General features: G+C 38.2%; 27 protein-coding genes, 1 rRNA gene, 1 pseudogene and 1 riboswitch (1 of these 30 cut by a window edge). Of the genes and pseudogenes, 19 read left to right on the forward strand and 10 right to left on the reverse strand.

Going from position 1 to position 41925, the window contains the following annotated elements:
- On the forward strand, positions 1 to 953 hold the 3' portion of the coding sequence (locus tag B1B04_RS18005) for a hypothetical protein (protein WP_079562784.1). Its footprint begins 523 nt before the window's first position; only the last 953 of its 1476 coding nucleotides appear in the window; its start codon lies off the left edge, out of view; it ends in the stop codon at positions 951 to 953.
- Between the two features lie 106 nt (positions 954 to 1059).
- Here the strand turns inward: B1B04_RS18005 and B1B04_RS18010 are convergent, their stop codons facing one another.
- Together B1B04_RS18010 and B1B04_RS18015 are read right to left on the reverse strand one after the other, a co-directional pair.
- A complete protein-coding gene (locus B1B04_RS18010; RefSeq protein WP_079562785.1) occupies positions 1060 to 2244 on the reverse strand; it encodes a CaiB/BaiF CoA transferase family protein in 1185 nt (394 codons plus the stop codon).
- A gap of 599 nt (positions 2245 to 2843) precedes the next feature.
- On the reverse strand, positions 2844 to 3755 hold the full coding sequence (locus B1B04_RS18015; RefSeq protein WP_079562786.1) for a CAP domain-containing protein: 912 nt from the start codon (positions 3753 to 3755) through the stop codon (positions 2844 to 2846).
- 464 nt (positions 3756 to 4219) lie between these two features.
- Between B1B04_RS18015 and B1B04_RS18020 the strand changes: the two genes are divergently transcribed.
- Positions 4220 to 5788 carry a sensor domain-containing diguanylate cyclase gene (locus B1B04_RS18020; RefSeq protein ID WP_079562787.1) on the forward strand — a complete coding sequence of 523 codons (1569 nt, stop codon included), beginning with the start codon at positions 4220 to 4222 and terminating at the stop codon, positions 5786 to 5788.
- Positions 5789 to 6666: 878 nt separating this feature from the next.
- Entirely contained in the window at positions 6667 to 11049 is a 4383-nt protein-coding gene (locus B1B04_RS18025; protein ID WP_079562788.1) for an S-layer homology domain-containing protein, read from the forward strand.
- 176 nt (positions 11050 to 11225) lie between these two features.
- Here the strand turns inward: B1B04_RS18025 and B1B04_RS18030 are convergent.
- A pseudogene (locus tag B1B04_RS18030) lies at positions 11226 to 11579 on the reverse strand (SDR family oxidoreductase); the annotation flags it as partial.
- Here B1B04_RS18030 and B1B04_RS26575 point away from each other — a divergent pair.
- The 4 genes from B1B04_RS26575 (at position 11566) to B1B04_RS18045 (ending at position 14914) form a co-directional block, all read left to right on the forward strand.
- The gene (locus B1B04_RS26575; protein WP_346426997.1) at positions 11566 to 11700 is read left to right on the forward strand and encodes a DeoR family transcriptional regulator; all 135 of its coding nucleotides are present in this window, start codon (positions 11566 to 11568) and stop codon (positions 11698 to 11700) included. The pseudogene B1B04_RS18030 and the gene B1B04_RS26575 sit on opposite strands and share 14 nt — an antisense overlap.
- A gap of 95 nt (positions 11701 to 11795) precedes the next feature.
- A complete protein-coding gene (locus B1B04_RS18035) occupies positions 11796 to 12284 on the forward strand; it encodes a DeoR/GlpR family DNA-binding transcription regulator (RefSeq protein WP_346426998.1) in 489 nt (162 codons plus the stop codon).
- A 410-nt stretch (positions 12285 to 12694) separates the two neighbouring features.
- Positions 12695 to 13861 carry an MFS transporter gene (locus tag B1B04_RS18040; protein ID WP_346426996.1) on the forward strand — a complete coding sequence of 389 codons (1167 nt, stop codon included), beginning with the start codon at positions 12695 to 12697 and terminating at the stop codon, positions 13859 to 13861.
- An 81-nt stretch (positions 13862 to 13942) separates the two neighbouring features.
- On the forward strand, positions 13943 to 14914 hold the full coding sequence (locus B1B04_RS18045; protein ID WP_170939013.1) for a helix-turn-helix domain-containing protein: 972 nt from the start codon (positions 13943 to 13945) through the stop codon (positions 14912 to 14914).
- A gap of 157 nt (positions 14915 to 15071) precedes the next feature.
- On the opposite strand, the gene B1B04_RS18050 is transcribed toward B1B04_RS18045, so the two are convergent.
- From B1B04_RS18050 to B1B04_RS18070, 5 genes are all read right to left on the reverse strand, one after another.
- Complete coding sequence (locus B1B04_RS18050) at positions 15072 to 16466, reverse strand: nucleoside recognition domain-containing protein (protein ID WP_079562791.1); 1395 nt, start codon at positions 16464 to 16466, stop codon at positions 15072 to 15074.
- Positions 16438 to 17163, reverse strand: a complete 726-nt coding sequence (locus B1B04_RS18055) for a FeoB small GTPase domain-containing protein (RefSeq protein ID WP_079562792.1) — start codon at positions 17161 to 17163, stop codon at positions 16438 to 16440. Before B1B04_RS18055 ends, B1B04_RS18050 begins: the two co-directional genes overlap by 29 nt.
- The gene (locus B1B04_RS18060; RefSeq protein WP_079562812.1) at positions 17160 to 17417 is read right to left on the reverse strand and encodes a FeoA family protein; all 258 of its coding nucleotides are present in this window, start codon (positions 17415 to 17417) and stop codon (positions 17160 to 17162) included. Before B1B04_RS18060 ends, B1B04_RS18055 begins: the two co-directional genes overlap by 4 nt.
- 380 nt (positions 17418 to 17797) lie before the next feature.
- Positions 17798 to 19096 carry a hypothetical protein gene (locus B1B04_RS18065; protein ID WP_079562793.1) on the reverse strand — a complete coding sequence of 433 codons (1299 nt, stop codon included), beginning with the start codon at positions 19094 to 19096 and terminating at the stop codon, positions 17798 to 17800.
- A gap of 541 nt (positions 19097 to 19637) precedes the next feature.
- The gene (locus B1B04_RS18070; RefSeq protein WP_170939014.1) at positions 19638 to 21548 is read right to left on the reverse strand and encodes an FIVAR domain-containing protein; all 1911 of its coding nucleotides are present in this window, start codon (positions 21546 to 21548) and stop codon (positions 19638 to 19640) included.
- Positions 21549 to 21826: 278 nt separating this feature from the next.
- Between B1B04_RS18070 and B1B04_RS18075 the strand changes: the two genes are divergently transcribed.
- Together B1B04_RS18075 and thiC are read left to right on the forward strand one after the other, a co-directional pair.
- Positions 21827 to 22747, forward strand: coding sequence for an AEC family transporter (locus B1B04_RS18075; RefSeq protein WP_079562794.1), 921 nt, complete (start codon positions 21827 to 21829; stop codon positions 22745 to 22747).
- A 316-nt stretch (positions 22748 to 23063) separates the two neighbouring features.
- Positions 23064 to 23178, forward strand: a riboswitch (TPP riboswitch).
- 133 nt (positions 23179 to 23311) lie between these two features.
- Positions 23312 to 25090, forward strand: a complete 1779-nt coding sequence (thiC, locus tag B1B04_RS18080) for a phosphomethylpyrimidine synthase ThiC (RefSeq protein ID WP_079562795.1) — start codon at positions 23312 to 23314, stop codon at positions 25088 to 25090.
- A 202-nt stretch (positions 25091 to 25292) separates the two neighbouring features.
- On the opposite strand, the gene B1B04_RS18085 is transcribed toward thiC, so the two are convergent.
- Entirely contained in the window at positions 25293 to 26798 is a 1506-nt protein-coding gene (locus tag B1B04_RS18085) for a catalase (protein ID WP_079562796.1), read from the reverse strand.
- A 501-nt stretch (positions 26799 to 27299) separates the two neighbouring features.
- On the reverse strand, positions 27300 to 28745 hold the full coding sequence (locus B1B04_RS18090) for a helix-turn-helix domain-containing protein (protein WP_079562797.1): 1446 nt from the start codon (positions 28743 to 28745) through the stop codon (positions 27300 to 27302).
- Between the two features lie 231 nt (positions 28746 to 28976).
- Here B1B04_RS18090 and hutH point away from each other — a divergent pair, with 231 nt between their 5' ends.
- The 10 genes from hutH to B1B04_RS18145 all read left to right on the forward strand — a co-directional run.
- Positions 28977 to 30491, forward strand: a complete 1515-nt coding sequence (gene hutH / locus B1B04_RS18095) for a histidine ammonia-lyase (RefSeq protein ID WP_079562798.1) — start codon at positions 28977 to 28979, stop codon at positions 30489 to 30491.
- A 105-nt stretch (positions 30492 to 30596) separates the two neighbouring features.
- The gene (locus B1B04_RS18100) at positions 30597 to 31925 is read left to right on the forward strand and encodes a YjiH family protein (RefSeq protein WP_079562799.1); all 1329 of its coding nucleotides are present in this window, start codon (positions 30597 to 30599) and stop codon (positions 31923 to 31925) included.
- A 15-nt stretch (positions 31926 to 31940) separates the two neighbouring features.
- The gene (gene hutU / locus B1B04_RS18105; protein ID WP_079562800.1) at positions 31941 to 33611 is read left to right on the forward strand and encodes a urocanate hydratase; all 1671 of its coding nucleotides are present in this window, start codon (positions 31941 to 31943) and stop codon (positions 33609 to 33611) included.
- Positions 33608 to 34894 (forward strand): imidazolonepropionase, encoded by a 1287-nt coding sequence (hutI, locus tag B1B04_RS18110; protein WP_079562801.1) that lies wholly within the window; start codon positions 33608 to 33610, stop codon positions 34892 to 34894. Before hutU ends, hutI begins: the two co-directional genes overlap by 4 nt.
- Positions 34895 to 35086: 192 nt before the next feature.
- On the forward strand, positions 35087 to 35887 hold the full coding sequence (locus B1B04_RS18115; protein ID WP_079562802.1) for an NUDIX domain-containing protein: 801 nt from the start codon (positions 35087 to 35089) through the stop codon (positions 35885 to 35887).
- Between the two features lie 90 nt (positions 35888 to 35977).
- The gene (locus tag B1B04_RS18120; protein ID WP_079562803.1) at positions 35978 to 36529 is read left to right on the forward strand and encodes a cysteine hydrolase family protein; all 552 of its coding nucleotides are present in this window, start codon (positions 35978 to 35980) and stop codon (positions 36527 to 36529) included.
- Positions 36530 to 36544: 15 nt separating this feature from the next.
- Complete coding sequence (locus B1B04_RS18125; protein ID WP_079562804.1) at positions 36545 to 38017, forward strand: nicotinate phosphoribosyltransferase; 1473 nt, start codon at positions 36545 to 36547, stop codon at positions 38015 to 38017.
- Positions 38018 to 38040: 23 nt separating this feature from the next.
- Positions 38041 to 38655 carry a nicotinate-nucleotide adenylyltransferase gene (gene nadD / locus B1B04_RS18130; protein ID WP_079562805.1) on the forward strand — a complete coding sequence of 205 codons (615 nt, stop codon included), beginning with the start codon at positions 38041 to 38043 and terminating at the stop codon, positions 38653 to 38655.
- A gap of 747 nt (positions 38656 to 39402) precedes the next feature.
- A complete protein-coding gene (locus B1B04_RS18140; protein WP_079562807.1) occupies positions 39403 to 41250 on the forward strand; it encodes an SLC13 family permease in 1848 nt (615 codons plus the stop codon).
- A 488-nt stretch (positions 41251 to 41738) separates the two neighbouring features.
- Positions 41739 to 41925: ribosomal RNA gene (locus B1B04_RS18145) — 16S ribosomal RNA — on the forward strand; the annotation flags it as partial.

The following is a 41925-nucleotide window of genomic DNA, read 5'->3' on the forward strand; positions in this document are numbered from 1 at the left end:
ATTCACTGTTTATCCACAAACCATTAGAACAATTCACATTTATCCATGAAATGATGGGTCATGTTGAACAATCTACAAGAAATACCTGTGGACATGTGAATAACTTTGTGGATAATTATAAAAAAACTCTGGATAAGTGTATAACCTACGTGGATAACTATAATTCTACTTGTTTAGCAAAAAAGCAGTTACATCTTTATCAAATTGTAACGCATTATCGTCTATCTGAAGGAGATTATTCATGCGTTAAAGCTTTAATTACTTCCTTTGAAGCGGATTGGCGTTATTCGATGTATGCATTGACAGAGAAAGAAAAAGCTCTGATTGCCTATCTTCAGTTTCATATAGCACACAAGGAGAAGATTCCGGAAACTGTTATTTACTACGGTGAGTATTTATTAGAAGATGAACGACTTAATAATTACGCGATAGAGATTTTGTTGGAATATAAGGAGTTATTGCCGAATCGTAAGCCAACACCTCCTGCCATTATTAAAAATTATGAACTAAACTTTTTAGAAAACTTGTATGCAGTATTGTTGGATCATTACGTAAAAATGGAGCGTTATCAAGAGGGGCTTCAGCTTTTAAAGGAACATGTATTAGCATCTAATAAAAAAATACATGCCGCTTTAGTACAGAACAATTATAGTAATGAGCAATTTATTGCGATTGAAGCGTCAGTTCAGCAGGATATCGCTCTCCATGTAAATAATTCATTACAGCATATTGGCTTGTCTGTTGAAGAGTGGCGCCAACATTATCGTCAGCCAGAAACGCCTTACTCTTTGGTGGCACAGAGCGCATCCTTACATATGCTCAATATTTTAAAGGTGTTATTTGTAACGGAGCAGTACGAGCTTTTTGAAAAATTAATGGAAATATATAAAAAATATTTACTTATAGACGATCATTTCGAAAAGTTACGGGTCTTTATAAGTGCCTACGTTTAACTTTTTTCAGCCGATTCTGGACGCAATTATAATTGATTAGAAATAAAAAAAGTGTCTAATGTGTTATAAACGCAGCATTAGACACTCTTTTTATTTTATATGGATCTTATTCTAAAACTCCTTTGTCCTGTAAGTCTGCAATTTGCTCGACGCTATAGCCAAGTGAAGATAACACTTCCTCATTATGCTCTCCAAGCTTAGCACCGACATGCTTGTACTGCGGCTTAACACCGTCAAACTTAAACGCTGATGCAATTTGCTTTTGTGTAGTACCGTCGCTTTTAGGAATATCAACAATCATGTCACGAGCTTTGAGCTGAGGGTGCTCGCATGCTTCTGGAAACGTTAATACTGGTTCGACACATCCCTCGAAATCCTCGTTAAACACTTCAAGCAATTCTTCGTAAGTCTTCGATAAGAATGCATCATGGACGGCTTCTTTAAAACGAATTTGTGTATAGTATGAATCATTAAACGTATTATCAATGAGCTCGGGAATATCAAGCGCTTCACAAAGTAATTTGCGGAATTGAGGTTCAAGGCTTCCTACTGAGAAAAATCGGCCATCCTTTGTTTTGTAAAAGTCATAGTAGCTGCCACCGTTTAAAATTTCTTGCTCGGGCTGAGGTATGCGACCACCGCCAATATAGGCAGACCCATACATAGCATTGAGCGAAAATACAGCATCGGTCATACTTATATCAATATATTGCCCTTCACCTGTTTTTTCACGATGTAAAGCAGCTGCGAGTACTCCAATTGCCGCATGCATCGTGCCCCCAGCGATATCAGCTAGCTGAATACCCATGGAGACAGGTTTTTTATCTTTATGGCGTGAATAATCGAGTAAGCCAGCTAATGATAAATAGTTATTGTCATGTCCTGGTCGATTGCTAAATGGTCCAGTTTGTCCATAGCCTGTAATAGCACAATAAATAACCTTAGGATTTACCTCTTTTAGAGCTTTGTAGCCAATGCCAAGCCGTTGCATGACACCAGGCCGAAATCCTTCGATAATTATGTCGTACTCTTTAACGAGTGACTTCACAATTTCTATAGCTTCAGGCGATTTTAAATTTAGTGTTAATGACTTTTTAGAGCGATTCAAATGTTGATGAATATAGGCCTCATGATCATCGTCGTAAGGAGGCATAATACGTGTTAAATCTACGCGTTTTGAGGATTCAACGTGAATAACCTCTGCGCCTAAATCAGCAAATATCATTGTCGCCATTGGCCCCGGTAGTAATGCAGAAAAATCGAGAATTTTTAACCCCTTTAAAATACCCAAATCTCCCAACCCCTTTTTGTGTAGGCTACATTGCCATCTATTCAAGAATGCATTGCAGCGCTTTTCTCATAATCCCCATTTTGTGAAAAGCATTTATTTGCACTGTATTAATACAGCGTTAAGTGTAAATTATCAGTATTATAACAGAAGTATTGATGGCTTGACTATGTTAAATTTTATTATAAAATAATTAGTCGGAAAATTATATGTCAGAATAGAGAAAAAAGTAAAATAATTTAGAGTGTAGAGTTTTTCCATAACGTGGGGTTGATTTCCGTCTCGGCTGGGCGCTTTGTAGCTGCCGCTTTGCTTTCGCTACAGAAAACATTCGATGTCGGTCACGAAGGCGTTATCACAGGACATGATGCATTTAGCCTTCGTTCCTCTATATCGCTGATCCCCAAGGAGTCGCCCAGCCTCCACTCCAATCAACTTACGTTTTAACAAATGTGATTAGTGACTATCAAAAATGAAGGTTATAAGTAAATTCTAATAATGGATTTATGAGAAAATTTTTGTCGTAACATGAACAAAAAAATCTCTATGCAATAATTTCTGCATAGAGATTTTTTTTTGTATATATCGTTGATCAACCTCAACTATTTAGAATAAAAGTTAACCGTATAATAGGGTGCACCGTTATCTTTAAAGCAAACACCAACAAAAATATGGGTAAACTCTTTCCTTAAAATATTTATACGATGTCCTTTTGAATTCATCAGTGCTTCATGAGCAAATATACTATTATGCTGACCTTGTGCTATATTTTCGCCGTACCAATAGTGATTAACCCCCCCAGCAGTGAGGCGGTCATTGGAATGATTACCTTGATGATCTTCATGACTAAAAAATTGATGTGTGATCATATTACTACTATGTTGTCGAGCAATAGGATTAGACCCTTTATCATAAGTGAGTGGTTGCAAACCTTCTATAACTCGCTCATGGTTAATAAGGTCAACCATTAAATCTTCAAGCCCTGTTCGTAGTTCGTTGGATGGCTTACCATAATAACCACGTTTACCTAATTCGGTTTTAGCATGTATCCAAATAATAGAACGAACAATATTGTTTTTGTGTAAATCATAGAAAAAAGTAACGTAGTGATTATCAATGAAATAGGTCCCGTGTGTAGTATTACCATCACAATCGTTGTAATCGAGCAAATAGCTTGTATTTTCATAGTGAATGGATCTAAGCGGAAGACCGTATTTTCTATTTACATCTATTCGATTAGCACCGATACGAATACCAAATACGCTATGCCCAATACGTGTTTCATATCCTCCGACCTCATTAGAATTATGTCTTCCTACGAGAGAAAATGTGGAGTAGTCTGTTTCTAATCGATGCCATTTCATTTTATAGTCACTTTGAAAGCTGGATAGTGACAAAGCTTTTTGTGTCTTTGTTACATTCAAACGAGCCGACTTATTTCGATTGAAAGAAGTATTTGTCCATAGAGCCATACTATAACCAATCATTATTGGAGCTACTTTACGTAACAACATATTAAAACCCTCTTCTTAAAGTGAATTTATAATAAAAATCTATTGAATTACTAAAAGTTTTATAGATATAAATTACTATACTTTTGTTCAGTTAACGATGCTGAAATTATGGAACTTTTCCTACTATCTGGATTATTAAGGGGTGGTATTTGTTAAAGTGCATATTATTTAAGTTGATCTTCGTTACGACTGGGCGACACCTTGGGGATTAGCGTCACAGATGGGACCCTGCAGCGAGTGAAGCGGCTCATCGGACGCCCACAACAAAACGCCCAGTCGGAACGGAAATCAACCCCACGTTTTGGGGTGTAGCCTACTATATTACTTTTGTTATAAGAGACTCTTGAAAGTACTTTTTTGCCAAATATTTTACTTTTGAGGTAAGAAATTTTCTTAATAAGGAATTTTTTTGTGTTTTAATAGAATAATAGAAGAAATTATAAATTAGGGGTAAAAGATAGAAAATGAAATCAAAACAGATAAAGTTAAAGTATTTAATCATGGGCGTTGCGATAGCTGCTTTTATCTTAACTGGTATTGGTAGCATTTGGAGTGGTTACCGAATGAACGTTGACTCGATTAAAGAGAATACGCTTGAAACGAATCGAGTCTATGCACAAAAATTAGCAACAACCGCTAGTTCTTATCTTGAAGAATCTTTTCAGATTTTAGGATATAGCGCCAGCTCGATAAAAACAAAAATGCATGATAACGATGCATTGATTCAGGAAACTGAACGTTTGAAAATGCAAAATGACATGTTTAACTCTGTGCTGATCACAAATGCAGAAGGTCTTGTACTATCTATATCACCACCATCTGAAGAAGTACTAGGTGAAGTTTTAACATCTGTTGGAGCCAGTGAGGCTTTATCTAAAAAGAAACCTCTTGTCTCAAAGCCTTATAAGGGGATGACGGGGCGTCTCCTTATTTTTATATCGTATCCTATATTTTCAGAGACAAATGAATATTTAGGAATGGTATCTGGGACAATTTATTTAAAAGAACGAAATGTTTTTAATGCTTTACTTGGAGAGCATTATTATCATGATGGGTCATATGTGTATGTAGTTGATTCGGATGGGCGCGTTATTTATCATCAGGACCCAAGCCGCGTTAATGATATCGTTATTGATAATAAAGTTGTTCAATCAGTGATTTCTGGGAAAAACGGGGCTATTCAAGTAGTAAATACTAAAGGAGTAGAAATGCTTGCTGGTTTTAGTACCGTACCTTTAACGGGTTGGGGAGTAGTTGCTCAAAGGCCGATTGATGTAGCATTAGCTCCTTCATTTGATAGAGTACAGGAAGTTGCTATAAAATCCATTCCGCTTATGCTCATTTCAATTTTAATTGTCCTTTGGGCGGCAGCACGTATTGCAAATCCCTTACAGCAATTAGCTACTTTAACAGAGGAGAGCATGGATTCGAAAAATGTAGAAGGCTTGAAATCTGTACGTAGTTGGTATTTTGAAGCGCATTATCTTAAAAGCGCTCTCATTCGGAGTTTAACATTTTTACAGGGACAGGTATCCTTTTTTAAAGATCAATCTACAACAGATCCGCTAACAGGTGTAACCAATCGTCGCACAATGGATGCGATGCTAGCGGAGTGGCTTGACAACAAGTTGCCACATGCCCTCATTCTACTTGATTTAGATCATTTTAAAAGTGTGAATGATACGTATGGTCATGCAGTAGGTGATAAGGTTTTACAATTTTTAGCTCAAAATATGAAAGCTGTTGCTCGTGATGGAGATGTTTGCTGTCGCTACGGTGGTGAGGAATTTGTTATGTTATTGCCAACTACTACAGCTGTGGAAGCGGCACAGGTGGCAGAACAACTACGGGATATGTTGGCGCATACTATAAGTCCTTGTGGTCGTCCAGTTACATTATCTGCAGGTGTTGCCGTGTATCCACAAATGGCAGATACGACAGAAAAGTTAATAGAAGCAGCGGATGGTGCGCTGTATCTTGCAAAACAAGCAGGACGAAATCAAGTCATAGTAGCAGAGCAAAAAAATAAATAAAAATTTTTTTTGGAATAAGCATACATTTCTAATTTTGGGGTACATGATTAATGCAACGATCATTTGGGCAAGCTATTTTTAAGTCATTCCCCATATGACTTATCAAACATGTTCAAAATGATACGTAAACTCGGGACACATCTCTCGATCGACTTGACAAGATGCAAGGTTATCCCCCTTTCCCTTATGACATCACAAGTACATCTAGATGTATGCCTATATATCGTTAAAAGCCAAGCGAGCACCGATGCTCCTTGGCTTTTTTATGTTGGGTGAGGGGGAAAAGGAAATATATAAAAGATAAAGGATTGATTAGTAGTGCAATTTGGATGGCTGTAAGTGTACAGTGTCTAAGATAGTTCTTTTGATTCATCTCAAAGGTTGGAACAAAACGTATGCCATTGTATAAGTTGATCTTCGTTACGACTGGGCGACTCCTTGGGGATCAGCAATAGAGGAACGAAGGCTAAAACCATCACATCCTGTGATAACGCCTTCGTGACCAATATCGGTGCTGTTGCTGCGCTTTCGCACAAACAAAACCAAAACCCTCTGCTGCCGCTTCGTTAGCACTACGCTTTCGCGCAAAAAACATCTGTTGGCCCGAGACCCTGGAGCGCAGCGAAGCGGCTCATCGGACGCCCCAGGAAGCTCTGCTCTGCGCGAAAGCGAAGCGTCAGCGGCAAAGCGCCCAGTCGGAACGGAAATCAACCTCACGTTATGATGGTGAACATTTTATCTTTCTATTTATTGTTAACAATTTTATTCCATTAATTTAGATTTATCTATGAAGGTTCACTATCTACCTGTCGATATAAAGGGTATGATGAAAATGATAGTTTGAACGTATCAAATACATAGATGAAAGGAAGAGTGGGATGGATAAAACAAAAATCCAAAAAGTGAACAAAGCACTTATAGCAACGGTTTTTGCTACTAGTGGGATTGCTGTTGTAGTGCCACCACCACAAAAGGCGGCTGCGGCTTCTTCACCATTTACAGATGTTGACCCATATTCAAGTCATTATGACGACATTTTAAAATTATATAATCAAGGTGCGATTAATGGGTATGCAGACAATACTTTTCGACCAAATCAAAGTGTAACACGTGGTCAGGCGGCAAAGATGCTGGCGACTGTTTTAAAATTAGATTTGAGAAATGTACAAGATCCATATTTAAAAGACGTTCCGAAAAGTAGTGAATATTACAAGTATATAGCTGCTCTACAAAATGCAGGAATCATGTCGGGCTATTCAAATGGAACATTTATGCCTAATGAAGTGATGACGCGCGGGCAATTAGCGAAAATTTTAGTGCTTGGCTTTAAATTAGAGGTAGCCTCTAATTACAACAATAGTTTCAAAGATGTAACTAGCGAAACAAGCAACGCTATCTATATCCAAAGTTTAGTAGATTCAAAGATTACGGAAGGGACAACGTCTGTCACTTTCTCACCACATAATGCGGTTACACGTGGACAATTCGCATCTTTTATTGTGCGTTCACAAGAGAAAAAAGGGAATGCCACAACTTTCAAAATTACAAATGTTGAAGACGATACTGTCTACATAAATGGCGATCCATACTCAGTATCACAAAGTCTCTCGCATATTTTTAACGAAGATAATGCACCTGTATTAAAAGACGCGCTAATTGAAGGGGACTTTTCAGGCAAAACTATTCGCTCGGTATCAAAGCTAACATTGAATGCAAGTGGGACAAGCTCAAGGTCACTAGAGTTCGATGGCGATCGTAAGTCCTTCGGTGCGACAATCGTTGTTAATGGAAACTATATTGAATTCTCAAATATTACATTAACTGGTACAATGCTTGTCAACGAAACGGTACGTCCACCTTTACAGTTAGACTTTTCCTACTATAAGCCATTATCTCTTGGCCGTATAGCAAGCACCAATACTGCATTTATCAACTGGTCTAATCCAGATAATCCAAATGATGAAGGCTCATCTAATAACGGTTCGACAACAGATATTCAAGATTGGGCAGATCAGAATTCCAACAAAAATCCTGATAAAAACAAGCCGTTTGAGAACTGGTCTAAAGATAAAGTGACGATGAAAAATGTTGAAAAACATATTGAATTTTATAACAGCACTGTATCGCGCATAGTTGTCGCTCAAAGCGGTACAAAAATCGAAACAAATATGAAGCTACCACGTGTAGACATCATCGGGACTGTTCGTGAATTTGAGATTCAAGGAAATATCGGTACACTAAACCTTGATACAGAAACGAAGCTGACAATTTACGGAGATAGCAACATCGACTGGATTAACTACAATAGCTATACAGATTTAGAGCTGTATATAGATGGTCGTATAGGTGTTCTGTATGTTGATAATGTATACGGTTGGGTTGATATTGGAGATTACACGTATATTGACAAAGTGATTATACCGAAGGGCGAGGGACCGAATAATATCTTCGACGACTTCTTAGAGGATAAAGATAATATCGGCAATATTGTAGATGAAGACGGTAAACCGGTTGATAAAGACGATATTGATAAACAAGATCCAGCTGATAAAACAAAACCGTTAATCGACATTACGAATGTAACAGTTTTAAGTGGTAGTGAGACACAGGTAGATTTCACTTCAGATAAAGTTGGAACTTACTACTATATTGTTCGTGAAAAAGGCGCCGATGCACCAACGAAAAAAGAAATGGTAAATCGCATTTCTACTGACAATGCAGCACATGGAACAAGCGCAGCAGTGAATGGCAAAAACACTATTAAAATCACTAATTTAGGTGAGAAAAAAGAATATGTTGTTTATGTGATGGTCGTTGATGGAGCGAAAAATGCTTCGGATATTAAATCAAAACCATTCCAAATGAAAGATGGAACACCGCCAGTTGTTAAAGATTTAAAAGTAAACCCTCTACATGGCGGAAAACGTGCAGAGTTTACATTTACAGCAAGTGAACCAGGAGACTATTACTACTACGTACGTAAAAAGACGTCAGCAGCCGATCCAACAACCGCAGATATTGTTGCTAAACCAACAGGTAATGGAAAGGCAGTTGCAGGAAAACTTGCAATTACTGAAATTCTAACAGGATTAGATGCTAAAACGGAATATCAACTTTATGTAGTGATGAAGGATGATTCAGGCAATTATTCAAAAGATCCTGCTGCAGTGAAGGAATTTACAACGGGAGAACTTGATAATATCAATCCGTATGTGGAGCAAGGAAAGCTAGTAAGGAAGAGTAACAATCAGTTTGAGTTAACTGTGAACGAAGCATTAGATCCAGAAAGTGCTAACGACGTTAACAATTATTTATTAACCGGTACAGTTATTGTTAATGTAACGGGAGAAAAGGGAATTAAACCATCAGCTGTAGAGTATAAACCAGGAGACAAGAAAGTATTGTTAACTATTCCATCTGATACAGGGTTTGTTAATGGTGATACATTACGTGTAACGGTGTTACCTGGTGTTATAGATTTAGCGGGCAATGTATTTGAAAATACGAATACAGTGAAGCCAGGCGACCCTATTCGTAACTATGCGGAATATAAACACGAAGATAATGTGAAGCCTACTATAAAAATAGGAAACATAGTAAACAAAGCTGATGAATCCGATGGTTTCCGTCGAGCAGAAATCGAATTCGAGCCGAATAAGGCCGGTACTTATTACTATATGATACTACCTGATACAGTAGTCGATAATGGTGAGACGAAGACTTTCAAACAGTATTTAACAGATCATAATATTACAGAACGTGATTTTACTAATGAATTTGCAGGTGATTCTAATAAATCTGGTTACTTCCAAATTGGTGGAAAAGATATCTATATTCAACGTGGTTCAGGCACGGCAGATTTAGAAACAACTACACAAAAATTCCCTGTATCTGTTGAACAAAATAAACTGGATCCATTTAATAGTTACTCTGTTTACATGGTACTAAAAGATCGTGGTGGAGAGCTCTCTAAGATATCCGATTCTAAGAAAGTATTTGAAGATACCAAAGCACCTTTAATTCGTGATTTAGAGATTAAGCCAAAGAAAGATATAGATACAGAAGCAACAATTAGCTTTGAAACGGATGAAACAGCAATAGTTCATTACTGGTTTGTTGAAAAAAGAATTAGAGATAAGGATGGAAAATTAATTGACAATCCAGATGCTAAATTAACTGCGCCAGCAGATGAAAAATATTTAGAAACAAAGCTTAAAACTAGTCCATCCATTGAAAAAACAGGAAAAGGTCTTTCAGGAACAGTAGATGCGAAAGGAGTAAAATTAAAGCCACATACTGAATATGTAGTTTACGTTGGAGTAGAGGATACACCTGGTAACTTCACGATTTATAAGGCGAACGATTCGTATAATGACCATGATAAATCAGCAACAGGCTTGATGAAACAAGACTTTTACTCTGATGGTACACCACCAAGCATTGGTATGACGTCTCCTCTGGACAATAAAAAGTATCCAGGACTTATCTACCGCAATAATGATGATACATTCACTATCACGTTTAGTGAAACGATTATGCGTGATGAGAACGGTAAATCAAGCCTTGTAGGTACAGATGATAAAGTTGTTGTTGGTTTGGCAGATATCTTAAAGATTACTGCAAAAGACGCGAATGACAATGATATTGATGTTACAGACAAATACGAACCTGTGTCTTATACAGTAGGAACAGATACTACAAAAGAAAGTAAACTCATCATTAAACCGAAATTACAAAGTGACGCTAATAAAACAATTACTGTAACAATGAATGATAAAACTCGAGACTTTGTAATTTCAGGCTATGAAGGACATAAGTTCATTAATACTGGTAAATATCTATATAGAACATTGGATTCGAAGTTTATGGAAATTAAACTTAGCTACCTTAATTCGCCAGGTGACGATAGAAAAGTTCAAGCGACATTCGATTTGTTGAGCTATGCTAAACAATTTTATGAAAAAGGCGAATTACTGAAGTACTACTACGTATCAGATTCAGTAGGAATGGATTCTGATACTATTAAAGGGAGATTACCAGCAGAGGTAATTGATATGGTTATGAATGGTTCAAACAGTTCATTAGCAACAGGAACAGGAACGATTGCGACAGATGTTGCTCGTATTACAAGAGAGCTAACGCATCCAGCCAAATTCTTTAACGGTGACTGGGTAACAATTGTGTTAGAAGATAAGTATGGTAATTTCCATAAGTTTTATGCGAAGGTTGGCTATAAGGACCCTGTCATAACAACGCCATAAGTAAATGAAAACCAAGTGGTCATATAAAGACCACTTGGTTTTCATTTTGATAATAGATATTCAATTACTTATTTCTTAAAAATTTTTCAATCTTTTAGGATGAAAAACCTTCCTGGCTAAAAACTTAGCAGAAGGGCTGTTGTATATATATTTAATAGGCATTTCGTTACCTCTAACTACAACGCTGTATACCCACCATCCACAGTAAACACGCCTCCTGTAAAAGAAGAAGCCTCTGATGCTAGATATAGCGCAATACCTCCTAGTTCATCCGGTGTTCCAGGTCTGCCCATAGGGGTTAAGTTCATCCAAGTATCAATCATGTCACCACCTTGTTCAAAATAATGCTTTGTCAGCTCTGTTTTCATGTATCCGGGAGCAATTGTATTCACTTTGATATTATGCTTCGCCCATTCCATTGCTAAACTTTTCGTAAGCATAATCACGCCTGCTTTGGATGCATTATAGGAGGATTGGCATTGAGGGGTATTAGCAATGATGCCAGACATGGAGGATATGTTTACGATTGAAAAGAAAGTTTATGTTTCTGAACTAAGTCAAAAATTTTCGGTTACAGAGGAAACCATTCGAAGAGATCTTGAGAAATTAGATAAAAAGGGAATTGTATCAAGAACTTATGGAGGGCTGTAATAAACCGAAACGGCTCAGAGGATTTACCTTTTAATACAAGGACCTCTCTTAATATAGATTTAAAAAAATCAATAGTTTCGAAAATACACCATCTGATTAAAGATGGAGATAAATTAATGGTTGACCCTAGTTCGACAGCTTTTGAATTGATCAAAGCATTATATGATAAACAAGATTTAACGTTAATTACTAATTCCATAAAAATATTAAATGAGTTTAGCGATTCACACTTTCAAATTATTTCAACAGGGGGAGAGTTACGAAGAAAATCACTTTCCTTAGTTGGTCCTGCTGCAGAGGCTACTGTTGATAGATATTTTGCAGATATTCATGTATTTAGCTGCAAGGGGATATCGCTGGAACATGGTATTACGGAATCTAATGAGCCGGAAGCGGAATTAAAAAAAATAATGCTTAAAAATTCTAAGATCAATCTCTTACTAGTAGATCAGACCAAATTTGATAAAGCAGCATTTTTAAAGCTTTTTGATTTTAGTGATATCGATGTTCTTGTAACAGACAAAAAACCATCCACAGAATGGATAGAGAAACTGAAAGCAAATGATGTCCAGCTAATTTATTGAATACTTAGTGTTGATTAATAAAATGAATTCGTCTAGATGTGAGAAGAAAGACCTAATAGCAAATCACCAGAAGTTAATTTTCCATTCGGCATCTACTTGATCGTTATAAATTTGTAGTGCTTTTTAATAAGAAACAAGTCTAATGCTTTATATAAAATCACTGATAGAAATGTATATTTCCATGAAAGACATCTCAAAATCTATTGAGGTGTCTTTTTTATGTTTTAAAATAAAATCCGTTAAACCGCATTATTATCCTTCTATCGGTAGAGAAGTAGAACTAAAAAATTTAAGATAACTATATTTCTAAATGAAAAAAAATTATCAAAAAATGAAAAGGGGATTTTAGATCAACATAGTGGATAGTTTCTTTGTTTTAAGAATTATAGGAAGTAATGAATGAAAGGGGAATGGAAATGAAAAATTTTTGGGCATTTGTAATAACAGGAATGCTATTAATCGTTACAACTACGGGATTTGCTCGTATGGCTTACGGTATTATATTACCTTTTATGCAGGAAGGGCTGTCATTAACTACAACACAGTCAGGTTTATTAGGCACGATGCTTTTTTTAGGCTATTTACTTACAGTAGGACTGTCTGGGGTGCTTACATTGCGTATTGGAGCGAAAAATGTGCTGTTGGTAGGCGGAGGCTTTGTTATTGCAGGTTTAGGGGGTCTAGTATTTGTCACGAACATTTGGTGGGCCGCTATAGCTTTATTTTTGGCTGGTGCTGGTAGTGCTCTTGTCTATACACCACTATTATCAATAGCAGTTAGCTCTTTCCCAAAGAAAAGAGGGACAGTGATGGGATTGCTAATGAGTGGTGCGGGAGTAGGAATGCTACTGTCTGGAGTACTTGTACCCTTTATGCTTCGACATTTTCCTGAGCTTGGCTGGCGAGGAGTATGGTTAGTATTTGCAGTAATCACAATGATAGTCGTGTTAGTTGCATTTTTTGTGATAAAGACACCGCATTCAACGGTTGAAAATGGTGCTGTACAAGAAAAAACTAGAGCCTGGAGAAGTAAAGAACTGTATCTCATAGCTGGAATTTATTTTGCCGTCGGACTCGTTTATCTTATTCCGAATTTATATCAAACAAGCTATATGAAGGACATGGGGATTTCGAATACAGTGGCGGGCTCCATTTATGCTGTTGCAGGGATCGTTTCAATTGGCGGTGCGCCATTATGGGGGATGCTAGCGGATAAGATAGGCGTAAAAAAGGCATTAATGACAGCGTTATTTTTATCAATTATTGGAAATGTTTTTCCGATGTTACTTCCTAATTTAATAGGATTTATCGTGTCTGCTATTATATGGGGTTCGTCTCTTGGAGGTGTCCTTGTGCTCATTCAAATGAAGGCAAGTCAAGAGGTATCGGCAATGTATGTGGCGTCAGCGATCGGCTTTATTTCTATCTTTTATGCTATCGGTCAAATGATTGGGCCTGGACTTGCAGGATGGCTTATAGAATATGCTGGGGGATATGCTACTGCTTATGGTTTTGGGGCTGCTATCTTCTTTTTATGTTTACTACTATCAATGGTACTTACTACGAAAGAAAAATAGCTTAATCGCTGTTCGTTTGCTATACTTTGGTTATGATTGATAATCATTCTCGATTAAAACCGAAGGATGGTGACGAACACGTTGAATATTAATTTCCATGAGAACTTTAGTGGATTTTTTCATGCATTGGAAATATCAAAGGTACAAGAATGTCCGTTTGTATTCCAACCAAATGTGCAGGAAGGAGCTATACATCGTTTTATTCCTCGGCCAGATTTAGAAGTGGTTATATCTGATTATTCATTTTATCGAGAGTACCAAATGCAAGTAGTAACAAAGCAGCCTATGGTTGAACTTAGTTTCTGTTTACAAGGTAATAGAGGTCTTTACATCTCAGGCTCAGAATATGAAATTTCTTCAGGAACATGCTCGCTTCAATTTATAGAGCAAGTAGGGGCAAATTTTATGTTTCACAAAAATCAATCCTACCAAATGGTGGGGATTGGTATTCCAATTTCAACATTCAATCATTTTATGAGTGAAATTGGTGAAACTAGTAAGGAATCCTTAAGTTTCTCTAAAATTCTTGATGGAAAACGATATAGACTATTTCAAGAGAAAATTAACGCATCTTCCCTAATTATTGTTCGGCAAATGTTAGATGCTATAGCAAGTAAGAAGATGACCAATTTAGAGCTAGAATGCCAAGCGTTACAGCTTTTATCTATGACATTTCGATCTCATCTATTTGATAATTCTCTTAGCCCTGTTATGTTTTCAATAAGTGATAGAACAAAAATACAGCAAGCTAAATCTATTATTATGGAGCATATGTCCAATCCTCCAACACTAATTGAGTTATCGCGTTTAATTGATTTAAACGATTACAAATTAAAAAAGGGATTTAAAGAGATGTTCGGAACAACAGTGTTTGGATATTTACGAGAAAAAAGACTAGAGAAAGCATTGCTTTTATTACAAGAGGGAACTATGAATGTAACTGACATTGCGAATGCAGTGGGGTATTCTAATCCTAGCTATTTTGCGGAGATTTTTAAGAAGAGATTTGGAATTAATCCTAGGGAAATATTAAGAGATCTTAATCGGTTGTAGAGGATATATATTTAATTCATAAAACACCTTAAATCGAGTGAATCAATTTAAGGTGTTTATTATGGGAATAACAAATGGCAGACCTTTTTGCAAGATTAATAGCATTCTCTAGATAGAAATTAAAAAGGGGGGCCTTTTAAGACCACCCCTCCCATCATTAAACCCAACCAAACGCTCGAGCAACTGTCGCCGTTAGCCATGTCACGCCAATAGCAATAACCGTTGGAATTAAAAATGACATAAATGTCCACTTCGGACTTTTAGTTTCTTTATAAATATTGACTAAAGTTGTTCCGCAAGGGAAGTGTAGCAGTGAGAACAACATCATGTTTAAAGCTGTGAGCCACGTCCAGCCTTGGTCGATAAACACTTGTTTTAGCTTCGATAAATCCTCAATTTCTAGCATAGCTCCTTGCGATAAATACGCCATAATTAAGATAGGGATCACAATTTCATTCGCTGGTAGTCCAAGAATAAATGCAGCCATAATAAAGCCATCCATACCAAGAGCCTGACCAAATGGATCTAAAAAGTTAATGAAATGCATTAGAATACTCGTATCACCAACGTAAATATTAGCAAGTACCCAAGTCAAAATAGAGGCAGGAGCTGCAACGACAACCGCTCTTTTTAATACATACCATGCTTTATCAAGACTTGCTCTTAAAATTGTGTTCCAGAACTTTGGTCTTCGAAATGGTGGAAGTTCCAAAGTGTAATGGGTAGGTACACCCTTTAAAGCGGTTTTAGAAAGAACCCAGGACACAGATAATGTCACAACGACGCCCAACATAACAAATCCTATTAAAATAGCCGCTGTTACAAATGTACCTGCTGCACCTGAAAAACCAGTTACCATAAATAATGATGCTAATAAAATAAGTGTTGGCCATCTCCCGTTGCAAGGGACAAAATTGTTCGTTAAAATGGCTAACATTCGCTCACGAGGAGATTCTATAATTCTCGTTGACATGATAGCAGCGGCATTACAGCCAAAGCCCATTGCCATTGTTAATGACTGCTTCCCGTGTCCACCCGCTCGTTTGAATAAACGGTCCATATTAAATGCTACTCGCGGTAAATAACCGTAGTTTTCTAATAGAGCGAACATAGGGAAGAATATAGCCATTGGCGGTAGCATAACACTAATAACCCATCCTGTACCTCTAAATAGCCCAAGCACTAAAACACCATGTAACCATTCGGGTGCATGCATCGCCTCAAAAAGAAAGGTTAGCTTACCCTCTAAATAGCCGAATAAGTTTGCTAACATGTCAGATGGTACGTTTGCGCCAGCAATAGTAATGTAAAAGACAGTCCCTAGCAAGATAAGCATAATAGGGAATCCCCAAATACGGGATGTGAAAATTTCATCTAATTTATCAGATCTGTACATTGCAGGTTGCTGCGATACTACTTTTTTACATAAAGATTTGCTTTTAGTATAAATATCACTAACGATTTCATCTCGAATATCCTCATTCGAAACCTCGTTCACTTCAGCTAGAATAGCCTTAAGTGAATTATGATTTAACACTGACTGGGACTCCATTCGTTCTCACCTCGTGCTGTTTATTATTCTTATGATTTTGCAGTTTTAAGATCAATTCTTCATCACCATCAAGTAAGCGAAGGGCAATCCATCTCGATGGATATTTTTCATCAAAATAACCTTCTAATTTCGATTCTATCTTTGTAATGGCTTCCTCTATTTCTTTCGAATATTTCATGCGATACGGCGTTGTAACAATTTGCCCATGCACCAGTTGACTTAATGTATCCAACAATCGATTAATACCTTTTTTATTTCTTGCCGATATTTTGACGACCGGGACTCCTAGTTCACGAGCTAATCTCCTTTCATCAATTCGGATCCCTTTTTTCTCCGCTTCATCGATTAAATTGATACAAATGATAACGTTATTCGTCATTTCTAAAACTTGGAGTGCAAGATTTAAGTTTCTTTCTAATGATGTTGCATCGAGCACAACAATTGTTGCATCCGGTTGGTCAAAAACGATATGGTCTCTTGCGACTTCCTCATCTGCTGAATTAGAAAATAAAGAATAGGTCCCGGGTAAATCCACGAGAACATATTGCTCTCCTTTGTGTTCAAAAGAACCTTCCGCATGAACAACCGTTTTCCCTGGCCAGTTTCCGGTATGTTGCTTCAATCCCGTTAATGTATTAAATAATGTGCTTTTTCCGGTATTTGGGTTACCTGCTAAAGCTATTCTATTTACTCTCACTTTGTATTCCCCCTAACAATTTCGCCCAAAATCATTGAGCTTTCATCATTCCGTAAAGCAATCGTCGTATTGCTTACACGGTAAGCGACAGGGTCTCCTAAAGGGCTTTTACGAAGAACAGAGATTTCTGCGCCTTTTACAAAGCCTAAATCTAATAATCTCCTTCTTAAAGGACCCTTAATGTTTATTTCTTTTATTAAAAAGCAATCTCCAAATGAGCATTCTGAAAGTGGTTTCAATGATGTTTTTTCCATATGCATTTTTTGTTCCTTTCCATAATAATATTTCCTGAACTTCACATTGTTTCTCTAAGGAAACTTTATTAATGATTATCCCTGTTTTATGACAATTGTCAATAGTTTTCTGAAATCTTTTTGAAAGAACGTGATAAAAGAGCGTCCTAATGAAGGGAATAACTGCGCATTTTTTTTGACTAAGAAATGTTGAAAAAGGGGGAGTTGTTTAGCATACAATGCGGGCAAAGTTTTGATGTAATGATATGAGAAGATTCTCGTTATGATGTGTTCGTTATAAGTGCTTATAGATAAGAGGCGAAAGCAGAGCAAAAAAACATGTTAAACCCTCTGCTACTAATAAAGTATCGGCAGAGGGTCATGATTTTTTTATTTGGAAATTACTCTTGGATTAGGAATGAGGCAGAGGAAGTTGTTTGAATGAAATGACGATTTCCTTCTACTGTATAATCAGCTGGTACTGGTTTGCCAAAGGTATTGGTACGAACGATGGAGGCATTCGGTGATAAATTATTGATAATAATTTCCATGTTCGCCTCAAATTCAACTGGTTTTTCATTTAATGTTGCCTGGAATGTGATACGATTCGATTTTTTTGTAATGCTAATTTCCATAACACCAGTATCCTCATTAAGAAGGGTTCCTAGTGGTGGAATAATAACAGTCATATTCGATTTTGTCGTTAAAACGAAGCGATCTGCACTATTTTCCGTGTCTGCAACGTTGATTTTTGCTGTATAGGTATTTTTGTTTTTCGTCATAGCAGTAGTTTTACCTGGTACGGCTGCTATATCCGATGAAATTGGTTTTTTCGACCCGTTCCCTTTAGGTAAATCATATTTTCCATTTACATAGTCTACTAAAGTCCAGGCGTTTGGTACAAGCTGCTGTTGCACAGGTGTTAAAGCCTCGAAGGCTGTTTTCGCTGCTTGTACATCTTGAGCGGTAGACGTTTTAGGCGATAAAGCTGCAATAGCGTTTTCTACTTCCTTAGCTGCCGCCTTATCCTTCGCAACAAGCTGTTCAGCATCTAATAACATCTTTTCGATACCAGCAGGTAAATAGACGTATGAATATCTTCGAAGTGCATTAAGCTCAGCTCTAGCATCAGCTACATCCTGATGGAAGGTAATGCGAGAAGAGTTTAATAATTGGATTTTATTGACCACTTTATCGATAGATGTATTGGGCGTGATATAGGATGTCAGTATTTTTTGTGATTCCGGGCTCACAAAGGACTTTTGGGCTGCATTTAACGTATTGTACCAATCTTTCGTTTCCATAACATTTTGGTAGTAATAAACGGAAGTTGACTCCACTGAAGCTAATTTCTCTTCAATTTGATCAGCAAGCTTACGGTACGCAACTTTTGTCTGACGATGATTTGACAGCGTAGAATAATTCGTAACATATTGTTTTTCCGTTTCAGTTAACGCATCGTAGGCTTTATTGGCTGCTTCCAAATTTGTTTGGAACGAAGCTGTTGTATCATTAATGTTTGAAATAAGTCGAACAACATTCGAAACGTTAGCGTTGTAGTAATAAGTATAATCGTATATGTAAGCAGTTTTTGAATGTCCAGTAATATTAGCAGCTGATGCTGACGTAGTAGGTGCAGTATAGATTAGTGAAGGGACCGCAACTAGGGCTAGTAAGGCTAATTTTCTTTTGTTTTTCATAATATGGGAAACCTCCTATTTGGTTTTGGATAAGTGTGATGGGTAAGATGTGGGTCTTTTACCCTATTTAAAATCTTTGATTGTCTTGTGAAATGGTTTATTATTTACCTGTCGAAAAGAGTCGCGTCTAGACAGGGATTTCCTAATATATGTTGGTAAACCAATTTTATCATATCTCAGGATTTTTTCATGTATATTTTAAGTGAATAGGTAGATTGATTATGTAATTTTTAAATACTTTGTGTCTTATGTACTTATGAAGCTATGAACGGGGAGCGGATCGCTTTTTTGGAAGGGATAGAAATCAAAGCGACGGAAAGAAGTGCCGGAGTGACGGAACGAACCCTCAAAGCGACGGAACGAATCGCCGAAGTGGCGGATAGAAATCAAGGCGACGGAAAGAACCGCCGAAGTGACGGAACGAACTCTCAAAGCGACGGATAGACTCATTGTTACCGAAGCCGACGCCACGATTCCCGAGGCATAATTGATTTTTTTTAGTTTGAAAAGGACTTGGCTTTGTGCCAAGTCCTTTCAATTTTTATTGTGTACCTGAACGTTGAGCATCTTTATAGATGTCGATAGCCTTGTCTAATTTGTTAATAGCATCTGTCACATCGTACGCAGAAGCATAGGCGTTACTGGCAACGGATTGTGCGTGTTGAACTACTTTTTCTAGACTACGTTTTTCTCTTTCCGTTGTCCATAGTTCATAGTAGGGGATATCAGAGCCATCTCCATTTTCTGAAACTTTTACATACTGAACAGAATTAATGAGTGATGTTAACCAAGATTTATCAACGTAATGCCAATGATTATAATTCACACCAGATTTATAATTACTCCTATAGGTTGAAATGGCATTATATAAATAACTGTATGCATACGAAATATCCGACTGAGACGAGGAGCTATTGTTTGCAATACCTTGTGCGTATGAAACAGCAGAAACTAGGGCATCTTTTTCACTTTGAGTCGTCCAAACTACATTGTAGGATAATTCAGATCCATTCACAGAAACGGTTACATACTGAACAGAGTTAATAAGTGAAAAAAGGGAAGATCGATCGGCATTATATTGATAAGTGCCATATTTTTGTGCATTCTTATACATTGTAATAGCGTAGTTTAAATTGCTAATTGCATTTGTAATATCAGATTGTGTTGCATAGTAATTATTTACAACATATTGAGCAGATGAAACGGCAGAGGTTAGAGCATCCTTCTCACTTTGAGTCGTCCAAGGTTCATAAGAAGCTACATCATTACCGTTGTTCGAAGAAACTTTTACATACTGAACAGAATTGATCATCGATTGTAGTGAAGACTTATCACCATAAACATATTTTGTTCCATTTTTTTGCACAGTTCGATAAACGTTTAATGCATTTTTGTACTGTGTAATCGCATTGTTTACTTGTTCCTGTGAAGCGTAAGAATTATTAACTACTGCTCTTGCGCTGCTCACGGCTGATTCGAATGTTGTACGTTCAGCCTGCGTTGTCCATTTTTCAGTTACTGAAATGTCATATCCATAAACAGATACTGCAACGTATGGAGGTGAAGCTACTAAATTACTAAGCTCCGTTTTATTTAAAACAGGTAATGTCACAGAGGCTTTTTTATCATCCACCTGCACTTTGTTAATGAGATGCCCTGAATTTAATGCCACCTTTGCCCCCTGTTTGACAACCACTTGCTCAATTGTACCTTTTCCGTAAAGGGTGAAATCTTTCTCAACATCGATAGTTAGTTTATCAACATTGGCCGTTACTTCAAATGCAGTAACTTTACCAACTATGTCGACTTTCGAAATAGTTTTGTCAGAAGTCACACTCACTTTAGTGCGTTTTAGGTAAATGTTTGGAGATTTAATATCTTTTAGAGAAACATTTAACCAATTATTATTTTTAGTCAATAAAGGTCTAAAAATAATTGTATCCCCAATAGCAACGTCATCAATTGTAATGGCCTTCTTCACACGATTAGTTACAATAAGCTCATCTTCAATAGTGACATTTTGAACTTTTACATAATCCGCATTTACAGTTAGGCTTCCAGCAATTTGCGCGTCGCCGCCATCAAGATCTAACGCTTTATTTTTTGTTCCACCTTTAGTTAGTGTTAGTGAAGTAATACTTGTAATTTCACCGTTCTTTACGACAATAGTTGCTTCAGCATTCGCCAATGCAGCATTATTGGATGTGTTTAAGAGGGGCTTCAATGACTTACTGATTTTAAATTGGCCATTGGATGTACGTACTTTATCATTAGCGATGCTGGTAATAGTAACATTTTGTCCCTTTGTTTTGGCTGCAGCTACTTGCCCGTCGATTTGAACTGAGTGGTTTAAAGATACATCATTAGAAGTGGCATTCGCAGTTGATACAGGCACAATTAAGGTTGCTGTAATAGCGGTAGCCATAAAAGTAGAAAATACTTTATTCTTCATCTTTGTCGCTCCAATCATTGTATTTAATGGATAATATATCATACATTTCTTAAGTTTAGTGCGCGAATGGGTTATTTTACTATATTAATTTAATGAAATAATAGGCCTTTTTTCTTCTATTATTTTAATAACTCGTAGTTTGAAAGGGTAAATCATCCTTCCAAGAGCTCTTTGCTATTGTTTGAACATGATGAAAAAGACAGGATGAGTGAACGCTGAAGTACATTGACCGAGTTTACAAACAGCACTACTATAGGAGAGGAAAGGGGGACAACACTATGGTGTATCTCGGTATGATTTTCTTTCAAATTGTCGCTCCGATTTTAGTGCTTCTAGTACTTGGCGCAGTTTTACAAAGGAAATTTCGAGAGGCGCTATCTCAACTTATTACATATTGCTTTATGCCAGCAGCTGTTTTTGTGAATTTATATGAAACGAGTATAGAATTGTCTGTGCTTGGGGAAGTTGCGCTTTTTATTCTACTCTTTATCGGAAGCCAAATGGTCCTTAGTCACTTTCTAGCAAAGGGGCTCGGTTTAGTAAAAACAGAGGCTGCGGTGTTTAAAAATAGCGTTGTCCTCATTAATTCAGGCAACTATGGTATTCCAGTTGCCCAAATGATTTTTGTGACTCAGCCGATTGGGGTAGCGATTCAAGTTATTCTCGTTATATTTCAAAATATGACGACGTATACTTACGGCTTGTACAATTTAATTTCTTCAACAAAATCAGGCATGTCAATTTTGAAAGATTTCCTCAAAATGCCTATTATTCATGCACTTATTATCGGCGTTACTATGAACTATTTTAATATCCCTATTCCACAGTTCGTAAAAATTCCGATAGACCATGTGGCAGATGGCTTTATCGCTGTGGCATTAATAACTTTAGGGGCACAGCTATCCCAACTTGAAATAAAATCTATGTTTAATAAGATGGTATACATTAGTTGTTTTACACGATTAATCATAGGGCCTGCCGTTGCATTGCTTATCATTTTTGCGCTTGGTCTTGACGGTGTCGTGGCACAATCACTTTTTATAGCTAGTTCGTTCCCGACATCGCGAAATAGTTCCAGTCTGGCATTAGAATATGACGTAGAATCGGCAACTGCTGCACAAACAGTTTTATTTTCAACGATTGTGAGCTGTATTACAGTGACAATTGTAATTTATGTAGCGGAGTTGTTGTTTACCTAACAGTTGGGTGTCATATAGTATAAAAGATAAGGTGGAAAGCTTTTCAGGAGTTAGGGGCTCTTTTTCTGAATTAAAAGCTAGTGATTTATATTTGTTAAAACAAGATATAAGTTGATTGGAGTGGAGGCTGGGCGACTCCTTGGGGATTAGCGTCGCAGATGAGACCCTGCAGCGAAGCGAAGCGGCTCATCGGACGCCCCCAGGAAAGCGCCCAGCCGGAACGAAAATCAACCGCACGTTATGGTGATAATCCAAAAATAATCAAATGAAGCTTCCATCTATTAGCAATATCTGCTACACTAGCATCAAACTTAATAGTATTAACTAGGGGAGTCTGATGAGTCAGGCTGAGAGGGAAACGCATAGAGGTTTCTTGACCCTTTGGACCTGATCTGGCTCATACCAGCGTGGGAAAGTTAACCATTATTGCACACTATGTTATTTGCAATAACTATACCTTTACATTCTTAGCCGGATCCAAAAATTTTTTGGATTCGGCTTTCGTTTTGTTGGGGTGAGCTAGATTCGGTCCTTGTATAAATGTAAAAGGGAGCGAAGTAGTTTATGACAACAGTTAGCGAAAAGAATATTACGATTATGCCAAATTTTGAAGGAAGTAAAAAAGTTTACGTAGAAGGTTCTCGACCAGATATTTTAGTGCCAATGCGTGAGATTGCTTTAAGTCCGACGACAGGAAGCTTTGGTGAGGAAGAAAATGCACCAGTGCGTGTTTATGATACGAGTGGCCCGTACACTGATCCTGCACATAAGGTGGACATTACGAAAGGATTGCCAGCTTTACGTAGTGCATGGATCAAAGAACGAGGTGACGTTGAAGAATACGAAGGTCGTACAATCAAGCCAGAAGATAATGGATTTCGCAAAGCTGATGATCCACGGATGAATGAAAATGTTTTTCCGGATTTATCTAGAAAGCCTTTACGTGCGAAGAAAGGTAAAAATGTAACGCAGCTTCACTATGCACGAAAGGGAATTATTACTCCAGAAATGGAATTTGTAGCGATTCGCGAAAATATGGATACTGAGTTCGTGCGCTCAGAGATCGCGGCGGGGCGTGCAATTATGCCATCTAATATTAATCACCCTGAGGCAGAGCCGATGATTATTGGACGCAACTTCCATGTGAAAATTAACGCCAATATTGGAAATTCAGCGGTGACATCCTCTATTGCAGAAGAAGTAGAAAAAATGACGTGGGCTACACGCTGGGGTGCTGATAACATCATGGATTTATCCACGGGTAAACATATTCATACGACGCGTGAATGGATTATCCGTAATGCCGCAGTGCCAGTAGGGACGGTGCCGATTTATCAAGCGCTCGAAAAAGTAAATGGTGTGGCAGAGGATTTAACGTGGGAAGTGTATCGTGATACGTTAATCGAACAGGCAGAGCAAGGTGTAGATTACTTCACGATTCATGCAGGCGTATTGCTACGCTATGTGCCATTAACGGCTAATCGTGTAACTGGCATAGTGTCTCGAGGAGGCTCGATTATGGCACAATGGTGTTTATATCACCACCAAGAGAGCTTCTTATATACTCATTTTGAAGAAATCTGTGAAATTATGAAAACCTATGATGTTGCTTTCTCTTTAGGTGATGGTTTACGTCCTGGTTCTATAGCAGATGCAAATGATGAGGCTCAATTTGCGGAGCTGGAAACGCTAGGGGAATTAACACAAATTGCCTGGGAGCATGATGTACAGGTGATGGTAGAAGGACCGGGGCATGTGCCGATGCATCTTATTAAAGAAAACATGGACAAGCAGTTAGAGGTGTGTAAGGAAGCTCCTTTCTATACGTTAGGGCCGCTAACGACAGATATTGCTCCAGGCTATGACCATATTACATCAGCCATTGGAGCCGCGATGATTGGTTGGTATGGTACGGCAATGCTATGTTATGTAACGCCTAAAGAACATCTTGGCTTACCAAATCGTGATGATGTTCGTGTAGGGGTTATTACGTACAAAATTGCTGCACATGCGGCTGATTTAGCTAAAGGGCACCCGGGGGCACAGCAACGTGATGATGCACTATCAAAGGCGCGCTTTGAATTCCGCTGGCGCGATCAATTCAACCTTTCGCTAGATCCAGAGCGTGCAGTCGAATATCATGATGAAACATTGCCAGCAGAAGGAGCAAAAACGGCGCATTTCTGTTCAATGTGTGGACCTAAGTTTTGTAGTATGAAAATCTCACAGGATATTCGTACTTATGCAAAAGAAAAAGACTTAAATACAACTGAAGCAATCCATAAAGGTATGCAGGAGAAGGCGAAAGAATTTAAAAAGGCAGGCAGTCAAATCTATCAATAATTATTAGAGCGGGCTTGTGTCTATCAATATAGGCACAAGCCTTATTTTTGTTCATCATCAAAAGTAATGGATGACCTACGCATCAACCACTCATTATGTGATGATCCCACATTTAAGATAAAAAAACTCCATGTGAGGTTGCCCTTCACATGGAGTAAAAAGTTGGATTTGGATATCAATAATAGTTGGAATATGTGGAGAATTAAACGTTAGTTGGTTGTTTTACGTATGGATTTGAAAGATCCATACCTTCTAATGAAAGACCCATAGCTTTTGCTACACCTTCACCATATGCTGGGTCAGCTAAATAACAGTGAAGAATATGACGACGTTTGATGAATTCTTCAACTGATGCCATATCATTAGCCGTATTTTCGAATAGACGTTGTTGCTCTTCGGCAGTCATTAGGTTGAATAATTTACCTGGCTGCTCAAAGTAGTTGTTATCATCTTCACGGAAGTCATGGATACCAGCATTACCGTCAATACGTAATTCAGGCTCTTTATAGTCTAAATTATGTTCCCATTCACCATAGCTATTTGGTTCATAGCCTAAAGTTGAACCAAGGTTGCCATCGAAGCGCATAGCACCATCGCGGTGGAATGAACGGAATGGACATTTTGGTGCGTTTACAGGAAGCATGTAATGGTTTACACCTAAACGGTAGCGTTGTGCATCTGCATAAGCAAAGATACGAGCCTGTAACATTTTATCTGGAGAGAAGCTAATACCAGGGACAATGTTAGATGGTGCAAATGCAGCTTGCTCAACTTCAGCAAAGTAGTTGTCCGAGTTTTTGTTTAACTCAAATTCACCTACAGGAATTAATGGGAAGTCTTTTTTATACCATACCTTTGTTAAGTCAAATGGGTTATATGGTAATTCGCGAGCTTGTTCCTCTGTCATTACTTGAATAGACATTTTCCATTTAGGGAAATCGTCATTTTCAATTGCCCCATATAGGTCGCGTTGTGAAGATTCGCGGTCGTTACTAATTACTTCAGCAGCCTCAGCGCCAGTTAAGTTTTTAATGCCTTGCTCTGTACTGAAGTGGAATTTAACCCATACGCGCTCATTTTCTGCATTAATAAAACTATAAGTGTGAGAACCGAAACCATGCATATTGCGGTAACCTGACGGAATACCACGATCAGACATAACGATTGTTACTTGGTGAAGTGCCTCTGGTAATGAAGTCCAGAAATCCCAGTTTGAATTCGCGTTCTTCATATTTGTACGTGGATCACGTTTTACCACGTGGTTTAAGTCTGTAAAGTGTAAAGGATCACGGAAGAAGAATACAGGTGTGTTGTTACCAACTAAATCCCAGTTACCTTCTTCAGTATAGAACTTAAGTGCAAAGCCACGAATATCGCGCTCAGCATCCGCTGCACCACGTTCACCCGCAACTGTTGAGAAGCGTGCAAACATTTCTGTTTTCTTCCCAACTTCTGAGAAGATTTTTGCTTTTGTATATTTAGTAATATCATGCGTTACAGTGAAAGTACCGAATGCACCTGAACCTTTAGCGTGCATACGACGTTCAGGAATAACTTCACGGTTGAAGTTTGCTAATTTTTCAACTAGCCATACATCCTGAAGTAATAGAGGGCCACGAGGACCTGCTGACATTGAATCGTGGTTGCTTACTACTGGAGCGCCACCTGCTGTTGTAAAACGACGGCTACGATCATTTTGGTTTGTCATATTAGTTTACCTCCTGAAGAAAAAATTGTGAGTCAAACTCTTCATCAATAACTATAACAAATATAAACTAGAATTGCTAGTAAATTATAATTATTATCGTTAAAGAATATTTATATTAAAATACAAACTATAAATATATGCTAGATTAAAAGCGTTTATGAATAGCTTTTTCCACAAAACTAGCTTTTTGAAACATTTTCGAGAATTATTAAAGTTGAGTTGTGAAGAAGGGATAGGTCGAAATTAAAAGGCTTTAAAGTAAATTCTTTTTTATTGAAAACGGAAAATGATAATTGAAAAAATGTGTTTTAGGGTTATGGTAAGTATTAGTTGATGACAGTGAAGGCTGGGAGACTTCCTAAGATTAGCTATAGAGGAACGAAGGCTAAAAACCGTCACCTTCTATGAGAGCGCCTTCGTGACCAGCATCCACTGCACTTTCGCGTTGAAAGCATATTTGCCTCTCGTGCACGGTTGGAAATTAAATTCGGGTATGCCTTTTCACGTTTTCCGATAACGATTAGGCGTAATGCCGATGTGCTGTTTAAAAATTTTAATGAAGTAATTCGAATCTTCAAAACCGTTTAAATAGGCAATTTCACTAATAGCAAAATCAGTTTCTACTAACATTTTTGTGGCATTATGAATTCGTACCTGCTGCAAGTAGCGTTTAAGTGGCAAGCCTTGCTTCTTTGAAAAGATCGTACTTAAATAATTGGGACTAATCCCTAATTTATGAGCAACGTAAGGTAAAGATAACCCGCTTTCCTGAAACTGTTGGTCGATAATTTCTATGGCCAGTTCTACATAGTCAGCTCGTTTCTCCATTCTTGCCTCGCGGGCCAATTCAATCAGTTTTTGTGTAAATGATATGATGCCATTTTGAATGGTATAAAATATAGGATGCTCAATAATTAAATGAAAAAGCTGACGATAATTTTGCTCAATTGCAGCTTTCTCGTGTAATTTATACTTCAGCATAAAGCGTCGAATTTGTGCTAAAACACTTGTTAGATGAATACGTAAGTCATCCTGCTCGTAATAAATTCCTTCATTAAATAGTCGATATAAAAATGCTTTAACAGCTTCAATATTCCCGTCCTCTAAACTACTTATTAATAATTGTTGCTCTTCGGGTGTTAGTAAAGGATCGAAGGGCTGTGTCTTCAACTGCTTACTCGTATAAAAAATATGCCCATAGCCTTCGTAGAAACTTTGACGAAGTGCACGCTTCGTTAACGTATACATATTCTTCATTGTTGTAGGTTCCCCATCGTAAATACCGATATTTAAAGAGCTATTACTTGTCAATCGCCATTCCTTGATTAGTGTACGAACATCTTTCTCTATATCATTTGTTTGGAATAAGCAAACGATTCTCTCTGATAAAGGATAAATCCTCATACTAGAATAAATAGGAGTTTGCTGAAGCCAGTTGTATAGTTTGTTAAACATGTCGGAATGCTCAGGCTCAATCATGGTGAAATGTATATTTGTCTCTAGCGTACTAGTTTTACTATCTAAAAATAGTTGATCGTAAAAAGATTCATCTGTAGCTTCTTGATACACTGCCTCTGCCTTTGGTGTCCGAAGGGAAATAGCGGTGAGCTTTTGCTTTAATACTTCTAAATCAATTGGTTTAACGAAGAGATGTGCGACCTGTAAATCGATTGCTTTTAATGCATTTTTAAACAATGGCTCTGTCGTCATCGCTAAAATAGTTCCTGAATGTTTTTGTAAAACGCGATAAAGTGCTGTTAAACGATTATTCGAGAATAGGTCAATATTTAGTAGTATCACCTCAGGCTCGAATTGCTGGATACTTTGAAGTGCCTCATTAATAGTTGTACTTATTTCGATGGTTACATCGCCAGGGAAATATGTATGTAAAAACCAACGAATACCTGAAAGGTCAGCGGAGTCTCTATCAATTAATAACAATTTCATACATACGAACCCACCTTAAAAATATCTAGTTTCGTAAAAAAATACGATTATATTATTAAAATATCAAAAAATCTGAAATAATTCATGTATTCTCTTTTAAAATTCCCTATTTTCTGAAAAAAGTAGTTAGTACAATGTAGATAGAGTAATTGTTATTTATCTTTTGTAGCGATAACTAAATTGATTACGAGCATTTTTACATAGTTATAAAGGGAACAGGGGGATGGCATTATGAAATCTATTATCGAGCTTGATGGCAAGACGTTAACAAGACAGCAAATAGGGGGAATCGTTAACGGTCTTGCTACGGTTGCGCTATCTACAGACAGTGTGGAGCGCGTTCGTTTAAGTAGGGAGCGCATTGAAAAACGTTTAGCTGAGGGGCAAACCATTTATGGTGTGAATACAGGCTTTGGGAAGCTAAGTAATATAAAGATTGAAGAGGAAGATATCGAGCTTTTACAGTTGAATTTATTACGCTCGGATGCGACAGGTGTTGGTGTACCGTTCCCAACAGATGTTGTACGCGCCATGATGGTTTTACGTGCCAATGCTTTAGCACGTGGTTTTTCAGGAATTCGTCTAGAAACAGTGCAGCTGCTATTAGATCTTATAAATAAGGGAGTCCATCCGATTGTACCGTCTCAAGGTTCAGTTGGAGCAAGTGGAGATTTAGCGCCGTTATCACATTTGGCTTTAGTGCTAGTAGGTGAAGGCAAGGCGGAGTTTAATGGCGAGGTTATGAGTGGGAGTGAGGCGTTAGAGCAAGCTGGGCTAACACCGGTGCGACTACAAGCTAAGGAAGGATTAGCGCTTGTAAATGGTACACAAGCAATGACAGGAATCGGCGTGTTAACTGTGAACGAGGCAGAGCGTATGGGGCTAGCGGCAGATATGGCAGCGAGTTTAACACTTGAGGCACTGAAGGGGATTACTTCAGCGTTTGACCCAGCGCTTTTGGCGGTAAGACCACACCCGGAATTAGAGCTTGTTGGTGGACGAATCCGCAAATGGCTTGAAGGAAGTAAACGTGTGACAAAGCAAGGTGAAATCCGCATGCAGGATGCCTATTCATTACGTTGTATTCCTCAAGTACATGGTGCTTCATGGCAGTCATTTTTCTATGCGGAGGACCGTGTGCAAATTGAAATGAATGCAACGACAGATAATCCGATTGTTTTGGAAAATGGAGAAGTATTGTCTGGGGGACATTTCCACGGTCAACCAATAGCATTGGCGATGGACTTTTTAAAAATCGGTGTAAGTGAGTGGGCGAATATTTCGGAGAGACGTACAGAACGAATGGTTAATCCGCATCTTAATGAAGGTTTGCCACCATTTTTAGCGACGAATCCTGGTATTGAATGTGGACTAATGATTGCTCAATATACAGCGGCCTCTATCGTATCTGAAAACAAAGTATTGGCACATCCTTCAAGCGTGGATTCTATACCGACGTCAGGTAACCAAGAGGATCATGTGAGCATGGGTACAACTTCAGCCCGCCAAGTGCGTCAAATCGTACACAATGCCGCTCGTGTCATTGCAATAGAAATGATTTGTGCATCGCAGGCGATCCATTTAGATAAAGCAGAAGAGCAGTTATCTCCAACAACACGAAAGTTTTTAGAAAAAGTGCGTGAGTTTTGCCCTCCGCTATTAGCGGATCAACCTATCGGTGATGAAATTGAAGCGCTCTCGCAGTATTTGTTAACGAGTGATGATCTATTAAATGAGTACAAGTAAGTTTTAAAGTAATAACTTCCTAGAGAAAATCCAAAAAATCCTTTAACTAGTTTTGACGACTTAGAGATTACTTTCAGAAAAAGCACTTACATCGGAGGGAGTAGTATGGAATTTCATCAACAAGAGCTGGAGCGAGATTCGCAATTTCGAATCTCCTCCGCTATTAAGATGTTTATCTGCAGTATAGTCGGAATATTTAGTTTTTTCGTATCGTTTGAATGGCGAGGTAAGGATTCCATTTTAATTGATCACATCGTAAGTTTTATTCGCACCGAAGCGCCACTACTTGTAACTGCATATGTGCTCATAATGCTTGTAGGTGGAGCGATTCATCCATTCCTAACAAAGAAATGGAATAAGTCGACTGTCAATATTGTGATGTCAATCCTTAAAGTGGGCGGTTTGATTGCAGGGATTTTGTTAATTTTCAATATAGCGCCAGCGTGGTTAGCGGATGAAAGTATTGGCCCGTATTTACTGGAGAAGCTTGTTAAGCCGGTAGGCATACTAATTCCGATTGGGTCTTTGTTTTTGGCACTTCTAGTTAGCTACGGATTGCTTGAATACATCGGTGTTTTAGCACAGCCGTTTATGAAACCTATTTTTAAAACATCAGGACGTTCAGCGGTGGATGCAGTAGCCTCATTTGTCGGCAGTTATTCGGTTGGATTACTGTTAACAAACCGTCTTTATATGGAAGGTCGCTACACAGCGAAGGAGGCCGTGATTATTGGAACAGGCTTCTCGACTGTATCTGTCACGTTTATGGTTGTCATTGCGAGTACGTTGGATATGATGCAGCATTGGAATGCGTTTTTCTGGGTGTCACTCGTTGTAACATTCTTGGTCACTGCGTTAACGGTCCGCATTTATCCAATTCGTTCCATGAAGGACGAATATTACGAGGGTGCGACGCCGATGCCAGAAAAGATTGTTAAAAAGGGGCGTTTTAAAGAAGCGTGGCGTCAAGCGATGGAGGCTGTTGATCAAAATCCGCCTATGTCTAAAATTTTATGGGCGAATTTAAAGGATGGCTTCATCATGACGATGGGGGTTATGCCATCGATTTTATCGGTTGGTCTTTTAGGGCTTGTGCTTGCAACATATACACCTATTTTTGATTGGCTTTCGTATATTTTTGTACCATTCACATATGTACTACAAATTCCAGAACCATTTTTAACGGCAAAAGCGCTGTCATTATCGTTAGCAGAGGTATTTTTACCGGCACTTGTTGTGACGCAGGCAGCACTTGTGACGAAATTTATTGTGGCAGTTGTATCAATTTCAGCAATTTTGTTCTTTTCAGCTGTCATACCACTTATTTTATCAACTGAAATTCCGGTGACGTTGCGCCAAATTGTAACCATTTGGTTTGTGCGTGTCGTATTAACTTTAATCATCGTAACACCAATAGCATTTTTACTATTTTAAAGGAGCGTGTTTTTTATGGTAGTCAAAACAAATATTCGTGCACCACGTGGGAATGAATTATCTTGTAAAGGTTGGACACAAGAAGCTGCAATGCGTATGTTAATGAATAATCTAGATCCTGAAGTAGCAGAAAATCCAGATGAGCTTATCGTCTATGGTGGAATCGGTAAAGCGGCGCGTAATTGGGAGAGTTATGAGCAAATTATCGCGTCATTAAAAGAATTAGAGAATGATGAAACACTTCTTATTCAATCAGGAAAGCCGGTAGCTGTATTCCGTACACATGAACATGCGCCACGTGTATTAATTGCAAATTCTAATTTAGTACCGTCGTGGGCAAATTGGGAGCATTTCTATGAGTTAGAGGACCGTGATTTAATGATGTACGGTCAAATGACGGCTGGTAGCTGGATTTATATTGGCGCACAAGGCATTTTACAAGGAACATATTTATCATTTGTAGAGGCAGGTAAAAAAGTATTTGGCACAGCGGATTTACGCGGCAAATTCATCCTTACGGGTGGTATGGGTGGCATGAGTGGTGCACAGCCTTTAGCTGGAAAAATGGCTGGCGCTGTCATTTTAGTAGTCGAAGTAGATCGTGCTCGAATTGAACGTAAAATTAAAGAGGGCTACTGTGATTATCTCGTGGAGACGGTAGATGAAGCGATTGAATTAGTCAATAAACTACGAGATAAAAAAGAACCAGCGTCTATTGGTCTTGTTGGCAACTGTGCAGATGTTAATCGTGAGCTATTGAACCGAGGAATTATTCCTGATTTTGTAACAGACCAAACATCTGCCCATGACCCGATCAATGGTTATGTTCCAAATGGCATGACGCTTGAGGAAGCACTTGAACTACGTAAAAGTGATGTGAAAACATATGAACAAAGAGCTAAAGAGACGATGGCTGAGCATGTTCGTACAATGCTTGAATTCCAACAAGCAGGTGCAGAAGTATTTGATTACGGTAATAATATTCGTGCGTATGCCAAAGAAATGGGTGTAACAAATGCCTTTGATTTCCCTGGTTTTGTTCCAGCGTATATTCGTCCTTTATTCTGTGAGGGGAAAGGGCCATTCCGTTGGGCCGCACTTTCAGGTAATCCAGAGGACATCTATAAAACAGATGCACTAGCAAAAGAAATGTTTGCTGAAGATGAAGGGCTTGTGAATTGGATTGATATGGCGCAAAAGATGGTGAAATGGCAAGGGTTACCGGCGCGTATATGCTGGTTAGGCTATGGTGATCGTCACCGTTTTGCATTGAAGGTTAATGAAATGGTGGCTAATGGTGAGCTGTCAGCACCGATTGTCTTTGGTCGAGATCATCTAGATTCTGGCTCTGTTGCATCACCAAATCGTGAAACAGAGGGCATGCTCGATGGTACTGATGCAGTATCAGATTGGCCGATTTTAAATGCACTTGTTAATACAGCAAGTGGTGCAAGTTGGGTAAGTGTACATCACGGTGGTGGTGTAGGAATGGGTTATTCGCAACATGCTGGTCAAGTGTTAGTAGCGGATGGTTCTGAGCTAGCTGCTGAGAAGATTGCACGAGTGTTAATTTCGGATCCAGGAATGGGTGTTGTGCGTCACGCAGATGCTGGCTATGAAATTGCTATTAATACAGCGAAAAACAAAGGTGTGCATATACCAATGTTAAAGGATGATGCTGAGTGACTATTTTAATCAAGAATGCCAACGAAGTGATCACGTTAAAAAGTGCCTTACAAGGTCCGCGTACAAAGGAACAAATGCGTGACATTGCAGTAGTGGAAAATGGTAGTGTGTTAATGGAGGGAAATAGCATTATTGCAGTTGGACCAATTGCTCAGCTGGAAGCGGATTTCCCTGATCTTGTAAAGGTTGCTGAAGTAATTGACGCCTCAGGTAAGATTGTTATGCCGGGTCTTGTCGATTGTCATACACATTTAGTTCACGGAGGTACACGTGAGCAGGAATTTAATTTGCGACTCAATGGTGCAACATACATGGAAATTATGAATGCAGGTGGCGGGATTCATGCTACAACAAACCGGACACGAGAAACTAGCTTTGGTGATTTATATGAAAAAACGATGAATCATTTAGATGTGTTTTTAAAGCATGGTGTCACAACGGTTGAGGCGAAATCAGGCTATGGCTTGGATTGGGAAACTGAAAAGAAACAGCTAGAAGTAACAAAGGAATTGCAAGCTACACATGACATTGATGTCGTTAGTACCTTTATGGGGGCGCACGCGGTACCGCGTGACTATAAAGGACGTGAGGATGAATTTGTGGATCTAGTCATTCATGATATGTTACCGAAAGTAGCTGAACTAAACCTTGCGGAATTCAATGATGTATTTTGTGAAAAAGGTGTATTTACGCCAGAGCAATCACGACGCATTTTAGAGGCTGGGAAAGCGTTGGGGTTAACACCGAAAATTCATGCAGATGAAATTGAGCCTTATGAGGGAGCGGAGCTTGCTGCAGAAGTAGGAGCTATTTCTGCGGAGCACTTATTAGTTGCTTCTGATGAAGGGATACAAAAAATGGCTGAAGCTGGCACGATTGCTGTGTTGCTACCTGGAACAGCATTCTTCTTACGTGCACCATTCGCGAGAGGACGCCTGATGATTGATGAAGGGGTACCTGTAGCTATTTCAACTGACTTTAACCCTGGCTCATCTCCAACGTTGAGTCTGCCATTTATTATGAATTTAGCTTGTATGCATATGGGGATGACACTGGAGGAAGTGTTAACGGCGACTACCGTTAATGCAGCATACGCAATTAATCGTGGACATCAAATCGGCTCCCTTGAAGCGGGCAAACAAGCTGACGTCATTATATTGGATGTTGCTAATTACAAGCAATTGCAATATTTCTATGGCATGAATCATACGAATACTGTCATTAAAAATGGGCGAGTTGTCGTACGGAATGGAATTATTTTGAAAAATCAACTAGTAAATTAAATAATAAAAAAGGCATAAATAAGGCAGAAATGCTTTGTTTATGCCTTTTTAATGGAAAGCTGTTCTTCTTATTCTTTTTTATAAAAAGAGTTGAAATTGTTAACTGGAAAAGTTATTATGTTATTAAATAGTAATTATTGATTTACAAATTACTATCCCTGCAAAACATTGAATCAAAGGAGTTATTTTAAAATGACAAAATATCGTTCACAAGAAGAAGTTCTTGCGAATTATGATTCTTCTAAATATATAACACCTGATGGATATACATCAGATATCGCAATTTTTACAATAACATCCGAAAAAGTAGAGGAAAAAGCACCTCCGATGATGACGCTTAAAATCATGTTGATTAAACGGGCCGACAAAGATCATGAAGGAAACCCGAATATCGAAGGTGGAAAATGGGCGCTTCCAGGTGGATTTGTAGATGCGACAAAAAGGGAAACCGCCTATATGGCTGCTAAAAGAGAATTGAAGGAAGAAACGAATGTAGATAGTCTACACATTAAGCATTTTGGTGTCTACGATGATAGAGATCGTGATCCTCGAGGTTGGATGATTTCAAATGCCTTTTATGCAATCGTTCCGGAAGTATACATTGACCAACGTCAAGCTAATGACGATGCGGTAGAAGTAGAACTTTTCGATATAAATGAAGTGTTCAAACTCGATTTAGCCTTTGATCATCGGAAAATTATTTCGGACGCTTTAGAATTTATTAAGAAAGATATGATACAAACAACGGTTGCTAAAAATTTTTTATCGGGAGAATTTACGTTATCTGAACTACAGAGGGTTTTATTGACAGTGGGAGATGATCCGCGTATTTCAAACGATTCGGTGTTCTTTACAAAAGCGCCTAAGCTGCCTTTTATTGAAAAAGTTTTAGATGAAGATGCGAAACCGAAGAAAACGAAAAGAAATTCATTTAGACCTTCGCAATTATATTCTTTTAATGACTTCGAAATCGTAGAGTCAATTTATCATTAGGAAAGCATCTGTCTTTCCTAATTAATTTTCATTGTACTAATTTGTAATTTGGTAATTACTAATTAAACGAGAGGTTGGAGTGATGGAAATATGTCAAAGCGTGCATTGATTAATATTGATTATACAGTGGAATTTGTAGCTCAAGATGGAGCCCTAACTTGCGGAAAACCGGGGCAACTATTGGAAGGGGTAAATACACAATTAACAAAGGAATTTATGTCAAATGGTGATTTTGTAGTTTTCGCTATTGATGTTCATGAAAAAGAAGATAGCTATCATCCAGAAACAAAGCTTTTCCCTCCTCACAATGTTCGAGGTACGAGGGGGAGAGAACTATATGGCTCTTTAAAAGAATTATATGAAGGAAATAAAGAGTTGGATCATGTCTACTATTTGGATAAAACCAGATATTCTGCTTTTGCAGGTACGGATTTAGAGATTAAATTGCGTGAAAGAGGCATTGCTGAACTGCATTTAATCGGTGTATGTACGGATATTTGCGTTCTTCATACAGCGGTAGATGCCTATAATAAAGGATTTAGCATTGTTATTCATAAAGATGCAGTAGCATCCTTTAATCAAGCAGGGCATGAGTGGGCGTTAGGGCATTTCGAGCATTCTCTCGGAGCTACTATTATGTAAACGGAGGAACAGGGTATGAAATATGCGGACGATAGCTTCATGTTGCACACGGACTTATACCAAATAAATATGGTGGAAACGTACTGGAATGATGATACTCAAAATCGAACAGCGGTTTTTGAACTATACTTTCGACAACTTCCGTTCGGGAATGGCTATGCGATATTTGCAGGTTTAAAAAGGATAATGGAGTTTATCAAAAACTTTGGTTTTTCTAATAGTGATATTCAATATTTACGCGAGGAAGGAAAATACTCAGAGGAATTTCTTAAATACCTTCAAAATCTAAAATTTACAGGTACTATTTCTGCAATGAGGGAAGGGGAATTAGTATTTGCAAATGAACCTATTTTACGAATTGAAGCCCCGTTGGCAGAAGCTCAGTTAATGGAGACACCTTTATTGAACATCGTTAATTACCAAACTCTTATTGCAACGAAGGCTTCGCGCATTAAACAAGTGATTGGAAAGGATGTCGCGATGGAGTTTGGTACTCGTCGAGCGCATGAATTTGATGCAGCGATTTGGGGAACTCGTGCAGCTTATATTGGTGGATTTTCTGCAACTAGCAATGTCAGAGCTGGAAAATTATTCGGCATCCCTGTCTCAGGTACTCATGCACATGCCATGATACAGGCATATCGTGATGAATACACTGCATTTACAAAGTATGCAAATACGCATAGAGATTGCGTTTTCTTAGTAGATACGTATGATACGCTACGTTCGGGTGTCCCTAATGCAATTCGGGTCGCAAAGGAGTTTGGAGATAAAATCAATTTTGTAGGAATCCGGCTGGACAGTGGAGACTTAGCATACCTGTCAAAAAAAGCAAGGGAAATGCTAGATGAAGCTGGCTTCACTGAAGCGAAAATTATAGCATCTAATGATCTGGACGAATACACGATTATCAATTTGAAGTCTCAAGGGGCTAAAATTGATACATGGGGAATCGGAACTAAGCTCATTACAGCCTACGATCAAGCAGCTCTTGGGGGCGTATACAAATTAGTATCTATTGAAGATGAAAACGGGAAAATGGTCGATACTATCAAAATTTCTGGAAATCCAGAAAAAGTAACGACTCCAGGCCGCAAACGTATTTATCGAATTATTAATGCAGCCAATGGTCATGCTGAAGGAGATTATATTGCATTGGACTACGAAAGCCCGCAAGAGGAAAAACGCTTGAAAATGTTTCACCCTGTTCATACTTATATCAGTAAATTTGTGACGGATTTTACAGCGAAAGAATTACATCAAGACATTGTAGTAAATGGATCTATTCTTTACAAAGAACCAACACTTCAAGAAATTCAAGTATATGTAGAGGAAAATTTACATCTACTATGGAGTGAGTACAAACGAACGATGAATCCAGAAGAGTATCCAGTCGATTTAAGTCAAGCGTGCTGGGATAATAAAATGACAAGAATTAAAGAAATTAAAGAAAAAGTCACGAAAATGATGAATGGGAGAAACTACTAGAGAAGAGGAATGGGGGTTAGGGAATGGCGAAAATAGGGATTTACGGATCATCCTTTGATCCAATTACAAATGTTCACCTTTGGACAGCCAGCACAGTCGCGCATCGTTGCAAATTAGATAAAGTGATCTTTTTACCTTGCTCAAACAAACGAAAAGACAAGGAGATAAAAACGAAGAATACGCATCGCTGGAATATGCTGCAGTTGGCTATTGCTAAGGATGAGCGTTTTATTGCAGATTCATATGAAATGGAGCAAGAGGGCTGGAATATTTACACGTATGATACGATGAAATATTTTAGAGAACAACACCCGAATGATGAAATTCATTTTATTATGGGGGCTGATTTATTAGTCGATATTGGTGCAGGATTGTGGAAAAGAGGAGATGCGTTAGTAGCTGAGAATAAATTTATTGTAATGGCAAGGCATGGAATAGATATGTTATCAACAATTAGTCGTTCTCCTATTTTGAGGAATCATGATGATGGAAGATTCCATTTAATTGATAAAGGGTTAGCGATGGAAATTAGCTCTACCTATATTCGAGAAGAATTTGCAATGGGCGGTGAACCAAGATACCTTCTCCCTGACGCTTGTTATGACTATATTAAAGAGCATAATCTTTATCAAAAATAATCAAGCTGGGGCCGATGCATGAGAGTGTGGGATAATACCGCGCTTCACTATTTGCTGAAAAGCTGTATGGATAATTTAATCGATAGACCCCGCCATGTAGGATATTGCAAGGAGCATCAGAACGGTCCTGTTTTCCTCCAAGGAGAGGTTTACTTTGGAAGAAAAATAATCAAAATATACTTCATTATAATTAAGGTAGGGTTTTAGAGGTTTTACACCGCTATACTCTTTTGATACAGCTTTCCTACAAATTCTAATGATCAGGAGCTGTTGATTCTTCGCGGAGAGTGGCAACTCCGGTGGGATGAGCTTACGCTGAAAGCGCCAACTTGGTGTGGAAATCAACATTAGTTTAATGATACGCATTATTTTATGTTTATTTTGGTTGATAAGTTGTTGATTGTAGTGGAGGTTGGGCGACTCCTTGGGGATTAGCAATAGAGGAACGGAGGCTAAAAGCATCACATCCTGTGATAACGCCTCCGTGACCAACTTCGTGTTGGCCCGAGACCCTGCAGCGAAGCGAAGCGGCCCATCGGACGCCCTCAGGAAAGCGCCCAGCCGGAACGGAAATCAACCTCTCGTTATGTGACGAGACTTTTATTTCGAAAAGATGGTGAACTTTCTCATTTACAGTCTAGGGTAAGATATAATAAATCTAAGTGATATAGAAACAGGCATTGTGCTTTACAAAATTATAACCTTTTGTAAACACAATGATTTAATGTTAGAAAGGAATTCGTAGATGTGCAGCTTACATTAACATTTCTTATTTTAGGAGCGACAATTTTTGCATTTGTGACTAATAAAGTACGAGCGGACCTCGTTGCGATTGTGTCACTTCTAGCATTTGTCATTTCGGATATTTTAACACCCGCAGAAGCATTAGCTGGTTTTTCAAACTCTGTAGTTTTAATGATTGCAGGGCTGTTTGTCGTGGGTGCAGGAATTTTACGAACAGGACTTGCAGGAATGGCAGGGCAATTACTGCTAAAGTGGTCAGGTAATAGTGAGTTGAAATTATTTGTATTATTGCTCATTATTGTAGGTTCTGTCGGTGCATTTATGAGTAATACAGGTACTGTAGCATTGATGATGCCGATAGTTGTTAGTATTGCGATTAGTATGAAAGTAAGTCCGTCAAAATTTTTACTACCACTTTCTTATGTTGCAAGTCTTTCTGGGCTTATGACACTTATTGCTTCACCGACAAATCTTATCGTTAGTCAGTTATTGGTCGATCGTGATTACAATAAGCTAGGATTTTTCGAAGTAACACCCATCGGTATTGTAGGGATGATTGTTGGTATTACTTATTTAGTACTTGTGCGCAACATTCTTTTACCAAATGAAAAAAGTCGTACAGCAACAAAAGCTGATTATAGACTATCTCCGAAGAAAATTATTAAGCAATATGATTTAAACAATCGTTTGTTTAAAGTATTTGTGCCAGAGGATTCGTCGATTATTGACGCAACATTAGCGGAATTAAAGCTTCCGGCCAAATATACGCTTTGTATGATGAAAATTCACCGACGATCTCAAGAAGGTATAAATTTTTTACCGGTGACATATCAGGAAATGGCAGGTCCGACAAGTGTGATTCATGCCAAAGATGAATTGTATGTCCAAGGTGAGGAAGAGAATATTCGTCGTTTTGCTTCTGATTATAGTCTGGAGATGCAGGAACTGGCTGAAGGGGAGGCAGATGAATTAGTATCGAAGCATCTTGGTATTGCTGAGGTATTATTAACACCAAATTCTAGTTTTATTAATAAGACCGTAAGCACCCTAGGCTTCCGAGAAAAATATAATCTTAATATAATTGGCATAAATCGTAGAGGTGGCTATAAGCTGCAAGATATGGTGACTCATAAATTAAAATTTGGAGATGCCATTTTAGTACAAGGTGCATGGGATGAAATTTTATTACTTGCAAGGGAAACGCAGGATGTCGTTGTTGTTGGTCAGCCAAAGGAGCATGCTAGTGTAGCTGCAGCGACGGGGAAAGCTGGTATTGCAGGTGTCATTATGCTTTTAATGATTGTGCTAATGGCTTTTGAAATTTTCCCTGCTGTTATTTCCGTTATGGTTGGCGCCGTATTGATGATATTAACAGGTTGTTTGCGTAATATGGAAGATGCATATAGCAGTATGAATTTTGAAAGTATTGTACTTGTAGCTGCAATGCTTCCGATGGCGACTGCATTGGAAAAAACGGGCGGTATGGCCATCTTATCTGATGGTATTATCAATGCGCTTGGAAACTATGGACCTTACGGAGTACTGATCGGAGTTTACATTTTAACTGCAGTCTTTGGTCAGTTCATTAGTAATACAGCCACTGCTGTATTATTCGCACCGATTGCTATGAATGCCGCGATTGCGATGGAAGCAAGTCCAAAGACATTTATGATTGCTGTTGCTGTAGCAGCAAGTATGGCGTTTGTTACTCCGATTGCTTCCCCAACAAATGCGCTCGTTATGACAGCTGGCGGTTATAAGTTTATGGACTTTGTGAGGATTGGAATACCACTACAGATTATTATGTTTATCGTTATGATGCTGGCAATTCCATTTTTCTTTCCATTTTAAAAACTCGGTTTCTATACCGAGTTTTTTATTTATTTTTTATGAAATCTATTAATTTTCTATTGAAGGTTATGATAAAATTCTATTTTAGATACTAATAAAAAGCTAAATCAACTTGAGATGTAAAGTCTAATGATAATTTTTTTCGTAAGTATTTAAATAGGAAGTTTTTCGACGAAATGAAAAAGTATAAAATTTTATTAGAAAAAGTGTTGACCTTTTTGAATCAAGAGTGTAGTATTATACGAGTCGCTAAGATAACTTCTGAAAACAATTAAATTAAACAAAATTAATTGTTGACAGCGAGTTTACAGCGTGTTATTATATAAGAGTTGCTGCTGAAAAAACAGTGACGAAATGAACCTTGAAAACTGAACAAGCAAAACGTAATCAATAAAGTTTTTAGTAGCTAACCTTGAGTTGGTGAACGAAACAAAAATTTGGACATCAAACATGATGCCAGCAAAACAATTTGAGCTAATCAAATTTCTTTTATGGAGAGTTTGATCCTGGCTCAGGACGAACGCTGGCGGCGTGCCTAATACATGCAAGTCGAGCGAACAGAGAAGGAGCTTGCTCCTTTGACGTTAGCGGCGGACGGGTGAGTAACACGTGGGCAACCTACCTTATAGTTTGGGATAACTCCGGGAAACCGGGGCTAATACCGAATAATCTATT

The organism is Lysinibacillus sp. KCTC 33748, from assembly GCF_002237755.1.
Taxonomy (GTDB): Bacteria; Bacillota; Bacilli; order Bacillales_A; family Planococcaceae; genus Lysinibacillus.

Coding starts and splice junctions, on each gene's coding strand:
- nadD (WP_079562805.1), top strand. CDS start 38,041: ATGGCGAAAATAGGGATTTACGGATCATCCTTTGATCCAATTACAAAT.
- B1B04_RS18065 (WP_079562793.1), bottom strand. CDS start 19,096: ATGAAAAACAAAAGAAAATTAGCCTTACTAGCCCTAGTTGCGGTCCCT.
- B1B04_RS18085 (WP_079562796.1), bottom strand. CDS start 26,798: ATGACAAACCAAAATGATCGTAGCCGTCGTTTTACAACAGCAGGTGGC.
- B1B04_RS18015 (WP_079562786.1), bottom strand. CDS start 3,755: ATGTTGTTACGTAAAGTAGCTCCAATAATGATTGGTTATAGTATGGCT.
- B1B04_RS18060 (WP_079562812.1), bottom strand. CDS start 17,417: ATGGAAAAAACATCATTGAAACCACTTTCAGAATGCTCATTTGGAGAT.
- B1B04_RS18075 (WP_079562794.1), top strand. CDS start 21,827: ATGGTGTATCTCGGTATGATTTTCTTTCAAATTGTCGCTCCGATTTTA.
- thiC (WP_079562795.1), top strand. CDS start 23,312: ATGACAACAGTTAGCGAAAAGAATATTACGATTATGCCAAATTTTGAA.
- B1B04_RS18040 (WP_346426996.1), top strand. CDS start 12,695: ATGGAAATGAAAAATTTTTGGGCATTTGTAATAACAGGAATGCTATTA.
- hutH (WP_079562798.1), top strand. CDS start 28,977: ATGAAATCTATTATCGAGCTTGATGGCAAGACGTTAACAAGACAGCAA.
- B1B04_RS18025 (WP_079562788.1), top strand. CDS start 6,667: ATGGATAAAACAAAAATCCAAAAAGTGAACAAAGCACTTATAGCAACG.
- B1B04_RS18100 (WP_079562799.1), top strand. CDS start 30,597: ATGGAATTTCATCAACAAGAGCTGGAGCGAGATTCGCAATTTCGAATC.
- B1B04_RS26575 (WP_346426997.1), top strand. CDS start 11,566: ATGTTTACGATTGAAAAGAAAGTTTATGTTTCTGAACTAAGTCAAAAA.
- B1B04_RS18120 (WP_079562803.1), top strand. CDS start 35,978: ATGTCAAAGCGTGCATTGATTAATATTGATTATACAGTGGAATTTGTA.
- B1B04_RS18090 (WP_079562797.1), bottom strand. CDS start 28,745: ATGAAATTGTTATTAATTGATAGAGACTCCGCTGACCTTTCAGGTATT.
- B1B04_RS18050 (WP_079562791.1), bottom strand. CDS start 16,466: ATGGAGTCCCAGTCAGTGTTAAATCATAATTCACTTAAGGCTATTCTA.
- B1B04_RS18115 (WP_079562802.1), top strand. CDS start 35,087: ATGACAAAATATCGTTCACAAGAAGAAGTTCTTGCGAATTATGATTCT.
- B1B04_RS18020 (WP_079562787.1), top strand. CDS start 4,220: ATGAAATCAAAACAGATAAAGTTAAAGTATTTAATCATGGGCGTTGCG.
- B1B04_RS18070 (WP_170939014.1), bottom strand. CDS start 21,548: ATGAAGAATAAAGTATTTTCTACTTTTATGGCTACCGCTATTACAGCA.
- B1B04_RS18125 (WP_079562804.1), top strand. CDS start 36,545: ATGAAATATGCGGACGATAGCTTCATGTTGCACACGGACTTATACCAA.
- hutU (WP_079562800.1), top strand. CDS start 31,941: ATGGTAGTCAAAACAAATATTCGTGCACCACGTGGGAATGAATTATCT.